The organism is Kitasatospora sp. NPDC002965, from assembly GCF_040611255.1.
GTDB lineage: Bacteria > Actinomycetota > Actinomycetes > Streptomycetales > Streptomycetaceae > Kitasatospora.
This window is the reverse complement of sequence record NZ_JBEXNT010000001.1, coordinates 56,033-112,759: the sequence shown is the minus strand read 5'-3', so window position 1 is coordinate 112,759 and position 56,727 is coordinate 56,033. Positions and strand designations below refer to the sequence as shown.

56 protein-coding genes (1 of these 56 running past the window's edge) are annotated in these 56,727 nt (G+C 71.3%); 27 read left to right on the top strand and 29 right to left on the bottom strand.

What is annotated here, in order from left to right:
* The first annotated feature begins 569 nt into the window (after positions 1–569).
* The 4 genes from ABZY91_RS00585 (at position 570) to ABZY91_RS00570 (ending at position 4,007) form a co-directional block, all read left to right on the top strand.
* Positions 570–1,250 carry a replication/maintenance protein RepL gene (locus ABZY91_RS00585; RefSeq protein ID WP_355398706.1) on the top strand — a complete coding sequence of 227 codons (681 nt, stop codon included), beginning with the start codon at positions 570–572 and terminating at the stop codon, positions 1,248–1,250.
* Between the two features lie 45 nt (positions 1,251–1,295).
* Positions 1,296–1,718: a hypothetical protein gene (locus tag ABZY91_RS00580; RefSeq protein ID WP_355398704.1), complete on the top strand. Its 423-nt coding sequence runs from the start codon at positions 1,296–1,298 to the stop codon at positions 1,716–1,718.
* A gap of 296 nt (positions 1,719–2,014) precedes the next feature.
* A complete protein-coding gene (locus tag ABZY91_RS00575) occupies positions 2,015–3,133 on the top strand; it encodes a hypothetical protein (protein ID WP_355398702.1) in 1,119 nt (372 codons plus the stop codon).
* Between the two features lie 799 nt (positions 3,134–3,932).
* Entirely contained in the window at positions 3,933–4,007 is a 75-nt protein-coding gene (locus ABZY91_RS00570; protein ID WP_355398858.1) for a hypothetical protein, read from the top strand.
* A 99-nt stretch (positions 4,008–4,106) separates the two neighbouring features.
* Here ABZY91_RS00570 and ABZY91_RS00565 read toward each other — a convergent pair whose 3' ends face one another.
* Entirely contained in the window at positions 4,107–4,436 is a 330-nt protein-coding gene (locus tag ABZY91_RS00565) for a hypothetical protein (protein WP_355398700.1), read from the bottom strand.
* Positions 4,437–4,924: 488 nt separating this feature from the next.
* On the opposite strand from ABZY91_RS00565, the gene ABZY91_RS00560 reads away from it, so the two are divergent.
* Positions 4,925–6,589 carry a competence protein CoiA family protein gene (locus ABZY91_RS00560; RefSeq protein ID WP_355398698.1) on the top strand — a complete coding sequence of 555 codons (1,665 nt, stop codon included), beginning with the start codon at positions 4,925–4,927 and terminating at the stop codon, positions 6,587–6,589.
* A 475-nt stretch (positions 6,590–7,064) separates the two neighbouring features.
* On the opposite strand, the gene ABZY91_RS00555 is transcribed toward ABZY91_RS00560, so the two are convergent.
* Positions 7,065–7,346, bottom strand: coding sequence for a hypothetical protein (locus ABZY91_RS00555; RefSeq protein ID WP_355398696.1), 282 nt, complete (start codon positions 7,344–7,346; stop codon positions 7,065–7,067).
* Between the two features lie 586 nt (positions 7,347–7,932).
* On the opposite strand from ABZY91_RS00555, the gene ABZY91_RS00550 reads away from it, so the two are divergent.
* The gene (locus tag ABZY91_RS00550; RefSeq protein ID WP_355398694.1) at positions 7,933–9,462 is read left to right on the top strand and encodes a nuclease-related domain-containing protein; all 1,530 of its coding nucleotides are present in this window, start codon (positions 7,933–7,935) and stop codon (positions 9,460–9,462) included.
* A gap of 67 nt (positions 9,463–9,529) precedes the next feature.
* Here the strand turns inward: ABZY91_RS00550 and ABZY91_RS00545 are convergent, their stop codons facing one another.
* The 10 genes from ABZY91_RS00545 to ABZY91_RS00500 all read right to left on the bottom strand — a co-directional run bounded on the left by ABZY91_RS00545 (position 9,530) and on the right by ABZY91_RS00500 (position 18,807).
* A complete protein-coding gene (locus ABZY91_RS00545) occupies positions 9,530–9,934 on the bottom strand; it encodes a hypothetical protein (RefSeq protein ID WP_355398692.1) in 405 nt (134 codons plus the stop codon).
* Between the two features lie 227 nt (positions 9,935–10,161).
* Entirely contained in the window at positions 10,162–10,776 is a 615-nt protein-coding gene (locus tag ABZY91_RS00540; protein ID WP_355398690.1) for a hypothetical protein, read from the bottom strand.
* Positions 10,773–11,384 (bottom strand): hypothetical protein, encoded by a 612-nt coding sequence (locus ABZY91_RS00535; RefSeq protein ID WP_355398688.1) that lies wholly within the window; start codon positions 11,382–11,384, stop codon positions 10,773–10,775. The genes ABZY91_RS00540 and ABZY91_RS00535 overlap by 4 nt, the downstream gene beginning before the upstream one ends.
* Before the next feature lie 169 nt (positions 11,385–11,553).
* Positions 11,554–12,351 carry a hypothetical protein gene (locus tag ABZY91_RS00530; RefSeq protein WP_355398686.1) on the bottom strand — a complete coding sequence of 266 codons (798 nt, stop codon included), beginning with the start codon at positions 12,349–12,351 and terminating at the stop codon, positions 11,554–11,556.
* Between the two features lie 356 nt (positions 12,352–12,707).
* Positions 12,708–13,019 carry a hypothetical protein gene (locus tag ABZY91_RS00525; protein WP_355398684.1) on the bottom strand — a complete coding sequence of 104 codons (312 nt, stop codon included), beginning with the start codon at positions 13,017–13,019 and terminating at the stop codon, positions 12,708–12,710.
* A gap of 80 nt (positions 13,020–13,099) precedes the next feature.
* Entirely contained in the window at positions 13,100–13,642 is a 543-nt protein-coding gene (locus ABZY91_RS00520) for a hypothetical protein (protein ID WP_355398682.1), read from the bottom strand.
* A 53-nt stretch (positions 13,643–13,695) separates the two neighbouring features.
* Positions 13,696–14,313 (bottom strand): hypothetical protein, encoded by a 618-nt coding sequence (locus tag ABZY91_RS00515; RefSeq protein ID WP_355398680.1) that lies wholly within the window; start codon positions 14,311–14,313, stop codon positions 13,696–13,698.
* 633 nt (positions 14,314–14,946) lie between these two features.
* The gene (locus ABZY91_RS00510; protein ID WP_355398678.1) at positions 14,947–15,519 is read right to left on the bottom strand and encodes a hypothetical protein; all 573 of its coding nucleotides are present in this window, start codon (positions 15,517–15,519) and stop codon (positions 14,947–14,949) included.
* Positions 15,520–15,649: 130 nt separating this feature from the next.
* Positions 15,650–17,917, bottom strand: coding sequence for an ATP-dependent RecD-like DNA helicase (locus tag ABZY91_RS00505; RefSeq protein ID WP_355398676.1), 2,268 nt, complete (start codon positions 17,915–17,917; stop codon positions 15,650–15,652).
* Between the two features lie 95 nt (positions 17,918–18,012).
* Positions 18,013–18,807, bottom strand: coding sequence for a hypothetical protein (locus ABZY91_RS00500; protein ID WP_355398674.1), 795 nt, complete (start codon positions 18,805–18,807; stop codon positions 18,013–18,015).
* A gap of 241 nt (positions 18,808–19,048) precedes the next feature.
* Between ABZY91_RS00500 and ABZY91_RS00495 the strand changes: the two genes are divergently transcribed.
* Together ABZY91_RS00495 and ABZY91_RS00490 are read left to right on the top strand one after the other, a co-directional pair.
* The gene (locus tag ABZY91_RS00495; RefSeq protein ID WP_355398672.1) at positions 19,049–19,609 is read left to right on the top strand and encodes a hypothetical protein; all 561 of its coding nucleotides are present in this window, start codon (positions 19,049–19,051) and stop codon (positions 19,607–19,609) included.
* 359 nt (positions 19,610–19,968) lie between these two features.
* A complete protein-coding gene (locus ABZY91_RS00490) occupies positions 19,969–21,723 on the top strand; it encodes a hypothetical protein (RefSeq protein WP_355398670.1) in 1,755 nt (584 codons plus the stop codon).
* A 7-nt stretch (positions 21,724–21,730) separates the two neighbouring features.
* Here the strand turns inward: ABZY91_RS00490 and ABZY91_RS00485 are convergent, their stop codons facing one another.
* The 3 genes from ABZY91_RS00485 to ABZY91_RS00475 all read right to left on the bottom strand — a co-directional run bounded on the left by ABZY91_RS00485 (position 21,731) and on the right by ABZY91_RS00475 (position 25,697).
* A complete protein-coding gene (locus ABZY91_RS00485) occupies positions 21,731–23,557 on the bottom strand; it encodes a hypothetical protein (protein ID WP_355398668.1) in 1,827 nt (608 codons plus the stop codon).
* A 543-nt stretch (positions 23,558–24,100) separates the two neighbouring features.
* Positions 24,101–24,787, bottom strand: a complete 687-nt coding sequence (locus ABZY91_RS00480) for a hypothetical protein (protein WP_355398666.1) — start codon at positions 24,785–24,787, stop codon at positions 24,101–24,103.
* Positions 24,788–25,130: 343 nt separating this feature from the next.
* Positions 25,131–25,697 carry a hypothetical protein gene (locus tag ABZY91_RS00475; RefSeq protein WP_355398664.1) on the bottom strand — a complete coding sequence of 189 codons (567 nt, stop codon included), beginning with the start codon at positions 25,695–25,697 and terminating at the stop codon, positions 25,131–25,133.
* A gap of 107 nt (positions 25,698–25,804) precedes the next feature.
* Here ABZY91_RS00475 and ABZY91_RS00470 point away from each other — a divergent pair, with 107 nt between their 5' ends.
* From ABZY91_RS00470 to ABZY91_RS00460, 3 genes are all read left to right on the top strand, one after another.
* The gene (locus ABZY91_RS00470) at positions 25,805–26,062 is read left to right on the top strand and encodes a hypothetical protein (protein ID WP_355398662.1); all 258 of its coding nucleotides are present in this window, start codon (positions 25,805–25,807) and stop codon (positions 26,060–26,062) included.
* A 254-nt stretch (positions 26,063–26,316) separates the two neighbouring features.
* Positions 26,317–26,541, top strand: coding sequence for a hypothetical protein (locus ABZY91_RS00465; protein ID WP_355398660.1), 225 nt, complete (start codon positions 26,317–26,319; stop codon positions 26,539–26,541).
* Between the two features lie 19 nt (positions 26,542–26,560).
* Positions 26,561–27,913: a competence protein CoiA family protein gene (locus tag ABZY91_RS00460; protein ID WP_355398658.1), complete on the top strand. Its 1,353-nt coding sequence runs from the start codon at positions 26,561–26,563 to the stop codon at positions 27,911–27,913.
* A gap of 991 nt (positions 27,914–28,904) precedes the next feature.
* Here the strand turns inward: ABZY91_RS00460 and ABZY91_RS00455 are convergent.
* The 4 genes from ABZY91_RS00455 to ABZY91_RS00440 form a co-directional block, all read right to left on the bottom strand.
* Complete coding sequence (locus ABZY91_RS00455) at positions 28,905–29,303, bottom strand: type II toxin-antitoxin system VapC family toxin (RefSeq protein ID WP_355398656.1); 399 nt, start codon at positions 29,301–29,303, stop codon at positions 28,905–28,907.
* Positions 29,300–29,794: a type II toxin-antitoxin system prevent-host-death family antitoxin gene (locus ABZY91_RS00450; protein WP_355398654.1), complete on the bottom strand. Its 495-nt coding sequence runs from the start codon at positions 29,792–29,794 to the stop codon at positions 29,300–29,302. The genes ABZY91_RS00455 and ABZY91_RS00450 overlap by 4 nt, the downstream gene beginning before the upstream one ends.
* Before the next feature lie 250 nt (positions 29,795–30,044).
* The gene (locus ABZY91_RS00445) at positions 30,045–31,829 is read right to left on the bottom strand and encodes a hypothetical protein (protein ID WP_355398652.1); all 1,785 of its coding nucleotides are present in this window, start codon (positions 31,827–31,829) and stop codon (positions 30,045–30,047) included.
* A gap of 226 nt (positions 31,830–32,055) precedes the next feature.
* Positions 32,056–32,790 (bottom strand): hypothetical protein, encoded by a 735-nt coding sequence (locus ABZY91_RS00440; protein ID WP_355398650.1) that lies wholly within the window; start codon positions 32,788–32,790, stop codon positions 32,056–32,058.
* Positions 32,791–32,931: 141 nt separating this feature from the next.
* On the opposite strand from ABZY91_RS00440, the gene ABZY91_RS00435 reads away from it, so the two are divergent.
* A complete protein-coding gene (locus ABZY91_RS00435; protein ID WP_355398648.1) occupies positions 32,932–34,497 on the top strand; it encodes a competence protein CoiA family protein in 1,566 nt (521 codons plus the stop codon).
* Here ABZY91_RS00435 and ABZY91_RS00430 read toward each other — a convergent pair.
* Entirely contained in the window at positions 34,481–35,089 is a 609-nt protein-coding gene (locus ABZY91_RS00430; protein WP_355398646.1) for a hypothetical protein, read from the bottom strand. The genes ABZY91_RS00435 and ABZY91_RS00430 overlap by 17 nt on opposite strands.
* 292 nt (positions 35,090–35,381) lie before the next feature.
* On the opposite strand from ABZY91_RS00430, the gene ABZY91_RS00425 reads away from it, so the two are divergent.
* Complete coding sequence (locus ABZY91_RS00425; RefSeq protein ID WP_355398644.1) at positions 35,382–36,158, top strand: hypothetical protein; 777 nt, start codon at positions 35,382–35,384, stop codon at positions 36,156–36,158.
* 297 nt (positions 36,159–36,455) lie between these two features.
* Here the strand turns inward: ABZY91_RS00425 and ABZY91_RS00420 are convergent, their stop codons facing one another.
* The 9 genes from ABZY91_RS00420 to ABZY91_RS00380 form a co-directional block, all read right to left on the bottom strand.
* The gene (locus ABZY91_RS00420) at positions 36,456–37,478 is read right to left on the bottom strand and encodes a DUF2599 domain-containing protein (protein WP_355398642.1); all 1,023 of its coding nucleotides are present in this window, start codon (positions 37,476–37,478) and stop codon (positions 36,456–36,458) included.
* A gap of 239 nt (positions 37,479–37,717) precedes the next feature.
* Complete coding sequence (locus ABZY91_RS00415; RefSeq protein WP_355398640.1) at positions 37,718–38,437, bottom strand: hypothetical protein; 720 nt, start codon at positions 38,435–38,437, stop codon at positions 37,718–37,720.
* Positions 38,438–39,076: 639 nt separating this feature from the next.
* Positions 39,077–39,328 carry a hypothetical protein gene (locus ABZY91_RS00410; protein WP_355398638.1) on the bottom strand — a complete coding sequence of 84 codons (252 nt, stop codon included), beginning with the start codon at positions 39,326–39,328 and terminating at the stop codon, positions 39,077–39,079.
* The gene (locus ABZY91_RS00405; RefSeq protein ID WP_355398636.1) at positions 39,328–39,810 is read right to left on the bottom strand and encodes a hypothetical protein; all 483 of its coding nucleotides are present in this window, start codon (positions 39,808–39,810) and stop codon (positions 39,328–39,330) included. Before ABZY91_RS00405 ends, ABZY91_RS00410 begins: the two co-directional genes overlap by 1 nt.
* Positions 39,811–39,840: 30 nt before the next feature.
* Positions 39,841–42,912 (bottom strand): hypothetical protein, encoded by a 3,072-nt coding sequence (locus tag ABZY91_RS00400; RefSeq protein ID WP_355398634.1) that lies wholly within the window; start codon positions 42,910–42,912, stop codon positions 39,841–39,843.
* Positions 42,913–43,926: 1,014 nt separating this feature from the next.
* Complete coding sequence (locus ABZY91_RS00395) at positions 43,927–44,811, bottom strand: NAD(P)-binding protein (RefSeq protein WP_355398632.1); 885 nt, start codon at positions 44,809–44,811, stop codon at positions 43,927–43,929.
* Positions 44,808–45,389 (bottom strand): isochorismatase family cysteine hydrolase, encoded by a 582-nt coding sequence (locus ABZY91_RS00390; protein WP_355398630.1) that lies wholly within the window; start codon positions 45,387–45,389, stop codon positions 44,808–44,810. The genes ABZY91_RS00395 and ABZY91_RS00390 overlap by 4 nt, the downstream gene beginning before the upstream one ends.
* Positions 45,386–46,534: an XRE family transcriptional regulator gene (locus ABZY91_RS00385; RefSeq protein ID WP_355398628.1), complete on the bottom strand. Its 1,149-nt coding sequence runs from the start codon at positions 46,532–46,534 to the stop codon at positions 45,386–45,388. Before ABZY91_RS00385 ends, ABZY91_RS00390 begins: the two co-directional genes overlap by 4 nt.
* A 202-nt stretch (positions 46,535–46,736) precedes the next feature.
* Entirely contained in the window at positions 46,737–47,489 is a 753-nt protein-coding gene (locus tag ABZY91_RS00380; RefSeq protein WP_355398626.1) for a GntR family transcriptional regulator, read from the bottom strand.
* A 343-nt stretch (positions 47,490–47,832) separates the two neighbouring features.
* Between ABZY91_RS00380 and ABZY91_RS00375 the strand changes: the two genes are divergently transcribed.
* The 14 genes from ABZY91_RS00375 to ABZY91_RS00310 form a co-directional block, all read left to right on the top strand.
* On the top strand, positions 47,833–48,219 hold the full coding sequence (locus tag ABZY91_RS00375; RefSeq protein WP_355398624.1) for a hypothetical protein: 387 nt from the start codon (positions 47,833–47,835) through the stop codon (positions 48,217–48,219).
* The gene (locus ABZY91_RS00370; protein WP_355398622.1) at positions 48,216–48,392 is read left to right on the top strand and encodes a hypothetical protein; all 177 of its coding nucleotides are present in this window, start codon (positions 48,216–48,218) and stop codon (positions 48,390–48,392) included. The genes ABZY91_RS00375 and ABZY91_RS00370 overlap by 4 nt, the downstream gene beginning before the upstream one ends.
* Complete coding sequence (locus ABZY91_RS00365; RefSeq protein ID WP_355398620.1) at positions 48,392–48,565, top strand: hypothetical protein; 174 nt, start codon at positions 48,392–48,394, stop codon at positions 48,563–48,565. The genes ABZY91_RS00370 and ABZY91_RS00365 overlap by 1 nt, the downstream gene beginning before the upstream one ends.
* Positions 48,562–48,738, top strand: a complete 177-nt coding sequence (locus ABZY91_RS00360) for a hypothetical protein (RefSeq protein WP_355398618.1) — start codon at positions 48,562–48,564, stop codon at positions 48,736–48,738. The genes ABZY91_RS00365 and ABZY91_RS00360 overlap by 4 nt, the downstream gene beginning before the upstream one ends.
* An 867-nt stretch (positions 48,739–49,605) precedes the next feature.
* Positions 49,606–49,911: a hypothetical protein gene (locus tag ABZY91_RS00355; RefSeq protein ID WP_355398617.1), complete on the top strand. Its 306-nt coding sequence runs from the start codon at positions 49,606–49,608 to the stop codon at positions 49,909–49,911.
* A 154-nt stretch (positions 49,912–50,065) separates the two neighbouring features.
* Entirely contained in the window at positions 50,066–50,344 is a 279-nt protein-coding gene (locus ABZY91_RS00350; protein WP_355398615.1) for a WhiB family transcriptional regulator, read from the top strand.
* A 40-nt stretch (positions 50,345–50,384) separates the two neighbouring features.
* Positions 50,385–50,960 (top strand): hypothetical protein, encoded by a 576-nt coding sequence (locus ABZY91_RS00345; RefSeq protein WP_355398613.1) that lies wholly within the window; start codon positions 50,385–50,387, stop codon positions 50,958–50,960.
* Between the two features lie 103 nt (positions 50,961–51,063).
* Positions 51,064–51,249, top strand: a complete 186-nt coding sequence (locus tag ABZY91_RS00340; RefSeq protein ID WP_355398611.1) for a hypothetical protein — start codon at positions 51,064–51,066, stop codon at positions 51,247–51,249.
* A gap of 176 nt (positions 51,250–51,425) precedes the next feature.
* On the top strand, positions 51,426–51,794 hold the full coding sequence (locus ABZY91_RS00335; protein ID WP_355398609.1) for a hypothetical protein: 369 nt from the start codon (positions 51,426–51,428) through the stop codon (positions 51,792–51,794).
* Positions 51,795–51,803: 9 nt separating this feature from the next.
* The gene (locus ABZY91_RS00330) at positions 51,804–53,729 is read left to right on the top strand and encodes a hypothetical protein (RefSeq protein WP_355398607.1); all 1,926 of its coding nucleotides are present in this window, start codon (positions 51,804–51,806) and stop codon (positions 53,727–53,729) included.
* A 333-nt stretch (positions 53,730–54,062) separates the two neighbouring features.
* Positions 54,063–54,263 (top strand): hypothetical protein, encoded by a 201-nt coding sequence (locus ABZY91_RS00325; protein ID WP_355398605.1) that lies wholly within the window; start codon positions 54,063–54,065, stop codon positions 54,261–54,263.
* 240 nt (positions 54,264–54,503) lie between these two features.
* The gene (locus ABZY91_RS00320) at positions 54,504–55,004 is read left to right on the top strand and encodes a hypothetical protein (RefSeq protein WP_355398603.1); all 501 of its coding nucleotides are present in this window, start codon (positions 54,504–54,506) and stop codon (positions 55,002–55,004) included.
* A complete protein-coding gene (locus ABZY91_RS00315) occupies positions 55,001–55,306 on the top strand; it encodes a hypothetical protein (RefSeq protein ID WP_355398601.1) in 306 nt (101 codons plus the stop codon). The genes ABZY91_RS00320 and ABZY91_RS00315 overlap by 4 nt, the downstream gene beginning before the upstream one ends.
* Positions 55,307–55,439: 133 nt before the next feature.
* On the top strand, positions 55,440–56,727 hold the 5' portion of the coding sequence (locus ABZY91_RS00310) for a hypothetical protein (protein ID WP_355398599.1). The gene runs 1,175 nt beyond the window's last position; only the first 1,288 of its 2,463 coding nucleotides appear in the window; its start codon is at positions 55,440–55,442; the stop codon falls past the right edge of the window.

Genomic DNA, 56,727 nt, shown 5'->3' with positions numbered 1-56,727 from the left:
GTAGGTGTCGTCACGTACGAGGGCGCGGTACCCCGGGTACTCGGCTCACAACTACGGTCCTGAGACGGTACAGCTGCTGGCGTGAGTGGGAGGTGCGGCTCAGGTGGTACCGGGCCAGGACCAGCCGATGCGAGATGCGGAAGTAGGACGGCAGTCCTCTTTTAGAAGAGAGGCGCCGCCTGAAATAGCCTCTGACCTGCGGAAATACTGGACCCGATGTGCTCCTGGGAGCACATCCGGGAACCTGTTTTGTGAACCGTACCAGCACACTCGACCGAAAAACTACAGATCCAGTTGCGTTTCCATCTCTGCAGGTCAGGGCCTCGCTGCCACCCGTCCAGGGATGCTGTGGCACGCCAGGAACGTGTCGACCCCAGCACACAAACTCCAGCAACAGTTGTCTTCCAGGGCGGGGGTGCACAGGAACACCAGTCACAGTTGATTCTCGGCGCAGGGCCGCACACAGCTCTTCGTGGGAGGGGTGCGACGCGCCACGAACCAAACGAAAGTCAAATGCTGGTTGACTTTCAACTAGGCTGTGTCGCGCCTGAGCAGATGAGGAGCCCCCTGTGACCGACCACCCGGCGACCCGGCACCGCCGAGCCGCGCCCCGAGCCGTGCCGGCCACGATGGACGACGTCTTCAAGAACGACCTGGTCGCCCTCCTGGGGCTGCAGCTCGGCGAGTCCAGCAAGCCAGCCAGTAACCAGAGTTCAGCTCCAAAGGTCAAGTCAGTGACCGTCGAGTACGAGAATCGGCGCGGCGTCCATGACATGGCCGGGGACTCCGGATACAGCCTGGCGAGCAACTGGTTCACCCAGTTGCTCGCCCAGCTCGCGATCGCCAAGCGGATCACCAAGTCCGAGCTGTGCGTCTTCCTCTACATCGCTGGTGGCCAGATCAAGGGAACCGGCATCACGGAATACACACAGCAGGAGGTCGCGGACGGCCTGAACGAACGGGCGAAGGAGACCGGAGCGCCGTGCATCTCCCGCTCCACCGTGAACCGGGCCATCAGGGTTCTTTGCGACTACGGCTGGGTGGAACGCCACGGCAACGGCGCCGTCCGCCTGAACGTCAAGCTCTGGTTCCGGGGCAACAGCGACGAACAGCACGAGCTCCTCGCAGAGCTCAAGAGCGATGACCCGACGGCCTTCCCGAACTACATTGGCCCCGATCTGCAGATGCCGCTGCCCTTCGACAGCCAGGACGAAACGGCCGACAACGCGCGGCAGGAGCGCACCGGGTGATAGCGCGAGACCATGTAGAGAACAGACGAGGAAGAAGGTGCATCCGTGGCTGAGGTCATGTCCCCCATCCTCTGGGACCGGATCTGGGCGTTGCCCGTCTCGCCGGCGTCGGTGAAGTTCCTGACGTATCTGGTAGCCCGTTCCGAACATGGCGGCAACCTGCCGGACAACCAGAAGGCCATGGCGCAGGAGTACGGGAAGACCCCGCAAGGGATCAGCGCGCTGATGGCTCCGCTGTGTGAGCTGAACATCGTGCTGCGGCCACCGTCCGAGCAGCGCGACGGCAACAGCTACCGGCTACATCCCCTTGCCGCCAAGTACGAGAGTCACGAGGCGATGGAGGCTGCGTTCCGCGAGGCCTTGACGTTGATCCAGGCGGGGAGACTCCCCGTCTTGCGGCTGCCGTCCTACCAGATCGCGCCGCCGGATCCGGCCGGGGAGAAGCCCCAGCTGCGGGTCGCCTGCTGAGTTGGCCCCGCAGTTATGTTGTCGGCCGACGGACCGTCCAATCAGAGGAGCAGGTGCGTACGATCTGGCGGGTGCATGCCAGCCATTGCGCCAGCCCGTCCGCCAACGGGCCCGTATCCGGACGTGGACTTCGGGCCTCCCGAGCTCTGGCCTTGCTGCTCACCGCGATGGGCATCATGGCCACGTCAACCAGTTGCGTCCGGTGCAACAGGATCCTGCGAAGGAGGCTTGTGTGGCGGGTGCCGTGATGGCAGGCTCAGGGGCATGATCAAGAGAATCGAGTCCTTCGTCCGCCGATGAGCGAGGCGACCGGGACCGGACTGCCCGCATCACTGACAGCGCTGTTCGACCACGCGCTCCGGCTGCATCAACTGGCTCCAGGGGAGCCACTTCCCCGCAACGGGGAGCCGTACCCCGACGACGCGTTGCATGACAGGCGACAAGGCCCCGAGGCACCTGAAGACCGAAGCTCTGTCGGCAAGGCCGCGGCGCTCATCCTGGACACGCATTTCGCGCAGGCGTCCGCACTTCCCAGCGGATTGGCCGACGCCTTCCACGACGTCCACGTCCCTATTCACTACAACGAGCACATCGCCGCCGCGGCCGAGCGCGCGGACCGGGAACGCGTTCGCCGAACAGGCCGCTGGCTGGTCCGATACGGGACCGACCGATGCGCGGTCACCGTGGGGCTCGCCTTGGTCGCTTCCGTGGGAACAACCGAAGACATCCCCCTGATCCAGACGATCGGGCTGCTGTCCAACCGCTTCGGTCCGCTGGCGGCGCACGCCCTTGAGAGCCGGCCAGGTAGAGTCGAGGCCCTGCTCTGGCTTGCCGAGCGAGTGACCGGCTGGGGACGCGTCTACGTCGTCGAAGCCCTCTGCAGACTCGACAGCCCAACTGCCCGACCGTGGCTGCTTCGCAGAGCCTGCGACGGCGACTTCCTCAACGGCTACTTCGCCGGCAAGGTCGCCACTGTCGCCAGACTTCATGAGGCGCTCGCCGACCTGGGCACCGACAGCGAGATGGTCGACCACACTGGTCTGCTGATCCAACTGATGAGCGACTGCGGGGGAATGGGACTGACCCTCGCCCATTACCCCCACTCGGCAGCGGTCCTCGAAGCTCATGCTCATCACGTGGGTTCACTCAGCCCGACCATCGAGCGCTATTACGGCGTCGCATGGCTCACCCACTACCTCACCACGAGATCTCCCCAGACTGCGGGATGCACAGCAAAGCAGCAGGAAGCGCTCCGGGCGACCTACCTCGCGGTGCTCGACCGAGAAGAGTGGACCCGGACCGCCCGCGCTGGTCTTGAGTCGGACGACAAGCGGATGCGGTGGCTCGCTGACCATCGGGCACCACAGTTGAGGCTACGTGCGTTCCCTGATCGCATGTCGGATGTTGAGGGATAGCGCACGCCAGGAATAAGTGACCTCGGACAGTAAACGACCACGCCGCCGGGCTCGGCGGGAAGGTCGTGGTCGGCACCCCGCGCGACTCCCTTGTCCGCTTCACGAAGACCAGCCGGGTCCTGGCCGAACTCGTCGGCGGCCACGCGGACCGCACCTGGGACAAGCGCATGCGAGAGCTGATCCGACCCGACGTCCTCATCCTGGACGACTTCGCCATGCGCGGGGCGGAGGTAGCGGCGGACAGTTTGGATGTCTCCCGGGAAGCCGAGTTCTTGGACTTCGCGGTGGAATCGGGGGATGTCGTGGCAGCCCTCGCTCCAGCGTTGGTGCAGGTGAGGCTTGTACTCGTCGAGGATGGACTGCCGGTTGGCCGCCTTGACCAGCAGTTCGTCAATGCCGTCGGCGCGGACGAAGCGTCGGACGGTGGAATGGTCCAGCCGCAGTTCCCGGCCGATCGCAGTCAGGGACTTACCGTCGGCCAGGCGTTCCTGCACCGCTGCGTAGCGTTCCTTGGTGCGGGCGACCACGCGCTGCGGGCGGCCGAGACAGACGTGCGCCCCGTCGGGAGGGTCGAAGGGCTGCGTTGTGTCGCGCGCCGCGCCCAGCTCGGCGGCCGAACCTGCCGCGAACGCGGACCGGATGCAGCCGGAGCCGACGGGCGAGCTGTTCACCGTCAAGGGGTCGCCGGACAGGGTGGCCGACGACCTCAGACTGACGTACTCGCTGGTCAAGCGCGTGATGACCGCGTCGCGCTGGCCGCGGGAGCGCCGGCAGAGCGGGTTCCTTCACGGTCCACGAGATCCTGGCGGGCATCGGGGACGAGGCGGAGCGGTTCGGGGTGATCCTCGACCCGCCGAAGCCCCGGGGCAGGTGAACGCCAGACGAGGCCACGCGCAAGTTCGGCTGGCAGGTCGAACGCCCCGTCTCTCCGGAGGAGAAGGTACGCGCGATCATCTCGCGGTGGCCGCATGCGTCAGGAGTCGTAGTACTCTCCATCGTCGCCCTGTACCCGTGCATCCAGTACCTTCGCCAGCTGGCACATCTTCGCGACCAGGGCATCGCTCGGGTGCTTGGCCGCGATCCGCCCGACCCTCCACCACAGGGGCTCGGGGCGCGACTTCCCTTCGTTGCGTGGGACGGTTTCGGCGACCCATTCAGTGCCCCCTTGCCAGCCTTCTGGCGTTGGGACTAGCACGAGGTCGGGATCGGCAGCGACCGCCGCTTCCCATTCCATGGTGCTGATGACTTCGCCTTCTTCATCCCACCAGTTCTCACGCCGCGTGATGTGCAGGTCGTAGCCCATGGCCAGCCAGAGTAGACCGCAGGACCGTCATGAGCACGAAGTCACACTGGAGTACTAGCTGGCGCCGCCCGGGACGCCGATGCCACTTCGGGCTGGAGGTCGGCTCGGCCGACGGGTCCTGGCTCCTGGCGGGCGAACGTCCTGGACTCCGATCTGGCCGGGGCCGACGGATGGCGCTGGAAGCCCAGCAGTCCCCGATCACCGACGCGGACATCATCGCTCGCAGCGGGTTCGATGTTGCCGGACGCTGTTGCACGGCGGTCGCCGTGCGCCGAAGGCAGCGCGTTCCCCACCCTGTACCGGTGCGGGAAACCGGTGCTGCTGTGGCGTCAGGGGCGCTTGGGCAGCTGGATCGCCTTATCACGCTGGCAGAACCCCAGCCCCGGGCCAGCGCCGAATCCCGTCGATCGTCTCCGAAGTGCAGCGGCTTGTCAGACGGTGGGCGCACAATGCTGTCCACGTAACCCCTTTGGCCCAATGGGAGCAGAATGGACAGACGCCTCATCCAGACCGCCGTGGTCGGGTCTGCGGACTCCGACGAGCCGGTGATCTGCCCGGAGGACCCGCAGGAGCTAGACGCCTTCCGCAAGGAGAACACGGGCGCTACCTGGTGGTGCGGGGTGAACCTCCCGGGCGGCTGCGGCCGCCAGCTGATGACCCGCCGCTGCGCCGACAAGATCTGCCACTTCGCGCACTACCCCTCAGCCGGAGACGAGCACGGCCTTCAGTGCGGGCGTCAGGCCCGTGGCAAGGACAGCGCGGACCACCTCTTTATGAAGGCCGAACTCGCGGCCTGGCTCAAGTCGCAGAACATCGCCGTCACCTTCGACTTTCCCGAGCCCCGAGGCTCCGCGATCGTCTCCGACCTCGCCGACGGCCGCCGCCTGCTGGTCCACCTCGACAGGACCCAGCCGGTGAACTGGGACGACGCCCAGGTCACCGAGTTCCTACTCGGCACCGGCGTCCTGATCCCCCCGGACCGCCTTGCCGCACGTGGCTACGTCCACCGCATCCGCTACGAGAGCGAGCGGGACGGCCGACGGCCGCTGATCATCGGCACCCAGATGCCGGGCCAAACCGATTGGTCCGACTTGCGCACCCTCGTGCTCACGTCGCAGGGCTTCGCCCAGGCCGACCGCGCCGAAACGTCCCTGACCGAGCAGACCGCCACCCACGTTCCCGGACCGTCGGAGCACACCGGCAAGGGGCGGTCGGTCGTCGCGGTGACCCGCTCCGACACCGCAGCAGCATCGACCTCCCGCACCCACGAGGCCGCCCAGGCGGCCATCCGGGAACTCAAGTGGGCTGGCCCGGCGCAGCTTCGGGAGACCATGGCCACGGTCGAGGCGCTGATCGCCCAGGACCAGAGCGTGGAAGACCGTCGGCACCTGAGCGAGGCACTGGCCAACGGTCAGCGGCGGCTCACCGAGCAGACCAATCTCTGCATCGAGGTGATGATCCGGTTGCGTGGGCACGTGCCCGGCACGCTGTCCGGGCAGCTCCTTGAGGAGGCCCAGCGGCTGACGTCGGATCCGGGTGCCTCGGACGAGGACCGGGCGCTGGTAGCCGAACTGAGTGAACGGTACCGTGCCGAGGCCGAGCAGCGCCTCGTGGCCGAGCGGCAGCAGCGGATCCTGGCCGACAGGGAGCAGCAGGCAGCGCTCCAGCAGCAACGGGCCGCGCTCCGTGAGCGGCAGAAGCAGGCCCGGGCCGCGCTGGAGGACGTCCAGCGGAGGCGGAAGGGCGCCCAACGGAGGGAGAAGAGCGTCGCCCCGCCCGTGCCCCGGCAGCGCGAGGAACAGTGGTCTGTCGCCGAGTACGCCGAGCTGGCTAAGCCCCTTCTCGGGGCGTTGAAGAAGGCCGCCCGGGAGGGGGAGACCCGTACCTGGGACTCCATCGCCGACCGGACCGGCACCAAGCGTCTGCGACAGCTCGGCCACCCGGCGAAGGTCGAGGTCCTCATCCTCGCCGAGAGCGGGACCGCGGCCGACCGGCCTCTGTGGTCGGTCCTGCTAGCCGCCGGCGGCAGCCAGGAGGACCTGGCGCTCCACCGCGCGGTCTGCGAGCGCCTGGGCCGCCCGCTGCCGGCCGGCGACGAAGCACTTCGCACCCGGCTCGACGAAGACCGGGCGGTCCTGCGCCACAGCTGGTAGATCCCACGGCAGGTGGCCGGGCAGTCAGCCTTGGCGGCGGCCCGGCCACCAAGAGAGTCTCGTCTACCGCCGAGCGTCAGTCTTCTCAGAGATCGCGGCCGCCGGCTGAGGGTGGGCCGCGAGCACTTCGAACGCCTGCACGTCAAATCCACTACTAGCGACAGCATTTGGAGGCCAATGCATCTCCAGCGAGGCGGTGGCCATGCGGGTTCTCCCCGTTGGGAAGGCAGCTCAGGCTGCCGTCCCGGGGGTCGATGTGTTGCGGCGCATTTCCTGAGCCGAACCTGATGGTCGAACCCGCCCCCACCTGCCTCACGCTCTGGCATGCTCACCCACGGTCGGCTTCCCGTCACGGGGCAGGGCCGCCCCTGCGGTCGGCACCAGACCGCGAGCACCGTCCCAAGGCCGGACCGCGCCCACACACCAAACGGGCGGGTCGGGCAGGATCACGTCCGGGCGATCAGGTCGGGCAGGATCACGTCCGGGCGATCAGGTCGGGCAGCACAATCTGCCTGATGCTGTCGTCGAGGTCGTCGCCGTCGCTGGCCGGCCAGAACCACGGATCGGTCATGGCCCGCTCCAGCCCGTCCTGAAGCTGCTTGACCTGGTCGTCGGTCAGGACGGAGCGCACCAGGACGGCAGCCTCGGCGGACAGCCGGGCCCGGTAGGGGTGGCGGTCACGGGCTTCCCGGAGAAGGAGGACCAGGCCGCCAACCGGAAGAGGAAGGGCTCCAAGGGCGGCCGGCCCGTCAGCCACGACGCCGACCTCTACAGGAGCGGAACACCGCCTGGCGCCCGGCTGCGGGGGCTGCACCGGGATCCGGCAAACCGCCGGCGTTCGGGGACTGTTCACCGCGGCGGCGGCCTCGGACGCCCGGTGCCCGCCGCCCGGCCGTTCGGACAGCCCGGGCAGGGACCCGGCCGGTAGGCGGAACGCCGCTCGCCACACCACCACGCGCCGTTGCCTGGTCAGCCGTGACCGCCGGGCAACGGCGCCGTCGGCATCCGGGTTGGGTGCGCACCCCCGAGCGTCGGCGCAGGCCGCCGATCCTGCGGGTGGCGGCGGAACGCCTGTCCGGCACGGGGCGGCCGGCCGGCGGTGCACCGGGGGCGGAAGCAGCCGCGGTGCGGCGGCCCACGCCCCCGGAGGCGGCGATGACAGGCAAGGTCCAGGTCGGGATCGAGGATTCAGACTCGTGCGGTGGGGGCGGTGGCATGGTCCGCGCGGGGGTGGGGAGCGCGCGTGCATGTCCGATGGCGTTCACGATCACGGATTGGGCGGGCGTGCCCACGAGCCGAAACCCGGTGCGCGACTAGTGCTGCGGGGTGCAGAATCGTCAGCCATGCGGCGAACCCTCTCCCCTTACCCCGTTCCGGAGTCCCAGTACTTCGAGCGGATCCTGCGCCACGACCCGAACTCGCTGACGCAGTTGATCGCGGTCACCAGCGCCGGCCTTCCGCCCGTCCGTAACCTGGGCTCCAAGGGCCTTGGCCTGTACACGCCCGGAGCTCTGCTCGACGCGGCCTGGGTCTCGCTGGCCCGCGGCCGGGACGGACGGCCCCCCGCAACCAGCGCCGACCTGCGGCAGATCCTCGACCTGTACCTGGCCCTGGACGACCCGGTCACCCGGGCCCCGGAAGGCATGGAGCGCTGGACCGGGTACCTGCAGCGGACCGCCCACCACCAGGGCCCGTGGCAGGAGGACGAGTACGCGCAGCTGAGCCGGTCCATCGCCGTGCTGGACCAGACCCCCTACCCGGACGACGCGGACAACCCGCTGGAGGTCATCCTCCCGGGCTGGGACCACGACCTGCTCGGCTGCTCGCTGCCCGACTACCTCGGCATCGCCCACCTCGTCTCGGCCTGCACCACCAACCACCCGAACCCGCACCGCCGCGGCCGGTTCGCCCTGGACTGGTACCCCGCCGAGGACTACGACCAGTTCGACGGGCTCCGCTCACCCGCCCAGATCAAGAAGGTGCTGAACCGGCACTTCGTCACCACCAAGACCAAGCTCCGCGCGGCCTTCCCGGCCGACCACGACCCGCTCCTGCGCCGCTACACCCACAACCCGCTCCGCTCCCGCCCGCTGGTCGGCGGCGTCCCGGGCGGCTACCTCATCCCGGTGCCGGCCGCCGTGCTGGGCAAGGCCACCCCGCTCGGCCTCTACTACACCGGGGGCGACAACAACTCGAAGTGGGGCAAGGCGTTCGTCCGCGACGTCGGCAACCTCTTCGAGCGCTACGTCGGCCGCCAGCTCGACCTGCTGCCCGACGCCGAGGTCCAGCCCGAGATCCTGGTCAAGCTCTCCAAGAAGGAAAGCACGAAGACGATCGACTTCTTCGTCGTCTTCCCCCGCCTAGTCCTGCTGGTGGAGGTGAAGTCGTTCCGCCCAAGCGAGCCGCTGCGGCTCGGCGGGCCGGACTTCACCACCCTCCTCGCCAAGCAGTTCACGAAGTCGTTCGACCAGATCAACAGGTCGGTCCGCCTCCTGCGCTCCGGCAAGCACCCGGAGCTCGCCGGCATCCCCACCGACCGCCGGATGCTCGGGATGGTGGTGACCATGGAGCCGTTCCACCAGATCAACACCCCCGCACACCGCGTGGACCTGCCGGGCACCGACATCCCGGTGATGGTCACCTCCATCGCCGAACTGGAGGCCGCGGTCACCATCACCGGGACCAGCCTGGCCGATCTCCTCCCCGCGGCCTACGACACCGATGCCGTGTACCTGAGCCAGCTGTTCCCCCAGTACGAGTTCCTGGAGCACAACGCCGTCCTGGAGCAGGGCTGGTCCGCGATCCCGTTCGCTCGCCCCCGCCGGCCCCGGGCCCAGGACGGTCGAGGCGCCGAGTCCGGCAGCACCGGCTGAGCCGGCCCCCGACCCGCCCGGCGGCCGGCGACGCCGGGACGCGCTCCGGGACGGCGCCGGGGCCGGCTCACCGAGCCGGGGTCTGCGGGCCGGGCACCGGGTCGCGGCGCCGGTCGGCGACCAGCTGCAGCATCCGTGCGGACTCCTCGCGGGCCAGAGCGGGCGCGAGTTCCAGGGCCTGGGCCTCGGTGAAGCGGAAGGCCTGCCGGGCCTCGACATCGCCGAGGTACTGCCAGCGGCTGCCGGTCCAGACGTGCTCGCCGCCGTCGGGCCAGGCCGGGTTAACGAGGCACCAGGCGTCGCGGTGGTCGGTGTGGCGGCGTCGCAGGATCAGGGAGGCGTGGTCGCCGAGCGGGTGGCCGGGGCAGGGGATGCGGTACTCGGTCGGCATCGGGTGCCCGGAGGCGTCCACGAGGCCGTCGGGCCCTTCGGCCGGGTCCAAGTCGGCCGTGGGGGCGTAGGTTTCAGGCACGGTGTTCTCCAGCGGAATCGGCCCGCCGGACATGGCGGGTGGTGGAGCGGGTGGTGCGGATCTGGTTTCGGACCCGCGCGGTCGTCCGGGGTTGGTACTCGGGGGGCGGCGGGCATGGGCGTGACGTCGGTCCGGCACGGGCGGGCGCTCCCTCCCGCCGGCGACCGGCTGATGGCCGACACCCGGTAGCGGGTGCCGCCCGGCGCGCGCACCGTGGACCGACGTCGCTACACCGGCGAGGTGATCGCATCGGCGCCGTGCTCGGCGAGCGCGATCCGCAGGCTGCGCACGTAGGCCAGCCGCTGCTGGAGCAGCGCCTCGGCCGCGCCCCGGCGGGCCCGCTGCTCGGCCACGAGCGCGGCCACCAGGCGGCGCCCGCTGATCCGGAACTCCCGGTCGGGGTCGACCGGACTGTGCGGGGCGACGCCGGTGTGCTCGACGAAGTGCCTGCGGGCCTGGATCTCGGCGAGGTCGCGCAGTGCCCTAGCCGCCGACTCCTCGCGCGAGAGCACCGGGGCGTACCGTCGCGGGCGATCCCGGCCCGCGACCAGCATCCGGCTGAACTGGTCGTGCACGTAGCCGACGACGGTCAGGACGTCCTGCCAGCCGACCAGGACGGCGACCGCCAGGTGGTACTCGACGGCCTCGGCCAGCGCCGCCCGCGCCGCCTGGTGGCCGGAGCACGGCGGGCAGAGGCCGCCGGTACTCGGCCGGCGGCACTGCGGGCAGTCCCCGGTGTCGCCGTGTCCTGCTCCGGCCCCGGTCCGGGCTGCGGGACTTCCATTGGGCAGGGCCCGGCGGCCGGTGCGTCGGGCGGCCGGACGGCTGTTGTCGGTGGTCATGCGTTGCCTCCAGGCGGTCGCGGGTCGTGCTGCTGAGCGCGCTGGTCGTGCCGGGACTGCCGGTGGTGCGCGGCGGTGCGGCTGGTGAGGATGGTCTGCCGGATCGCGGCGGTCGCCGCGGCGACGATCGTGCGGGCGGCGGGCGGCCCGGCGGGTGCCACGGCGGCGGTCTCGACCGTGCGCCGTCGGCAGCAGGGGCAGCCGCGGTCGGCGTCGAGCAGCCAGCCGTCCTCGCAGCGGGGCTCCGGGCAGTCCGGCTCTGCGACCAGGGCGTAGGCGATGTCGTCGGCCCGCTCGGCGATCTCGCCGGCGGGCAGGTGGCTCCATCTGGCCCACCAGCGCCGCTCGATCCGCTCCCGCAGTGCGGCGGGGGAGCGGTGCCCCAGCTGGTCGAGGACGGCTTCGCGCACAGCGACGGGGATGCCCCCGCGCCGCTGGAGGGCGGCCGCCAGGACCGGCGGGTATGCCTGGGTGACCCAGACTCCGGGGTGCAGGCCCTGCGGGCGCACCGCGGGCCTGCCGTTGACGGCCGGCTGCCCGCCGCCGGGGCCTCGGCTGCCCTGGGGCGCGGACGGGTTCCGGACGTGGTTCGCCTGCACGTCCGTCATGGGCGTTCTCCTTGCGGTGGGTTCGGTGGAGCAGCGCGGGGGCGGGCCGTCATCGGCTGGTGGCGGCCCGCCCCGTTCTACTGTGTCCGGCGGTGCCGGTGGGTCCGGGAGGTCAGGGCGTGATGGTGCGCGAGCGCGCGGCCTCGATGCGGGAGGTCGGCGGTGCTCCTCAGGCCGCCGGCGCGGCCGTGCTGGTGGCCTGCTGGGCGGCGCGGTAGGCGGCGATGTGGTCGGGGTGCAGAGGGCCGTCGAGGTAGGGGGCGAGGTCGCCGACGATGCCGGACGGGTCCTGGGCGGCGTCGAGTCGGCGCAGGCACTCCTCGATGAGCCACAGGCGGACGGCGGCGGTCTCGGCCTGGTCGCGCAGCCGCGTGTTCCCGGACTCCTGGAGCCGGAGGGTCTCGGCGGCCCGCCCGGCGCGGTACTCGTGCGCCTGGTCGAGATTGACGCGCAGCCGTTCGGCGGTCTGGGCCGGGGTCCGGTCGAGGTCGTCCTGCTCCGGTTCCAGCTCGGGGTGTCCGGCCTCCTGGATCTGCCGGTAGGCCGCCTGGTCCTGGTCGGAGAAGCAGAGGAACGAGCCCCGCAGGGCCGTCTCGGCGCGCTCTCGCCACATGTCGATGGCGATGTGGGCCTCGTCGACGGCGAGGACGTAGGCGTGGTGGGCGGCGAACCAGGAGGACTCGGTGCTCAGCGCCTCCCAGTGCCGCTCGACCTCGCCCAGCAGGCGGTCGCGCTCACCGCGGGCGACCTGCTCGTTGGCCAGGCGGTCGCGGACGTCGGCGTAGCGGATGACGGTGTCCATCAGGGCCAGCAGCCGCTGGCCCTCGGTGGTGGACTCCTCGCCGCTCGGGTCGGCGTCCGGGTGGGCCTCCCGCCAGCGCCGGGCGGCTGCGTCGTATTCGGCCATGGCCGTCTCCTGGCTTCCGGTGAAGCCCTCGATGTCGAGTCGGTCCAGGCTGGTGATCATGGTGCTTCCCTTCGGGCGGTGGTCGGGAGCGGTGTCCCGGGATCGCGGATCGGCGTAGGGGGCCGGGGAGCTGATGAGCGGCGGCCGCGGCGACGGCAGCGGCACGGGTGCGGCCGGGGCTGCTGGGCGGCGGGCAGGGTGATCTGCGGTTGAGCGGCGCGGAGCGGGAGTCCACCTGGTCGGTGGCGGCCCGCTCCGCGCTCCTGCGAGCGGCCCGGGGTGGGCCGGTCGGCGGGACGGCTGCCGGTGGTGTGCCGGCGGGTGAGCAGGTGCTGTCGGCGGCGGTGCCGCAGGCGGGAGGTTCTGCCCGCGGCACCTCCGCCGGACGATCCGGTTCCGCGCCTGCTCCTTGCGGCTCAGGCGGGGGCGGCGCCCGGGATTCCGGTCATCACCGTGACGCGGACGTCGACCGCGGTGCCGCGCCGGTTGATCGTGTCGACCTGGTCCCTCTGTTCGGGGTCGAGCACGGCCGGGTCCTGCAGGATGACGGCGTACCGGCCCTTGGCGATGGTGTCCGGGTCGCTCTCGCGGCGCTCGATCTCCAGGAGCGCGCGCTGGAGCACCGTGGTGACCTGCTGCGCGGTCGCGCCCGGGCCGAGGGTCTTGCCGGTGGTCGGGCGCCCGAACTCGATCGGCCCTCCGGCCTGCAGATCGATTCGCAGTTCCATGGCTACTCCTGCTGTGTAGGGACGGACGTGCTGTCGGCGGACTGCCCTGGCGGGGCGCGGCAGTTCGGGTCCGCCGCCGGCTAGCGCCTGGTGGGGAGGGATTCGATGGTGTTCTGCCGAATGGCTTCGAGGACGGCGAGTGCCTGGGGGCGGTTGAAGGTGCGGACGGCGGCGGTGATCGGGCCGAGGACGACCCGGCTGCCGCGTGTGCGGGCGGCGTCCTCCAGGAGGGTCGCCAGGCGCTCGGCGGGGTCGTCGAGCCAGGTGCTGTCGGCGGCGGTGCCGCCGGCGAGGTGAGCGATGGCCGTCCACCAGTCGGCGGGCAGGGGTTCGAGGTCCGCGAGCTCCAGGGCGAGGAGCCGTTCGGCCAGGTCGACGGGCAGGCTGCTGTAGGGGCGGCCCTGCTTGGCGCGGGCGATGGCCTTGTCCACGGTGCGGACGGAGGCGCCGCCGAGCTGCTCGGCGACCGCGTCTCGGCCGCCGCGGCCGAGTGCTGCGGCGGCGCCGGCGACGGCGGACGCGCGCCGGTCGGAGCTCTCCTCCGCTTTCTTCCGCAGGTACTCGTGTCCGTCGTCGACTTCGCGGACGACGGCGAGCCAGTCGGGTTCGGCGGTGGTGCTCAAAGCGGTCTCCGATTCTCGGGGTGGCGCGCGGGCCGGCTCGGCCCGGCGCGCCGTCAGCCCTCGTCCGGGGTCCGGGCGAGGGTGTCGCGCAGGTCTCGCAGGTGGGCGTTCAGGCCGTCGATCACCAGGGGGCCGGTGTCCATGCTCTCGCGGAACTCGCGGGTGAGGCGGGCCTCGATCTCCAGGAGCTGGGCGTCGGTGGTGCCGGCGGTGACGCCGGCCTCGTCCGCGGTCCAGAGCGTGCCGATGCTGTCGGTGGTCCACACCTCCAGGACACCGGCCGTGCTGTCCCGGGCGGCGCGGCACAGGGCCTCGATCTCGTCGTAGGCGGCGCGGGCGTCGTCGGTGACGAGGTGTCCGATGTGGTTCCAGACCTCGAAGCGGACCTCGGAGCCGTCCAGCAGCCGCTGGGCGGCCGGACGGATCCGCTCCAGCAGCTCGTTGGCCGGCCCGGCGGTCAGCGCGGGGATGTCCCAGCGCAGGTCGAGGCCGTATCGGACCGATCCCGGGGTGGCGGAGCCGACCTGCGCGTCGTAGGAGGCGAGGAGGATCCCGTCCTGGAGTCCGAGCTCGACGTAGGGCTGCTGGGGCTCCTTCTCGTTCTTGTAGCGGTGGTGGAGCTCGGTGTCCCCGGTGACCGGGCGGACCCGGACCGCGATGCGCGTCGTCATGGCGTAGCCTCCTGGCTTGGCCCGTGCCGGCGGTAGGACGCCGGCACTCGGCCAGTGCTGTGCCGGGGGAGCCGAATCTCTCCCGGCACAGCAAACACTACCCCCCGGGGGTCAGTTTTTCTATCTCCGCAGCAATCTTTGCACATGCCATGCAGCCCACGCGCTTGTCTGTCGGTGGCGACGGCACAACGCCACCCGGGGCTTGGGGCGGCGAGGAATCGGCGGACCCGGCGTCGGTGTCCCTGCGGCGGGCTAGCGGACGGCAACTCATGGTCCGATACAGAGCGGACGGCGGAGCGCGCGGGGTGCCGGCGGTCAGACCGCGTGGATTTGGATCAGGAAGCAGGCCCGGCATCGGGCGTGGGGAGCAGCGCGTTGGCGAAGTTGTCCCGGTTTGCGAGGTAGACCTTGTTCCACAGCGGTGGAGCAGCGCGGGGTGGACCGTCACCGGCTGGTGGCGGCCCACCCCACGCTGCCGTGCCGGGCTCGGTGAGTCAGGCCTGAACGGTGCGCGAGCGCGCGGCCTCGACGTGGGAGGTCGGGTCCTGGGCCCGGACGACGGCGATGGCACAGTCGGTCACCGTCACGCGAGCCGTTCGGGCGATCGTCGGCGGACCGGGCGCCCTCTTCCACTCAGACCGGGTGAAGTGTGGTGGGGAAGCAGGCCTGGCAGTCCCGGTCGGGGAATCGCCGGTTGTCGAACTGGCGCCGGTTGGCGAGGTAGACCTGGTCCCAGAGACGGTCGGAGTACTCCAGGAAGCGAACGGGTTCGGGAGCGGAGAGTCCGCCTTTGGCGAGGACAGGGTAGGGAAACCGGTACCGGGCGGCGATCGGCCTGGGGTCGGTGCCGCCGTCGCAGGCGACGGCGGGATTGACCCAGGTCTTCGTCACGCCGTTCACGAAACCCTCGGTGTGGAGGAACCGGCGGTCCTCGGCGAGCCATTGCAGTTCGCCGAGAAGGTGCTCGGGGGTCCGCCCCAGTTCCCGGGCGGTGGCCGTGACGTCAAGGCGAAGGGCGCTACCGCCGTCAAGCCGGCCGCCCAGGTAGCTCAGGGTGTCCGCGGGCCGGAAGTCGCTGCGGCGGACACGAAACCGTCGGCCGCCAGCGGACCGTTCGGCGCGGATCCGGCGTTCGTAGAGGTAGTGGGCGGCGAGGACCCCGGGGCCGTAGGTCGTGGTCGAGCCGCACTGGCAGGTGGAGTTCACGGTGGCCAGTGTGCCCGCAACACCCCGCCGAAACAGGGCACAAGGCCGCGACACCACCGACACCCCGGACGAGGGGTCGTGAGGGTCGATCGGACGGTGTCGGGCAGGGGCCAGACTGGGCGCCCGCGGGTCAGCACAGGGTGGTCTGCCCGTCAGGGTCGCGGGTGGGGCGGGGCAGGATCACGTCGCCGGTCAAGGCCTCGTGAAGCCTCGGGGCCAGCGAGGAGTTCCGGGGGTCGGCCGGCCGCTTGATCGCCGTGGCGAGGGCATCGGGGTCACCGATGACGACGACGATCCGGCGGGCACGGGTGACGGCGGTGTAGAGCAGGTTGCGACGCAGGAGGAGGTAGGAGGAGCCCATGGTGAGCGGCACTACGACGATCGGGTACTCGCTACCCTGGGAGCGGTGGACGGTGATCGCGTAGGCGTGCAGGAGTTCGTCGAGTTCCTCGTACCCGTAGACGGCGGCCACCTGGTCGTCCGTGGTGACGTGGATCTGGCGTTCCTTGTCGTCGATCGCGGTGACGGTGCCGGTGGTGCCGTTGAGGACGCCCTTGCGCGGGTCGTTACGGATGGCGATGACCCGGTCCTTCAGGCGGAAGGGCCGGCCGTCGGCGAAGTGCTGGGGTGCGCCGTCCTGGTGGGGGTTGACGGCGGCCTGGATGGCCAGGGCGAGGTCGCGGGTCCCGGCCGGGCCCTTGGTCGCGGGCGCCAGGACCTGGATGTCGCCGGACCCCACCTTGTACTTCCTGGGCAGCCGCTGGGTGACGAGGTCGACGACGGTGTCGGTGATCTGGTGGTCCGGCACCGGCAGGAACCAGAACTCGCCGCCGCTGCGGGTGTCCTCGCCGAGGTTGATCCGCTGGGCGTTGAGGGGGATGGTACTGGCGCCGTCCTGGCGGAAGATCGTGCTGAGCTGGGTCCGCGGGACCTCCGGCACCGACAGGAGGTCCGCGAGGACCTGTCCGGCACCGACGCTCGGCAGCTGGTGGACGTCACCGACCAGCAGAAGGTGGACTCCGGGGGCGAGTTTGGCGAGAAGCCGGTCGAGCAGGGCCACCTCCAGCATGGACGCCTCATCGACGACGATCAGGTCCGCCTCCAGCGGGTCGTAGGCGTCGAAGAGGCTCAGCGGACCGGTGTCCTCCTCCCGCGGCTTGCCGATCATCCGGTGCACGGTGCCGGCCGGGCGGCCCGTGATCTCCTGCAGCCGCTTGGCGGCGCGGCCGGTGGGCGCGGCCAGGCCGACGCGGCCGCCAACCGCTTCGACGAGGTCGAGGATCGCCTTCACGGTGAAGGACTTCCCGCAGCCGGGGCCGCCGGTCAGCACGGACACGGGCTCAGTGACGGCCATCAGCACGGCCGCCTCCTGGTCCTCGGTGAGCCGGCTGGCACTGTCCAGCAACGGCAGCGGCCCCTTGCGCCACGGACGCAGCGCGCCCAGGCGCGTCGTGGTGGCGCGCAGCCGGGCGATGCGCGAGGCCACCGAGGTCTCCGCCGCGTGCAGGCGCGGGGTGAACACCGCCGGACGCATCCGGCCGCGGTGGGGCAGGTCCTGGAGGACGACCCGGCGCTCGGCGGCGAGGACGTCGAGCTGGACGGGCAGGAGATCGCCCAGGGCCTCGTCGCGCAGGTTCTCCACGGTCTGGCGGAACAGCTCGGTGTCGTAGAGGAAGGTCTGGCCGTCGCGGACGGCGGAGTCCTCCAGGGTGTGGACCAGGGCGGCCTGCAGCCGCTCGGGGCTGCGCTCCGGCCAGCCGAGCGCGAGGGCGAGCTTGTCGGCGGTGGCGAAGCCGATCCGGTAGACCTCGGTGAGCCGGTACGGGGCTTCCTGGACGATCTCCAGCACGTCGGCGACGTCGTGGGCCTCCTGCCGCTCCACCCGGAAGTGGTGGGCGATCCGCGGCGCGTGGCTGGGGGAGATCCCGGCGCTCTGCAGGAGCACCATCAGCTGCCGGATCTCCTGGTGGACCTGCCACGCCTCGACGATTCCGGCGTAGCGGGCGTCCCCGATCAGGTGCACCTCCCGCAGCCGCTCGGGAGTGGTGTCGATGACCTGCAGGGTGTCCAGCTTGAAGTGGTCGACAATGGCGTCGGCCAGCTTCGGGCCGATGCCCCTCACCAGGCCCGAGGCGAGGTACTTGCGGATCGCGTGAATCGTGGCCGGCTCGACGTAGCGGCACTCCACCGCGTGGAACTCCGCCCCGTAGGAGGGGTGCTGGGCGTGCGTCCCGGTGAGCTGGAGCGTCTCGCCGGGCTGGACGCCAACGAGGACCTCGCCCTTGGCGGTGAGGCTCTGCCCGCCCTCCAGGCCCAGCCGCAGGGCGGTGAAGCCGTTGCTGCCGACGTACAGGATCCGCTCGACGATGCCGTCCACCGTCGCCGGGGGCTGCTCCATGGTCCGTTCCTCGTGCTCTCTCGTCACGTGCTGGAGCCCTGGCGCGTTGCGCAGCAGGGCTGGTGGGTGTCCCGGGCGGATACCCCGGCGTGGGCTCAGGGTGTCGGGGCGCAGCGGCTGCAGGTCTTGTAGGCACGTCCGCCCTTGGGACCGGTGCGCTCGGCCGTCCAGACACGGGCCTCGCTGGCGGTCATCGCTCTCCAGCTGGGGTAGTCACGGGAGTGATCCAGGGGGGAGTAGCCGTTGCGGAGGTCACCCGAGTGCGCGTACCGGCGGAGCTGGTCGATGTAGGTGTCGCCGGCGGGGCGCGCGTAGGCCTGTGGCATCTCCCGCCGGACGACCGAGCAGCCGACCTCGTGCAGGCCTCTGCTGCCGGCGATGAACGGGTGCTTCTCCGGCTTGGAGTACCGGGCCCACAGACTGTCCGCGGTGTCGAGCTCACGCTCGAACACGCGGCGGTGCTCTTGGCAGAGGGGGCAGTTGTGCGGGTCTTGCTGGCAGCGGGCCTTCAGGTCGTCCTGGTCTTCGAGCAGGTAGGCCTCGAAGGGGATGTACAGTTCGCGGGCGGCGCGCAGGAGCAGTTCCCGGGCCTGGGAGGGGTCGGCCCGGCCGTCCTGGAGCAGGTCGAGGAGGTCGAGGACGGCCGGAAGTTCGATGCTGTAGCCCCACCCGTCGCGCACCTCGCGTTCCCGTTCCCGGGAGAACCCGTTCTCGAAGTCGAACTTCACGCCCGGGAGGGACGCGCCAGTGCTCAGATTGACGTCGACTCTTCCGTCGCCCAGCAGGGCAATGCCCGGCTCGACAGCCTGGCGCGGCACCGTGACCCCAGCCCCGTCGCGCACGAAGGGGTTACCGCTGCGCCGCTGCCCGGTCTTCCTCTTGCCGCCCATATGCCTTCCTGCGCGTCGTGGCGACCGTGTCGTGATGGCGGCCGCCGTACGGACGGGACTTCGTTGCAGCGGATCGTACGGGGCCGCAGAGCCTGCGCGGCACAGGCTCTGACAAGGCGTCGGCCGCAGTGGGGGCGAGCGCGATCAGTGGGCAGCCGACTGCGCCGCGGCCGGATGGGCCAAACGCGGGAATCGGCGGCCGTTGCCGCTGCGCCGGCCGCCTGGCCGGCGTTCTCCTGGTATGGAGCTCGCCATCGAAGAAGCCGCCGTCACCATCCAGGTCCTGTCCGTCAACGGCAAGCGGATGCCCAAGACGATCTACAGCCAGTTGCAGCACCGGAGCCTGCTGGACGACGACTGCACGCTCCGAGGCAAGCCCTGGGGGTACGTCGTCGACCCGAAATGCTGCCACCGGTCCGTACAGCCGCACTGGCACGTCCTCCACGAACTCGGCGGGGAGTTGTGCGTCTGGGTTGTACCCAAGAACCTCGACGATGCCACGTTCCGTCTGCGCAACGTGGTCTACAAGGCCGCCGCGGCGGGTGCCGCGTTCCTCGACGCATGCGTGTTGGAGAACCGCCGGGGCCGCGACGACTTCTTCCAGGGCCAGATCCTGGACCTCGTCCGCAACGACGAGGTGCAGGCCACGATCGAGGACCTGCGGGTCTGCCGGCCCTGCTCCCGTGAAGCCGCAGAGCTGCTCCGGGTGACCAGGGCCGGCTGGTCGACCAGGAGCGCAGTCGAAGCAGCGGAGAGCGCACTCAGCGCTCCCGGCGTCCATCAGGGCGGGTCGACGGCCTGACGCGGCAACGCGGCCGGGCCGGGGGTTTCGTCGTGTTGTCCGGAAGTGCGCAGGGCGGGGTTGCCACTGCACCGCTGCCCGGTCCGCCTCTTGCTGCCCATGACGCCTGCCTGCACGTTGTGGCTGCCGCGGGTTGGTGATAGTGGCCGCCAGGCCGGATGGGAATCGTTGCAGCAGACCGTACGGTGCCGGAGCAGACGCGGCGTCACGTCTGACCGGACGCCCGTGGCGGTGACGTGTGGGCGCCGTACATCCGGGGACCGATGCAGGCCGGCGTGCCCTGGGCCGCCTCGGGATCGTTGAGCGCAACGGACCGGCGAAGCTGTTTCGGGGTCCCACAGTGGCGGGAGGTCATGCGGGTGGAGATTCTGGACCGGGAAGCGGTGCTGCGCCTGGGGCTGGACGTCCCGGCCGTGCTGCAGGCAAGCGCGGTACTGGCTCGCGGCAACCCCCGACAGAAGTGGCACACCCCGCGCGGCATGTCGGACAGGAACTGCTCCTCCGTCCCCGCTGCGGCCCGGCCCGAGGAAGTGCTGCTCCTAGACGCGCTACCGCACTTGTGCTCGGGGTGCCGCGTGGAGGTCGACGCGCCCACGGGTGCCCTGTGGCAGGTGTGCGCCATGGCGGTCGAAGCCGAGGCCACGACGGTGTCGTTCGAGAAGGCGGCGGGCGAGAGCGAGTCGTGGTCCCGGTACGCGGCGGCCCTCAGCCACTCCCCTCTCGCTCGGGACGCCGAGGTCCGCCTGCTCCTAGCGGCCCTGCTCGGCGGGGAGCTGGCCGAGCAGGGCCGCCAGGTCCTGTCGGTATGGGAGCGGATGCTGGAGAGGTGGAGGGCCGCGGCGCAGCGGTTCCGAGAGATGCAGCCGCCTCCGCTTCTCGCGGCCGCCGTGACGAGTGCTGTCCATCAGGTCGCGTCATCGGGTGCCGCGCGCCGAGGCACGGAGTTGGACCGTCTCCACGGCCTCCGGGGCGGGCCGGCGCCGCTGTGGAGGATCACCTCGTCGACATGGGCGAAGGTGAGAACGATCGGGTCGGATCCGCCGGCGGCACTCGCCGCCGTGCTGGAGACGGTGGTTCGTACCTGGAGCACCTACCCGGTCTGCGAGGTGGACCGCCTGCCGGCACCCGCGGTGACCGCCGCCGATGGCCACGACGGCCCGGCGAGCTGGGCCAGGGCCGAGGCCGACTACCACGCCACCGCGGCAGCGACCCGGTGGTGCGCTCTTCTCGACCAGGCGCTGGCCGAGGCGATGTCGGCATGTGAGAAGCCGACGCAGTTGGTGCTCGTGCACGGCTGGCCGTTGACAGAGGCCTCCGACTCGTCTCTGGCGTTCCTGTCGGCTTGGGAGCAGGTCGGTCCGACAGTGCCGACCCCGTGGCTGCCACCGAACGCGCGGGACGCCGAGGACATGTGGATGCGCAACACAGCGGTACTGGCCGTCCCCGCCGCGGCTGCGGTGATCGCCCAGCGCGTCACCGCTGGCGCCTTGTCCCATCGCGGGCTCCGGCTCGGGTGCGAGCGCGTGGTCCTGGGGCCGGTTCTCGGCCCGGAGCACGATCCCGGGACGGCGGGGGCCATGGCTGCAACTCTCCTGAGGACGGCCTTCCCGCTGCTCCCTGATGACCTTGCGCCGCAACCGCAGGTGTCGCAGGTGGTGGCGCGGGCGCGCGGCGAACTGGGCGCAGCAGCGCGGCCGTTCCCCGGTGACAGCCCAACCGACCCGGTGAAGCGGTTGTCGGTCTGCGCATGGCCCGACCTGATCGGCGGCCTCGCCTGGATCCCCGGGACGGAGCGATTCGATGAGCTGCTGGCGGCCGGCTTCGGCGGCTCCATCCGCGTCGACCGCCTGGTGGTGCAGTCGGGGCCCGGGGCCGACGGGCCGTTGGTCATCGTGGAAGGACGGCTGTCCCGTACCCCCGAGGCAGGGATCATCGAGTTCACGCCGCCCCGCGGCAGCACCTTGCGGATTCCGCTGAACCGGATCGCCGCCATCCTGTCCTGCCCCTTGGTCGAGCCACGGCGAGGCGATCCCGGGATGCGGCTCTGGGCGCCGTGGGAGGGCGCCTTCCATGCTCTGGTAGGACATCACCGGCCGACCGGGAAGGGGGCGTGATGAGCGATCAGGCGGTGTCGGCCAGGACCAGGCCGGGGATGTAGGGCTCGCTCTTGCTCAGAGCGATGGTGCGCGCACCCGGGTGGCCGCCGATGGCCTCCTGCGAGGCCGTCACGATCTGGGACAGCGGACCGTCGCCGGCGGCGGTCTGCGCGAACAGGTGCAGCAGGTAGGTCCGCACCCTGGCGTCGGCGGGCGTGTCGCTCAGTCCGGCGAGCGCCGCGTCGACGACCAGCAGGCCCGGGACGCTGCTGGTCGCGACCTGCTGGCCCAGCTCCCGCAGACTCACCAGCGCGTTCAGCTCCACCAGTGCCAGGGTGGAGCCGGCCACCGACACCTGGTCGAAGGACTCGCCGTTGACGACGGGGGTGAACCCATCCTCCGCGATGTGGGCGTGCCGCCACCGGGCGCCGGCTGCGGCCATCCGCCGGGCGAACAGGACCGACCACTTCTTGAGCAGGTCGGCCAACCGCGCCTGCGCCTGCGATTGCACGTCCGCCAGTGCCTGGGCCGCTTCCCGGACAGCTACCTCAAGTCGCTTCACCGCGTTCTGCTGCGTCGTGATCGCGTTGACGAGTTCGTCGGTGCGCTCACCGAGCTGCTCGGCCAGGACAGCCAGCTCGCGGACCTTGTTCTCTGCCTCGACCGCCGCCAGCCGCAGCGGTTCGACGGTCGCCTTGGCGAACGCATCGGCGGTCTGGTACGCCTGCCGCACTGCCCGGTTTGCTGCGGTGGCTTTCTCCCGGGCCTGGGCCGCTTGCTTGCGAAGCAGGTCGCAGAGCTTCCTGGCGTCCTCAACGGCCTTGGCCGCGGAGCGAAGGCGCTCGTCCTGCGCCGGGCTCCGGCCGCGCCGGCCCGGGTCGTCCTCCTTGCACATCGGGCAGACGTTCTCAGCCAGGCCGTCGGTGCGCAGGCGCTGGCGGCAGGTGGGACAGGTGACCGGGGCAGGGGAGCGGAGCTGGGCGAGGCGGCCTTCGGCCTCGCCCAGGCGCCGCAGTGCGTCGCCGAGGCGCTTGTCCGCTGTGGTGGCGGCCCGGTCGGTGGTGTCGGCGGCCGGGTGGGCCTTGTTCGCCGCGTCGCGTAGCTCCTGCAGCGTCTTGTTGGCGTTGCCGAGGGCCTGGGCGGTCTTCCGGGCGGTCTCGCGGGCCTGTGCGAGGTCCTGCTCGACCTGGTGGCGGCGGTGGGCGAGCTCCTCGGGAGTGCTGAACCCGAACTTCGCCCTGAGTGCTTCGAACCCGGCCAGTGCCCGCCGTGCCGCGGTGAGATCGCGCCGCAGGTCGCGGCAGGTGTCACGGGCGGCCTCGATAGCGTCTTCGCGCAGGCCGAGCATCGCGCGCACCGCGAGCTCGCGGAGCTCCGGCTTCATCCCGCCGAGGAAGGTGGCGCCGGTGCTGGCCTGACGCACGTACATGAACGGCACAATGTGCTCGATCCCGAGAACCTTGCCGCCCTGACGCAGCGCGGGGATGCCGAGCTGCTCCAGCAGGAAGCGGGAGGCGGTGGGCCGCTCGGGGTCGCGAGAGGTCAGCGGGATGCGCATGGGAACCTCACCCGCGCTGGTGCGCTCGAATTCGACGCTGTTGCTGGTGGGGTTGCGTGTGATCCGCCACCGCGCCCCGCCGATCGACAGGGTCGTCGAAATCTGGCTGCACGCCTTGACGGCCGGCATCGCCTTGAGGAAAGGTGCCGGGCCCCATGCAAGGAACATCGCCTCGAAGCCGGTGGACTTCCCGGCGCCGCTCTCTCCTTCAACCGACACCCACTGCGCGGTCAGTCTGCGTTCGGCCTCCCGGTCGGAGGTCTTGAACCCCTGGGACTCCACGACAACCCGCACTGCAGCCTCCTTTGAATTGCTGCGGCATGTTCGCCGCGGCCGGGGAACGAGGAGGCCCTGTCAGGGGTTATGCCAGGCCGCCAGAGGGCACCGGGCCGCGTGAATCCTCGGCCTGGATGTTGACGGATGACACGCGGCAAGCGGGCCAGGTGCTGTTCCACCGCCGCCAGCCGGCGCCGCAGCAGCCACTCGGCAGCGCGCGTTCGGGCCTCCTCCGACGACTCCGCAGCGCACTTCCGAGCCGCGGCCTCGCTCGCGAACCGGTGCCGCGAGCGCCACACCGCCTTGTAGGCCGCCACCGCCTCCTCACACGCCGCCTCCGGCTCGGCGAACACCCGCAGCGCTGACACCCGGTACTCGTCCAGCGCGTGCTGCACGGCCACCACCTCCGACGCCCGGCCGATCACCTCGTCCGCAGCCCCCAGCCGCGCCTGCGCCCACCCCCGAAGGACGGTTGCGTAAACCCCCAGGTCAGCGGACGCGGCCAGCGCCATGGAGATGCAAGCCTGCGTGCCCTGCCGGACTTTCCGGCCCCGAGCACACCTACCGCACAGCCCAGCCGCCTTCTCCGCCCCACAGTCCCCGCATGGCACCGCCAACCGCTCCCGCTCCGTCTCGGCAGCCGCCGGGCGCGCCGCCGGGGGTGACGAACGTCCATGCCTCGCCGGGGCGTTGTGGCGGCACGGTCATCCGGATGCGGTCCTGGTCGTCCACCAGGAGGGCGCCCCGGGCGTGCAGGTGGTGCAGGTGGACCCAGATCCGGTGTTCGTCCGCGTGGTGATCCCCGTCGTGGCAGTTGAGCTGCGGGCAGATGTCCTCCCCCGGGTGCCGCCCGCCGTGACCGTCCCCGGTGGCTTGGGCGGTAACGGCCGCGGCGAAGTCCGCGACGGCGAGCGGGCGCACCCGCATTGCGGGTTCGTCCCCTTCTGCCAGCGGGATAACACCGCTCTGGATCCGGTCGTCGAGGTAGGTCGCGGCGAAAGGCACGCGGCCCCGGTAAAGGGGCATCAGCAGGTCCCGAACCCGGGCGGCCCAGCGCTGGGTGTCCTCGGGCGCCGAGTCGAGCACCTCAAACAGGCCCGTCGCCGGGTTGGGCCTGAGCCACTCCCGGTATCCGCCGTAGGGCGGGTCGCCGTAGTACAGCGGGTCCGTCTTGAGCTGCCGCTGCTCGCGGTGCGCACTGGCCTGGGAGTTGGGGCCGCGCCGCTGGTGGCGCCGGTTGGTGGACACGGCCACGATGATGCCGCCTGCCGGGGCCGGACGCGCGAAGGGACGAGGCGTGGCGCGGGTGAATTCGCTCGGGCCCGTGGGAGCCGCCGGCCGGGGGGCGGTCAGCACCGGCCGGGCCCGGCCGGTGGGAGGCCGGCCGTGCCGGGGGCGTGGCACGGCTGCTCTGCCCGGCGGCCAGTTGTGATGTGGTGTGGCCGCCGTGGCGGAGACACTGGACCTGTCGATCGGCTGTGGCTAGTGCTTTGACCTGCGACCTTTCGGACTCGAACATGCCATCTGCCCTGCTGCGCGGGTCACCGGTCGGACCTGGCGGGAGGTGGTCGGGACCGGGAGCGACGGTGTCCTAGACCTGCCTCAGCTGCGGTCGGAAGCACGCCCGGCAGTTCTGGGAGGGAAAGGTCTGGCGGGTCAGCGTCTCGTAGTTGTCGGCGAAGACCTGCTCCCACACCTCTCTGTCGTATTCGACCACCTGCACGGGCTCGGGCCCGCGCGCGCCCAGGGGCTTGACCACGAAGTAGGGGAAGCGGTGCCGTGCGGCCACCGTCCGGGGGTCCGCGCCGCAGACGCCCACGGCCGGGTTCACCCAGACCCGGACGACGCCGTCGGCGCGGCCGTCCAGGTAGACGAAGCGGTGCTCGGCCAGCCAATCCAGCTCCGCGCCGAGCAGGGCCTCGGACCGCTCGAACTCCTCGGCCAGGTGCGCGACGTCCACGCGCACCGGGGCGTCCCCGTCGAGGTGACTGACGAGGTAGGACAGGATCCGCAGTAGGTTGAAGTCGTCGCGCCGCGAGCGGAACCGCCGGCCGCCCGCGGTCCGCTCGGCTCTGATCTGCCGGTGGTAGGCGAGGTCGGCCGCGAGCATGCCGGGGCCGGTGGCCAGCGGCCTCTCGCACGTGCAGGTGATCGTCACCCGGGCAGTATGTCGGGCGAAGGCTGTCCGGTCCGGGCCGCCGTCACTTCTCCGCCGCCCGGGCGCGTTGCCGCGCAACTGCCCCCGGGCGGCCCGACGATGACCTGGTGAACCTCTTGGGATGCGGCCACCCGGACAAGGCGGACTGCGACGGCTACTGCGCGGCCAAGCGCGAGGTCCTCGCCGGGGAGCGCTTCGCCGACCTGGCCGACGACACGCTGGCCTGCGGGCACCGGTGGACCGGGACCGTGTGGGATCCGGTCTGCGTGCAAGGCTGCCCGCCCCTGGAGGAGCCGGACAGCTTCGACGACGACCTCGCCTTCGGCATCGACTTCGACGGCGATGACGACTTCGGCCGCCCCTGACGCACCCTCACCCGAAGGTGTGGCCGCCTCGCCGGCTTTCACGCGGTCGGCACCGGAACCAGGCACCACGGCGCTCGGCCGGGTGCACGACGAAGGCCCGGGCTCGTGACCCGGGCCAGGTGACCGGGCTGCGGCAACAGCTGCCGGTCCATTGCCCGCCCGGGGGTTCTACGGCGACGCGATCTGGGCACGGTGAAACCTGGGGCGCCACCGGGTCGCGGTGAGCACGGACGCCGAAGGCGAGGGAACGGGGCGTGGGGTGGCTGTGGGACAGCACCGACGGGCCGGAGTTCGAGGCGGTGGTCTCGGACTGGGTGGTCTACGACGCCTACACCGACGAGCACGGCATCGTCCTCCTGGACGACGACTACGGCGACATCCGGATCGTGATCGACGGCGCCGTGGTCGACGGCTACATCTACCCCGCCCAGGTCGACCATCACGGACGAATCTGGATCGACCTCGACGGCGAATACTGACCGTGGCCGGGACGAGCTGATGGCCTTCCGCGCGATCCACGCCCAGTGGGGCACCGTCTTCGCGCACCTGCCCGACCTCGGGTGCGGACGCGCCTGGGAGACGGTGTGGAAGGCCCGCCCGGCAGCGCCCCTGACCTGCCCGGAGTGCCTGCACCCCGTCCACGGGAAGGTCTCCAGAGGCGGGCTGAGGTTCTTCGCCCACGCTCCCCGCCCGCCGCACTGCGAGATCGCCCTGCAGGGCGAGTCCGAGGCCCACCACCTCCTCAAGCTGGAGCTCGCCGGAGCCGCCCGGGACGCCGGCGCCCACGCCGAGCTGGAGGTCCGCTCCGCCGACGGCTCCTGGCGCGCCGACGTGCTGGCCACCGACCCGGCAGGGACCTGGCGCATGGCGCTGGAGGCCCAGCTGTCCCCGATCACCGCCGACACCATCACTGCCCGCACCGAGCGGATGCTCGTCGATGGAGTGACCAGCTGCTGGTTCAGCGACCGCCCGCGGCCACCGTGGCTCGGCGCCATCCCCTCGCTGCGCCTGGACGCCACCGGCGCCGGGCTGGTCGTTGTCGAGGGGCTGGTGAAGTTCACCGGCGGTTCCTGGACCGCCGTCCCGCCAGTGCCGGTCGCCGCCTTCCTGCGCTGGGCCTTCACCGGCAAGGTGGAGCAGCACGTCCCCCGCAGTCCGCTCAGCTACCCGCAGCGGCAGTTGGCCCGGGTCTGGACCGCCCCGACGTACGTCGCCGCCGAGGACGCCCACCTGGTGGAGGTCCGTCGGCGGGAGCAGGAGCGCGAGCGGTTGCTGGCCGAGCAGCGGGCGAAGGCGGCGAAGCGGCGGGCCGAGATCGACGCGAGCAACGCCGTCTCCCGCGCCGAAGCGCTGGAGCTGGCCGCTGCTGCCGAGGAGCAGGTTCGGCTGGCGCCCGGCGGCCCGGCCGAGGTCAGCCACCATGTGCTGGGGATGAACCGCGGGGTGCGGCAGGCGATCGCCTACCTGGCCCGGGAGTTCGGAACCGCCGCGGAGATCGGCTGGAGCAGCTCCCACCCGCGGTGGGCCGGCGGAACCCCGCTCATCGCCGAGGACGGCACCCCGGTCGCGGTCGTCGACCCGGTGCCTTTCCTGATCAAGGGCGAGGCGTTCCGGCTGCTGGCCGGGATGCTGCTGCTGTTCGCCACCCCCGCCGACATGCTGCGCTTCGACCGCACCACCCGAGGCGCCCGAAAGCCCCGCGTGCCGGTCGACGGCTGGAAGATGCAGCACACCGACCCGGAGCCTTTCTCCCCACCCGCCGCCCCGCCCGCTGCACCAGCCGCAGCCCCGAAGGTTCCGGGCCGCCGGCCCGCCGACCGGCCGTGCCCGCGCCCCGGCGGCGCAGGCTAGGCCGCACCTACGACTGGGGCTCGCGAGCGCGCGCACGGCCGAGAGGGTCTCCGGGTGGTAGGTCCCCTTCACCCCGTACGGCAGGAGGCTCGGGTCGAAGTCGACGGCCCGGCCGATGCGGTGCGCATGCCGGTATTCCCCACGGAAGTGTGCAGCTCAGGCCAGCCGCCGCCCCCGCCTCGACCGGGCAGCCGCATCACCCCGGCACGCTGATCTGGCGTCCGTCCGGTCCTCGCCCGGGCGCCGCGCGGGGCCGGGGGCCGCTCCGCCTCTCCGTGCCGCCGGGCGGCCGGGCCCGGGAGCGACGGGGGGGCGCTCGGCAGGGCCCGGCCGGTGGGAGGTTGGCCGTGCCGGGGGGGGGGGCGCTGCTGCTCTGCCCGGCGGCCAGTGGTGATGTGGTGTGGCCGCCGTGGCGGAGACACTGGACTTGTCGATCGGCTGTGCTAGTGCTTTGACCTGCGGCATTTCGGGCGCGTCGTCCGCCTCGGGTAAACGGGCCGGCCAGCGACGCCAGCGCCCGCCACGCTGGCGGGCCTCGGGGGCCCGTGTCCTGCGGCCGCGCGGGCCGGTTGGACCGGGTATGACTGATTGCGCAGCAGACGAGACCGTCGCCGATGCCTGTACCGACGAATGCCGCATCCCCGAGCTACGCGCATTTCTCGTCGATGAAGATGCGCGCTGTCCACACGGGCGGTTGCGTGTTGAGTCGCCCGCCCTGGCTCCGTGCTCGCCGGAAGTGTCAGCGAATTGCTGACGGTGGTACGGCGTGCTGGCACTCCAGCGTGCTGGCAGGCCTTCCCGGGGGCCCGCCACGGACCGGTCGGTCAAGCGGGTGAGTCGGTCGGCGGCAATGAGCCAGGTAGCCGTGCCGGGGACCCTCCCGTACGGCGAGGGGCCCGCGCACCGGCGAACCGGCGTGCGGGCCTCCGGCATGCGCCCCGGATTCAGGCGATCGGCCCGCGCAGATCCTGCACGTCCCGGCCACCGCTGGTCAGACCTTGAGGATGTGCTCCACCGGGCAGGAGATGCCGGGCACGCCGGCCATCTTGCCGTCGGTCGTCACCAGCGGGCAGCGCAGCGTCTCCGCCAGCGAGATGTAGATCGCGTCGCCGACGTAGGTGTTGTGCCGCAGTTCCCAGGCCCGAAGCAGCAGGCCGGGGATCGGGATGCGCTGCACCTCCAGCGCGTCCAGGTCCTCGATCGCGGCCTGGGCGTCCTGTTCGGTCAGCAGCTTCTTCTGCAGCAGACGGCCGATCACCCGGGAGACCTCGTGGTCAAGGTGGGCGGGGGCGTAGACGTCCTCCCCGGTCAGGCGCTGCCGGACCCGGTCGGCGGTGGTACCGCTGCCGACCAGGGCCTCGACCACCGCGCTGGCGTCCACGACGATCACCGGCTGCCGCCCTGCTGCTTCTGGGCCCAGGCCTCCAGCAGGTCCGCCATCGTCAGGTCCTCCGGGAGGGTTGTCAGCTCCTCCGGTGAAACGGCGGCGTGCGCCAGGACCTCCCGCACTCGCTGATCCCGGACCGGTTCCAGGACGATGAGGTGCGTGATCGACTCGATGTCGACGCCCACGGAGAGCATGTTGGTGGCCACGACGACGTCCGCGTCGGTGACCACGTTGCGGACGTCGTCGACCGCGGCGGTGATGTCGTCGCTTGAGGGCTGTTGATCGGCGGCGCGGGCCCGCGCCGCCAGCCGCTCCATGTCGGAGGCCTCGATCGGCCGCGGCCCGATGTGCGCCCCGGACAGCAGGTGGAGCAACGCTGCCGGGACGACGGCGGCGACCGGCTTGCCGTAGCGGGTGATGGCGGTGATCCGGCCGGTGTGCTCGGCCAGCGTCACGATCTTGGAAAGCTCGGCGCGAGCGTCAGCCAGCGCCACGGTGGGAACGTTCGCCGGGAGATCCGGTCGACCCTGCGGCTCCGTAGTCATGTAAAGACTTTACAACTCTGGAGGGCTGTAGGGCGGGCGAAGGCCAGGGCACCGCACCGGCTGCGACCTTGCGTGCCACCACAATCTGCGCCGCTCCGCCTTGCTCCAGCTCCGTCCCGTGCCGTGGACGGGGTGGGTCTGACGGGCGTAGGGCCGGCCGGGCGGTCCGGCACCGTGCAGTGCGCCCAGGGTGCTGGTGTCAGCGGCGGAGATGCTGCTGGAGCCGGAGCACTTCGGCCTGCCAGTGCTCGTCGGCCTCGCTGGCACCTGCGGGCACCTGCCGGCCAAGACGGGACGCCAGATCCCGGTAGAGGTCGGGGGAGGCAGTGTCGGCGAGGGCCAGCACGGAGCAGAGCAGCGGTTCCTTCGGCCGGGTGCTGTCCTCGATCGCCATGAGCACCTGGACCTGGTCTTCGGGGTGAAGCCGGTGCAGGCCCTCGGCGAGACTGCGGCCGTGCTTCAAGGTCGAGAGAGCGGAGCCGGAGCGGGCGATCAACTTCAACATGCTCCGCATCGAGGCCGCACTCTCGACCAGCACCGGTGCCGGCCGGCGCGCAGCCGGAACCGTCGGCGTACCGGAACCCGGCGGCACCGCCGCTTCGGCACCGCCATCGGACTGCTCGGCCCGGGCCAGCCAGCCCTCCACCGCTCGGGCCTCCTCCGCGGTGACCAGAGCTCGGGCCGCCTCCGCCTCCTTGGACAAGGTGAACACCCGGTACCGGAACTCGCGGACCGGCAGCTGATCAGCTTCACGGCCGAGACGGTCCAGAAGATCCAGCATCCGCCCATGCGCTTGGGACTCGCGCAGGGACTGGGCGCGCTCCACCTTGCTTTCCACGCGAGCCTTCAACCGGCTGCGCGCCACCGGTCCGGGGACCTTGTACTCGCGGGCGGCCTGCGCGGCGCGGCGCTTCTGATCCTTCAGGAAGGCGGCAGCCTGCCGGGCGATGTCGTGCTGCTCAAGGGTCCGCTCGCGGGCGGCCTTGCGGTCCGCCTGGGTGAGCAGCGAGGTCACCTCCTCGCTCTCACCGTCCCGCACGGCCTGCGCCAGCCGTCCGAACAGGTCCGCGCGCAGCTTCTCCTGCTCCTCCAGCCACAGCCGGGCCCGCTCCAGCAGGCCGGCCACCTCCTGGGCCTCGGTGCCCTCGTACGGTCCGTCGGCTTCGACCGTCCGGCAGTCGGAGCGCAGGATCGCCATGGACCTGGACTTCAGCGCGGCTTCGAGGCGCTGCACGGCGGTGGTGCCCTTCGCCGTAACCCCGGCGAAGGGCGACCAGGCGGTGCGCTTCGCGGCGGCGAGGATCTCCTCGACGGTCGGCGTACGGAACCCGTCCGGGGACATGTGGCACTCGCCGAGGGTGAACCACTCGGTGTCCCGGGCCGGGACCTGGGTCCCGATGCGCACCCGGCGCGCGGTGCCGACGCTGTCCAGGCGGACCCGGTGGATGTACCGGCGCCTCACCAGGGTGTCGACGTCCACCGGTACCGTGGTGCCGAGGACCGGCTCCACGAGCTCGTTGTCCCACGCCGGTGCCACCTCGCCGTTCAGGTGCAGGCGCAGGCCGCGGGTCCCGTGCTCCCAGGCGATGTCGACGACGGAGCCGATCGGCTCGCGCAGGTGGACGTCGCCCTGGTGCTCCTGGTCGACCAGCCAGGCCAGGGCGGCGGACTTCACGTAGAGGTGGTCGGCGCTGGAGACGTCCCGGGCGCGGCGCTGACACACGTGCAGGCCGGTGGGGTCGGGCAGGTGGGCGAAGTGGCAGACCCTGTCGGTGTACAGCTTGGTCGACAGCTGGGTGCCGCAGCCGCCGAGCAGCAGGCCGCACCAGAAGGTGTCGGCGGAGTGCTCCCGGCGGAACGCGTCCAGCTCGATCGCTTCCATCGGCAGGATCAGCGGAACGTCCGAGGTGGCTCCGCCCAGCACCGCCGTCTGAATCCGCCGCTTGTCACCCGGCAACGACAACCCCCAACTGGCAACTGGCATTCGCTCGTGGACAGTTCATCGTCCCACCGAGAGCGGCTGTCAGGAGGGACAACGCACAGATCGGCCACGCCAAGGCGGCGGGGGCCGGTCCGCGGAGGCGGCGCTGGACATTGACCTGGCCGGACGTCACCTTCGGACCATCTACGGTCCCGGCCCGCATGCTGCATGACCGCGCTGTCCGGTGGCCGAAACGGCCGTACGGCGAAGTCCCGACCAGAGGCGCCCCTCACCTCGCGGTGACGGGCGCCTCGGCCGCCGGGAGCTGAAGGCCGGCGAGGGGAATCGCCCCGGACGGCGTGAGCAGGCAGGTGCCGTCGAACCGCACCCGCAGCGAATCGGCGGCGGGACCGTACGGGCCGTCCAACAACCGGGTCGCGGCGCCTTCGTGGAGGCGGAGCACCATGCTGGCGAAGCGGCCGGCTTCCAGGCGGAGGAACTCCGGGACGCCCTCACCCTCGGGGGCCGCGGACAGCGCGTCGTGGAGGTCCTCCAGGTGGCCCTGCCAGGCGTTAAGGTCGGCGCGGATGCGCTGGAGCTTGGCTGTGGTCTCGCTCAGGGTCTGCAGAGAGTGGGCCTTCGCATCCGTGGGTGAGGCGTACGCCGCGGCCAGCCGCTCCTCCAGGTACCGGGTGTCGGCGGTCGCCACCAGGTAGGTGTCCGCAGCCGCACGTGCCCACGTCGGCAGGTCTCGCAGCGGCTCCGGCTCCACCAGGAGTGCCAGTAGGCCGTGGTCGAGCAGGCGCCGCACGCTCTCCAGGACGAGTTCCGTGCTCAGGCCCCGGCTCTCGCCGTCGAGCTCGGCCGCGCTGGCCCACCCCTGCTTGTCGATCATTTGCAGGGCGACCACGTAGACGCCGATGTCCTCCAGCCCCGCCAGCTCGTGGACGGCCGGGTCGTAGGTGGTGTGCCCCTCGACGTACGGCCGACCGGGAGGGGCGGACAGTCGGGTGTGGATGTCCACGGGCAGGGGTCCCTTCGCCGGAGTTGGAGGCAGCACTCTACCGAGCCCCTCCGGCCGGCCCGGCCCGGCTGTCAGTGCCTGCTGGTAACTCATCACTGCACACCGCGCCCAACCCATCACTCTCGGCGAGATGAGCTCCCCGTGTCCTTCACCGCGCTGCACCCCGACGCCGGCCGCCTGGACGCCACCGCCCCCGACCTGGGATGCGGCCTGCCCTGGACCGCGATCTACAAGGTCCGCCCCCGCATCCCCCTGACCTGCCCCGACTGCGGCCACGGCGTCCACGCCCGCCGCTCCACCCGAGGACTCCACCACTTCGCCCACGACCGCAGGCGCCCGGAGCACTGCGAACTCGCCGAGGAGTCGATGGAGCACCATCTCCTCAAGCTGGAGCTCGCCTGCGCGATCCGCGCCACCGGCTGGCACGCCGAACTCGAAGTCGCCGCCGCGGACGGCACCTGGCGCGCCGACGTCATGGCCACTGCCCCCGACGCCAGCACCCGGATCGCCTGGGAAGCACAGCTCTCACCTGTCACCGTCGACGACATCACCGCCCGTACCGAGCGCTACCGCGAAGCCGATGTCAAAGTCTGCTGGGTGACCACCCGCAGGGAAGCCGCCTGGCTCGGCCAGATCCCCTCCATCCGCACCAGCACCGAGCACGGATGGCGCGTCGACGACGGCGTCGCCGGCTTCGACTACGACGCCGGCCGCTGGACCGTCCAGCCCATGCCCCTCCAGGCCTTCGTCACCTGGGTCCACAACCGCTCTCTCGCCTTCCATGTCACCCTTCCGCGCTACCGCCGCGTCCACCGCCCCGTTGACGACGACACCGCCCGCCGCCCCATCCTGTGGACCACTAACCGCTCCATCACCGCCGAAGCCCGCCACAACCGGACGCGCCAGCGCCAGGAAGAACGCAAACGGGCCTGGCAGGAGCAGCAGGCCAAACTCGAAGCCGAACAGGAACGGCTGCGTCAGGAGGCGGAAGCCGCCCGCAAGGCCCGCGCCGCACGCCACCGCCGCCTGCGCGCCGAGCACCAGGCGCTCCAGGACGACCTCTACTCGCTCCTGCGGCGCGGACGGTGGGCCCTGGAGGACCGGAAGCGAGAGCACGAAGCGGAGCAGCGCCGCCTGCGCGAAGAAGCCGAGGCCCTACGGATCGAGCAGCAGCGCGCGGCCGACCGCGCCGCCGGCCAGGCGTGGTGGAGCACGCTGTCCGCGCAGCAGCACGCCGACCTCGACGACGCCGTGACATCGGCGGCCTGGAAGGAGGCGGCCACCCGTGCCGACATCAACACCTCCGAGCTCTGGCCTACGTACGCCTACGGGAAGCTCGCCCGCATCCACGGCACCCGCTTCGGCCGTACCGGCACCGCCGTTTTCGGCATCATCTGGCCCTGCCCCGCCCTCGCCGCCCGCTGCCCGGACCTGCACGGCGAACGCATCTTCGTCCGCAACGCCACCGAGGGCCCGCCTCCTTGTGGAAGCGGGCCTCGACCGAGCCCGGATCACCGACCTCGGCCTCCCCGACTTCGAACAGGACACCCTCTGCTGACCAACACCCCCGTCGGCGCGCTTGAGCCGTCCGGCCCGACCGGCAGCGTCCAACGCCCCACCGCGCCGATGGAGACGCTAGGGGCAGGCGCTCGATCGCCGGCCGCGGGCCCGGGCGCGGTGCTTGGTGTCGTCACGCGGCCAGCGTAGGGGCGCCGCGCTGGCCGAGGAGGCTGCTGAGCGAGGATGCGGGGTCCGGAGCGGTGAGCACCGCGCCTACCTCCGTATCGCTGATCCTGATGGTCGGAAGCCAGTCGTGCTCCGCCGGAAGGAGGTCCGCCAGCGTGTCCCGGAAGGCTCGCTGGCGATGGCGACCGCCAGTGCCCGGGAACAGCGGCGGCTTGGCCTTGGCATACCCGCCGCCGGGCTCACGCCCAGTCAGGGCCCGCGAGCGGGCCAGCCACTGCCCGGCATCGAAGCCGAGCTCCACAGTCGGCGGGTAGAGCTCCAGGGCCAGGGCGCGCACACCGGTGAAGTGCTGCCGCTCGTCGACCTCCAGGATCTGCCGCCGGCCGTCCTCGTACGTCAGCAGGACGTCCAGGCGCCGCCATTCCCGAGCGGGAGCCCGCTCCGGGAGAACCAGCCCGGTCAACGCGCTGTAGATGGTCGAGACCGTCCCCCACATCCCGGCGCATTCAACGCGACCGGGCCGGTACAGCCATGCCGGGCAGCTCTCGGGCCGAATCTCCGCCGCAAGCACCGCGGGCAGCAGGCCGGTTATCGCGTCTTGCAGTTTCCCCACGCAAAGCCCCCTCGTACGGCCAACCACCTGAACGAACGCGCGCCGGCCAAGGGTAGCGGCGGACGACCGACACCGATCTTCGATCAAGGCGGAAGGGCCCCTCCCCATCAGAGTCCTCACCGCCGACCGGATCCCTCAACTCGTCCCGCGCGCGCCCCGCCCTCTGCCATGCTCACCGACGGTGCGCCGTCCATCACCCTGGCAGAGCTGACCCCATCGGTCGGCGCAGGAAGGCGAACACCACACCGGAGCCGACCGAACCCCACGCCGTCCCTGACCAGGAGACAACACTGTGACCGTCGAAGCCGTATGGACCACCCTCTTCTGGGCCGGCCTGCTCGCCCTGGCCGCCGCCCTCACTACGGCCTGGTGGAGGCGCCAGTACCCCGGCACCTGGCGGCACGCCTTCGACCCCCGCCACCACCAGGACCGCGAACACCTGCGCACCGCTCGCCACAACCTGCGCCGGGCCGAGCAGGAGGTCGCCGCCGAACAGGAGCGCGTCCGCTCCTCCGCCGACACCGCCGCCCGCGAGCACGACAACCGCATCCGTCAGGCCGAACAACGCCTCGCAGCACTCCGCGCCCCCGGCACCGGGCCACTGCTCCACTCCCTCGGCGAGCGCCTGGACCTCTACGAGCAGGTCCTGCGCGTCAACACCGATCCCCTCACCAGCACGGACCATCCGCTCCTCGGACTGAAGGTGGACGACCGATACTCCCTCATCGAGGGCTTCCTCTACCTGACCCCGCCCGACGGCCGACGCGAGCTGCTCACCCTCCCACTCACCGAGATCCCGGAAGCGGACGTGCGGGCCTTCGTCGTCCACATCCACAACGCGATCGCCGACGCCGGATCTGCCAGCGAACGGCGCCGCGCTCTCATTCCGGCGGCCGAGGCCGACCTGAAGCACACCATCGCCGACACCACCGACCGCCGCCGGGCGGAGCAGAACCTGCGGCAGGTCACCGACCGGGCGAAGAACGACCTGCGAATCCCCCGGGCCCGGCGCGAACTCGAAGCCGCCCACGACCGCTGGCACCAACTGACCGGCCACCGCCCAACCTGACCCCCACCCCGGCCACGAACATCGGCTGCTCCCCGCCGGGTTGGACACCGCGACCCTGACCGGGCGGCGTGGGCGAGCCGACCAGTCCGTGCCGGGGTGGGGCGCCCGGGGCCAGGGGTGTGGAGGGGAGGTCAGTCACCGGCTGCGGGCGGTGCTGTGCGGGGGTCAGACCAGGCCCCTCCCTGGCTCGGCCTCCGGCCACCAGCACGCTCCCCCCAGGCACGAGCCGCACACGGTCGGACCGCTGCCAGATGACCGGGCCCGCACCGTCTTGGGCCTGTGCTGCTCAGCGCGCGATCACGTCCAGTTGCACTTGTGGATCGCCACGAACATGGCGTTCGTGGCGTACGTCCAGCTCACCTTCGGCCTCTCCGACTCCAGATCCCACGAATTGCCGGTGTTCCAACTGCCGTCGGACTCCTGGTGCGCGTACGCGGCGTGGCACGCGTACTGCTCCCGCAAGGATTCCGCCTCGTCGGCCGTGTCCAGGCGCAGCGGGTTCGGGGTGTTGGCCCAGACCTCCTGCCAGCCGTCGGGCGCCTTGTTGACGCCGCCGCGGAAGCCGGCGTCCGTCGGGAAGACCATCAGGACGAACTTGTCCGAATCCGTCGGCAGGTTCACCCGTACTCGCTGGACGAGGCGGCCCGGTGCCGCGACCTCGTAGCCGGTGCACTCGCCGCCGCAACCCTCCGTCGCCCCGCCCGGAATCCAGAACAGCGTCGCACCCGAGCCGAACCTCTGCGTCACCACTCGGTACACGTGGACGTTCCCGGCGTCATCCGCCCACGAGCCGGTCCCGTCGACCTCGTCCGAGGCCGGGTAGCCGAACGCGCTGTTCTCCCAGCCGTACTCGCCCCACGTCGCGCCGATCCGTCCCCACACCGGATGGGCGCCGGTGGCCGCAGACCAGTACACGGTGCCGCCCTCGAACACCTGGCGCACCCCCTTGCCGTCCTGGTTCCTGAGCTCATCGGACTTCGGGTAGCCCAGGGAGGACCGCTCCCACCCCATCGACTCCCACTTGCTGCGCACCGCTCCCCACACCGGGAACGCACCGGTTGCCGCCGTCCAGTAGATCGAACCTCCATCGAAGTGGGTGTACCGGCCGCGGCCGTCGGGAGTGGCCATCTCGTCCGTCGCCGGGCACCCCAGCGGCGATGTCACGTCACCCATCGCGACGTACTTGTCGAGGATGGCGCCGGACACCTTCTTCCCGTTCTCGCAGAAGTAGCGGTCAGCCGCAGCCGCCGGGGAGGACGCGAGCAGGGGCACGAGCAGGCCGGCGATGGCCAGGAGAGTGACGTTCCGTAGTGTCTTCACTCCGGCACGGTACCGAGGGCAGAAGGTTCGTGGAGAGAGGAAAACCAGCCGGACTCCGGGCGTTTCTCCCCGTCAGCCGCCTGCCGGTGCTGAAGGATCGGTGGAGCGGTCGAGAACCAGCCCGAGGACGTCCTGCCCCGGGTCACCCCACGTCGCCCTGCGACAGAGGGCCGACTCGTCGATCGTGTGGATGGAGTGTCCGAGCCCGAAGTGGGCGGCTGCTCGGTGAACCGGGCTTACTAGGGAGTCGGTCCGCAGCGCCGGCAGAGGTTGTACAGTACGCCGCCCTTGGGTCCGATGTGGGCCTTCATCCAGTCCTTCACCTCGTCGGCGGTCATCGCCTTCCATCCGGGGTAGCGCGAACCGAGGTCCAGGGCGGAACGGCCACTGGTGGGGTCGACGGAGTGCGCGTAGCGCCGCAGTTCCTGCTGGTAGTCCTCCCCGGTCGGCCGCTCGTACCGGTCGGGCATCTTCCGCCGGGTGGCGGGGCAGGCCACGGTGTGCACGGTTTCCGCGCCTGCGATGTACGGAAATGCCTCGGGCTGGGTGTAGCGCTCCCACCAGCTGTCGCATTCGTTGAGCATGCCCTCGAACCAGTCCTGGCGGAGTTCGCACAGCGGGCAGCTGTCTTGGTCGCGTTCGCAACGCCTTTGGAGGACGGCAGCGTCGAAATGCATGGTGGTCACGGGCAGATAGATGCTTGCCGCGGCCTGCTGCAGCACTTCCCGGGCCGTGCGGGGGGAGACAGCGCCAGTGGCGATGTGTTCCAGGAGATCCAGGATGGCGGGGAGTTCGATGCTGAACCCGCCGCCCAGGTGGGGGCTGCGGTCTCGTTCCCGAGAGCGGAGCCGGCCGTAGTCGAACTCGACCGCAGGCATCCACCCGGTGCCGAAGTCGAGGTCGAGTACGTCGATGGCCACCGTATTCGCCGTGGAGGCCGGTTCGGGTTCGACCTCCATCGAGGGGACGATGCCGGGTTCCACAGGTGGGGCCGACGGGGTCGCAAGGTCACTGTCGCGGGGCACGATCACTGCGGGCTTCCCGGCACGCAAGGCTGGGTTCCCGCTGCGTTGCTTGCCGGTTCGTGTCTTGGCCAACTCGCTTGCTCCTGTGGGTCGAGGAGGATGTGAAGGGTGTCGCCGGTGACGGTATCTGACGTTCGGCAGATCTGGTCGATGTTGCACTTCGGGTTCAGTCAGGTCTCCTGATGGTCCATCCGGCCCTGCTCGTCCACCGTGCCGAGCGGCGTGGCGGTCATCGTACTGACCGTGGTCGACTGCGCCGGCACTGCGTCACCCCCGCTGTCGTCAAGTTGACTTCGTGGCAGGAGGTGCCATCCGCAGCTGGTGTGATCGGCGGGCGTCGGCTTGGGACTGGCGGGCGTGGGTGCCGGTGCGGGCGAGCAGGATGGTGCGCCGGATCGAGGCGGCAGCCGCAGTGACGGTGGCCGGCGTTGCACGGGGCGCGTCCGGCAGCAGGGCCGCAGTCTGGACGGTCCGCTGCCGGCAGCAGGGGCAGCCTTCGACCTCGTCGTACTGGTCGAACAGCCATCCGTCCTCGCATCGCCGGTCCGGGCAGTTACCGGGGGCAACGAGGGCTTAGGCGATTTCGTCGGCCCGCTCGGTGATCTCGCCTGACGGGAGATGACTGAACCGGGCGAAGAACCGGCGCTCCACCCGCTCGCGCAGTTCCCCGGGAGTTCGGTGGCCAAGCTGCTCGATGACGAGCTCGCGCGCCGCCACTGGGATGCCGCTTCGGCTGGTCAGGGCCGCCCTCAAGACCGGCGGGTACGACTCGGTGACCCAGACCGCGGGGAGCTGGCCCTGCGGGCCGCGCGGGTGGACGGTCATCAGCTGCTCCTCTCCACAGGGACCTCCGAGGTGCCCGCCTTCATGCCGATGTCGAAGTAGGAGCGGACCAGCAGGCCCACCTGCCGGCCGACGTGCTCGTAGTGCCGACAGGCCGGGTACCACTGGCCGCACGAGCACTCCTCCTCCTGGCCGCCGGCGCCCGGCCGGGTCCGGCTGGTGAAGACGTGGCCGACAGCGACCCCCAGCACCCGCTGGTCGAGGTCGGCGGGAACCCCCACTGCGGACGTGCGGTCCGTCACCCGGTAGTGCAGGGTGACCCACTCGCCACGGTCGTCCTCCGGCTCCCACGAGTTCCACTCTTGGGTGTGCTCGACCTCCGGCGTGCCCCGGAAGCGGATCAGCACCGCGGTGTCCGGGTGCCGGCTCTGGCGCCACGGGCCGTCGTGCTCCACCGCCAGGGTGCAGTCCGCGGTCCACTCGTAGTGCCCGGACCCGCACAGTCCCTCTGCCGCCACGCTCATAAGCTCAACGTCCTTATCTGAAAGCACAGTTCAGCCTTCCTTGCTGGCCTTCGAAGCGCCGGCCCGCTCGCGCCGCCGCTGGACCTCGGCCACCAGCCGGGCCAGGTCCTGCTCCGCGACCCGCAGGCACGCGGCGTCCGCCGCCCGCTCGGCCCCGGCCCGCGCGGCGCGGTCGCCCTGGTAGGCCCGCAACCGCAGCTCCGCGTCGAACGCCGTCTGCGCCGCGGACTGCGCCCGGTCGGATTCCACCAGCCACTCCAACGCCTCCTGGCGGTACTCGGCGATCATCCGCCGTACCGCCGACAGCTCGGCCTGCACCCGCACGCCCCCGGCCGCGCCGGCCCGCGCCATCTCCCGCGCCTGCCGCACCTCCTGGCGGGTCTGCTCCCACACCTCGCGGACCGAGACGTAGACCGACAGCTCCGCCCGGGCCGCCACCGCGACGTCGACGCACTCGCGCACCGCCACCCCCAGCTCCAGGTCCAGCTCGGCGGCCAGGTGCTCGTTCACCGCCGCCCGCACCAGGTCCGCACCGACCGCGTCCCGGCCCACCTGGCCCGCAGCGGGGGCCGCGGGATGCGGCTCCGTCCGAGCAAGCCACTCCGCCACCACGGCGAGCTGCTGCTCCAGCAGCCACCGAGCGGCCCGGTCGCGAGCCTGCTCCGCGTCCGCCTGGGCCTGCTCGCGGGCGGCGGCCTTGCTGGGGTACCGGTGGGCAGCGCGCATCACCGCGCCGTGCGCGGCATCCGCCTCGGCCCGGGCCCGCTCCGACCCGGCGAAACGCTCCACGGCGAGCTGGCGGTAGTCGGCCAGCAGCAGCTTGACCGCACCGAGCTCGGCGATCTGCCCAGCCCCGTCGATCAGGTCATCGACCGCCCCGCGCCGCGCGAACTCCCGCGAGCTCGCCAGGTGCTCCACCAGGCCCTCCCGCACCTGACGCACCGACCGGGCATCGGCCAGGTCGGCCAGGAACGCCAACGCCACCACCAGGCACTCCCGCTCCACCTCGGCCATCTCGCGGGTCCGGGCGCAGCCCCGGCACAGCCCGCCGGCCTGCCCGGCGCCGCAGTCCGCACACGGCACCGCCAGCCGAGCACGCTCAGCCTCCGCCGCCCGCGCCTCCCGCTCCGGCCGCTGCGCCTCCCAGCGGGCGGCCTCCTCGCGGGCCCGCCGCTCGGTCTCGACCTGGACGGCAGCGCGGTGCGCGGCGTGCTCGGCCAGGGCCTGATCGATCGGGGCCTGCCGCTGCTCGAAGTCCGCGCCCGGCATTTGCTGGACGACCTTGCGGATCACAGCGCGCCGGGTGGCACGCCGGTCCTGGACCCGCAGGTCGCAGTTGCAGTCGGCGTCGCTGCCGGTGCGGATGCCGTTGTCGCAGGCCGGGTGCGAGCACCACCGCTCTTGGGGTAGCCCGCGCTTGAGGAACCAGCCGACCGGGTCGGTGACGGTCGGGTTGCCCTGGCTGCGCTGGCGCTTGAGCCGGAACGCCAGCCGTGCGGCCAGGGCCTCCGGCGCGTCCTCCGCACCGGTCCACACCGCGATGCCCTCCAGGGCCGCCCGGACGTGCTTGAGCACGAAGTCCCTGGTGGAGGGGTTGGTCAGGCGCACCCACAGGTCCTCGGCGGGCGAGAGAGCCCGGGCCAGGCAGTCGTCCGAGGGCAGGGCGAAGTACGGCACCGGCTGGTCCGGTACCGCCCCCTGCTGCGCCTGGGTGTTGTGGTCGAGCTGGGTGTTCGGCTGTTCCCCGCGAAGCGGGCCGTCCGCGGCCCCGACGAGCCGCAGCTTGGGCAGGCCGGTCTCCGGGCCGTCCTCGCGCGCACCCGCGCGCTCCGGCCGACGCTGGCCAGCCCCAACGGCGCAAGCGCCGGAAGAGCCATCTACCTCACCAGCAAAACCATCCACCTCAGCCACCGGAGAGTGCTTAGCGTGAAGGGGGGTAGCAGCGGCCAGGTCTGCGATTTGGGCCTTCCCGCCCTCCTCTACGGCGCTGACCAACACATCCTCGGCAGCCAAGGGCGCGAGTCCGCCGGGGGTAGCAGCGGCAGGGCCGCCGACGAAGGACGAGACGTCCGCGAACGCTTCCTCCAGGTCCACGGCCGGGTCCGCCACTGGAGGCTCCTCGACCTCAGGCTCGCCACACCTCTCCCACCACCTGTCCTCAGCCGGCTGCTCATCAACGGAGATATCGGGCACCGTCGACGGGACGTCAGCGCCGCCAGCCTCGGGCACGGTCGGCTTCGGGGCAGACCGTGGGGCCAGTACCGCGCTGCTGACCGCACGCAGGTTGGCGGCGCCCGCCCTGCACGCGGCGGCCACCGCCGGGATCATCAACCGGGCACGCGAGCGCAGACCGGACGCGCCACGGCGCGGCCTGGTCAGCACGCCCGCTTCCTCCAGCCGGGCCAGGACGTGCGCGGCACCGTCGGGGGAGCAGCCCAGCATCCGGGCCAGCGTCACCGCCGGGCGGCCGGCGTGGGTGTCCACCAGGCCGCCGCACATCCGCACCCGCCCACGAGAGGACGCGGAGAGCACCAGCAGGAGCAGTGCGAGACGGTCGGTCGCGGCACCGCGCCCAGTACGGGAAGCCAGCAGCCCCACCCTCGGGTCCGCAGCCCACCCCGGCGCGAACAAGTACTCGACCAGGTGGAAGAGCACGCTGAGCTCACGCTGGTCCAGAGCCAGCGGGTTGCGCTCGCCCGTCACCGGGCAACGCCCTGCCGGGCCCCCGGACGTGGTCATCGCGTTCCACAGCGGCAGGACCCGAAGGCTCAGCGAGTCGGCGGAGCCCTCGGAACCGTCCTCGGTGACGTCGGCCACCGTGGCCTGGACACCCTCGGGCAGACCGGCGCCCCGCAGGGTCCGCGTCACGGTCTTCATGTAATTGCGGCTCGACCCGCACCAGCGACCCAGCTCGCCCTTGCGGATCGTCACCACCCCACCGTCGAACGGGGTACGGGCCATCAGCACCACGGCCGCGAACCGGACCGCGTCGCTCTGACCCACCAGGCCCGGAGACGCCAGCAACGTTCGGACCGCGGCACTCAGTCGGGCCCGCATCACCGACGAGAGCACCAGCGGGTGCAGGGCCGCCTCCGCCGGCATCACGGCCTGGTCCGGGACAGCACGAAGCCGCCTGCGGCGGCCACGCGCTGTCCCGGACTCGGTCGAACGCTGTCCCGGCAACGGTCCGAGAAGCATCGTGTTCGCGCTCACCGGCCGCCCCAGGGGGCCACCGACGGCACAACGCGACGGGCCCGCACGGCCGAGACGGCCGGAAACAGGCGGTTTCGCCAGCGTGCGGGCACGCCGAACTGGATTTGCGCAGGACGATCCTGCATCATGTCCTTGCTTCCTTGCTTTCGAGTAGTCCGGAAACGCCAAAGGCGCTCTCCGGACTGGAAGCGGTTCTTGGGAGAACCAAACGAAGTAGCGAGTCGACAGGCCCCGGCAAGGGCGGTCACTCACGAGGACGATCTGGGAACCTCACCGGCAGGCACCGGTCGAGCTCCCGGGCGGCGCCACCGCCATACCTCCCTGGCAGGAGGACAAGCGGATGAAGGCGCCGCCACAGCGGCCTAGGTCATCCCCACCCCCACACCACGCCGGCCACCTGTAGCGGCCACAGGGGGCACCGAGCTCCTGACAACGCGGAGCGCGGAACAACCCGAACGGGTTGGCCCCTTAACCCGGGCAACACACGAACGGGGGAACCCCTCCCAGCGGACAGTGCCGCTGAGCTGGGAAATCTCGTGCCTGGATAGGCCCGTGGCGGCTGGGCACGGCAGTGAGCCGCGCGACATCGGCGGGGTGCTGTTGCGCTGGTGAGCTGACTTGCGGGTACGCTGATTCACAGCGCGGCACCTCCTTTACAGGTGTCCAGCTTGAGCCGGTGAAGATGCCCCGGCTGTTCGGCCCCGGGTGACCGAGTCCGGCGGGAATCTTCCACCCCGCCGCGGTCGCGACGGGGCCGAGCCTTTTCCGTGGACCTTGACCTTCCAACGGGGCTTCCACCTCCCGCCGACCGGTCACGGTCCGCATCTGATCCTAAGCCCAAAGAGACCCCTGCGTGCCACGCCATTGCAGTCCTTGCGCGTGTGTGTCGGCCTTGACCGCTCATCACACTGCCTGGTGGCGGAACCTGGCCTGGAGCGCCAGGGACGCGCCCGCCCCCGACCCCACGGCGGTTGCCACCCGTTGGCCGACCCGGGCGGTGAGGTCGCCGGCCGTGAGGATACGAGGATGCTGGTCGCCGGGCGGGCAGAAACCGTCGGGCCCTACGGCAAGTCCCGAGAGCGACGAAGGGACGTTGCCGAGGTTGGTGACTACCGAGTCCGCCTCCGTCACCCTTTGGGTGTCATCGGCCAGGTTGAGTCGGACCTTGAAGGGATCGTCGCCAGCGACGCTGACGTGCTGGACCTGGACCAGCTGCACCCGCGCGTCGTGGCGGACCTCGTCGACCTTGTACGCCTCCGCCGCGGTGTGGCAGACCATCAAATTCTGGTCAGCCTCGCGGTGGGCACGCAACCAGGTTCCCAGTGGACGGTCGGCTCCGAGAACAATGGTGCGTGGGCCCAGGTTGGTGGGTGTCGTGGAGGTGAGCGTGGGAAAGTCCTGCTCGCAGGTGATCCACGAGGCCTCGCCAGCCTTCGCGGGATGGGTTCCGGTTGCGGCGATGAGCAGCTCGCCCACCAGGCTGGTGCCGTCAGCCAGGAGCGCTCGGACATGCTCATCGGTTGGTTCGACCCGGACGACGGTTCCTTGGAGGTAGGTGCAGTACCTGTCGATGCCACCGACGGCCATGCCCAGCACCCGGGCGTAGCTGGGGCCGTCGGTGTAGCCGGGGAAGTTGGTGAGGTGACCGATCTGCCAGAGCGTTCCGCCAGGGGTGGGACCAGGGTCGATCAGCAGCGAGGTCATGCCGACGCTGGCGGCCATCGTCGCGGCGTGGCAGCCGGCGGGGCCTGCTCCGACGATTAGCAACAGGGCGTCGGTCGTGATCACTGGTATCCCCCTTGACTGAGCATCCGGTGTACGTCTGAGCTGGTCAGTAGGAGGTGCGAGCCGAAATTGCGGGCAGCGAGCAGCAGAGCAGCCTCGTGATACTGCTGTCCGCCGGACGAAGCGCAGGCGTCAACGACGAGCCAGGGCGTGATGCCGTACTGGTAGGCGTCGGCCGCGCTGTCGTGGACGCAGCTGTCGGTGTCGATCCCAGTCAGGACGACCTCTGTCCACCCCCTGGCTCTGAAGGTCTCCAGGACCCCGGCCACCTTGAAGAAGCTGGAAGTCGACTTGGTGATTCGCTCGGTGGCCGCATTGGCTACCGGGGCCAGTTCAGGGGCGAGCGCCTGCTCTTCGGGTGTGCGCAGCTTGGTCCAGCCACTGATCGTCTCGTACTGCGAGCCTGGAGGATTGGTGAAGGTGGCAACGGCCGTAGCGCCGCCGGCAACCTGCCAAGCCCGCATCAAGTCCACGATCACGGGGACGACGTGCGCGCTGGGCTCCTTCACGAAGCCGACCTGGACGTCGATCGCCATCAGGACCGCGGATCCCAGCTGCGGCCCGACCAGTGCGGTGCTCACGATGCCTCCTTCAGAGCAGCCCATGCGGCTTGGAGCCGCTGAGGCAGGTCACTGGTGCCGATCACGGCTGCTCGCATGGCTCGATGCTCAGCGGTCTCCGTCGGCCTGGCGGAAGTGAGCCTGGTGTGGACACCGCGGAGCCAGCGCCAGCCGAAAGGCTCCGGCAGCTCTGGGTCCAAGCCGTCTTCCACCAGGTTCAGCACATACGCGGACAGGGCCCAGAGGGCCTGGGTGTCAAGCTCCATCGCCACGATGTCGTCGACCAGCAGAGAGCGCTCGCCGGGCTCGGGGTGGTAGGCGACCCCCGACCAGCTCGCGACGCCTCGGGATACCCCGCCGGTGAAACAGATGGCATCGGGGTGACGCCAGCCGTCAGCGAGCCGTTGCCCCTCGATGCCGAGCGGCACGATCCGAGACTCGTCGGTGCGGTCCACCAGCCCGCCCGGCGACGCCAGCAACTGGAGGGCCGGGTCCAGAGCTCCGCCTTCCCACTGGTGCTGCCGCAGCTCGTACAGGGAGAGCACGTAGTCCGGAAGCGGGATCACCGGCGCGCTCTCAGTGGCGGAGGCCAAGCCCGTAACCTCCCGCTGAGCCCAGACACGGTTCTCTTGGTATGCCGGGTACCGCCAGAGGGCGAGGTCGGTCAGGGAGTCCAGGCGGAGTTGCTGGCGGACATGGAGCACTCCGATGCCGAATCCGTAGACGTGGAGAATCCCGTCGCGCCCGGCGTCCGTGGAGACCCCCAGCGAGCGGCGGTCGAGGTTCGCGGGGCCTGCCGAGCTGGACGAGCCCCGGTCGAAGAGGGCTCCGGCAGACGGGCCAAGTTGCAGCGGGATGAACTGGTGCGAGGTCAGGCTGAGTGGACCCACCAGACCGGCCGCGGCAGAGGGCATGTCGGCTGCTCCGGCCTTCCGTAGCAGATCAACGAAGACGACGCGGTCGGCCGGACTCAACATCTCGACGGCGCGATCGAGTACCTGCGCGGTGCCTGAGCTACACACCCAGTCCTCCCCTCCCTTGCGCCAGTTGCCGGCTGAGTTCCGCGAGACACCGAGGTGGTCCGCGAGGTCGCGGTCCGTCATCCGCAGCGTCTGCTGCAGGCACCACGCCTCGCGGCCGGTCCAGCTCGCGATGCGGATGTCCACGATCGCACTCCCTCCCCGCACTGCGCCGTTGAGGGCGCGTCATTGTGCCAGCGTTGTGCCAGCGTTGTGCCAGCACTGGGCCAGCACCGCCTGCCCTCCCCCGGGTCCGCTCGTCATGCTTGACCCGCTGCGGCCGCCCTGGCTGCGGCGGTCAGGGGGAGCTGTGCGCAGGAAGATCGAGCGTCGAACGAACTGGGAGCTGTCAGACCATCCTCTGCAGGTCGAGGTCGTCGTAGACGAACTCGACTCGATCCGGAGCAGCGGCAACCTGAAGGAGTTCCAGCGGTGTGCCGTCCTCAGCGATAAGCAGACGTTCGACCCGAGCCACAGAGCTGCCCTGCGCCAGCTTCAAGGTTCGTACCTCCGCGTCAGTGGCCGACTGGAAGCTGATCCGTTCAGTCGCGCGCCCGAGCCGGTACTCCGCAGCGAGCGCTGGCAGCGTGCCGCCTTCGATCTTCACTCTTCGGTCAAGGCCGCACCGGCGAGCTACCTCCACCGGGTACAAGGCGCTCTGGATTTGGAGCACTTCGGTTTCGTTGATCAACGCGTGCCTGGTGCGGCGGGTCACTTGATGGTGCGTCTCGGCAGTCAGACCAAGCCGTTCTGCCACGCTGACCGTGGCCTCTGCCGTGGTCACCTCGATCAAGGTCATCGTTCCGTTCATGCCTTGGGCTCTCGTTGCGGTCTCCCACGGGCCCAAGCCATCAGCACCTGCATGCCCATAGCGGCTCAACGGGATCACCACGACACGCCTATCACGCACGATGTAGCCCGTCCCTGGCACTCCCTTAACGAAGCCAAGGCGAATGAGTTCGCGGTAGGCGTTACCCACGGTTGTTCGCGAACCGCGCCCCTGGGCGATCAGCTCCTGAGTGCTCGGAAGCACGCCTCCCGGGCCAAGCTCAGCGCACATTTGCGCCAGCTCGTCCTTGAGTACCTCCCACTTACGGGACACGTGGAGCCCCCCTTCGACTCGGTCTGCATTGTCAACGCTGGGAGACATAGTGAACCACATCGGCGGCTATCCCGGTATGGGAGCAAATCTCGGAGCTATGCCGGAACAGAATTGACTATCCCGCTGATGCTGTGTCAGAGTTGTCTCGTCGCCAAGCGGAACCGGCTCGCAACCGGCTCGCCGCTGGTGGCAGACCAGATCGCTGTGTTGGCCCCGGGGTTCGCACCTCCGGAAACGGCACAGCGGGCCCAGGACTCGCAATCCCGGACCCGCTGCTGGAGCAGCACGCCTGCTGCTCCTGGCGATCACCTCGACCTCAACTCAACTGAGGGAGTTACCCGCCGTGAGCATCATCCCGCAGGCCGGCTCGCCCGGTCACACCGACCCCACCATCACGTCCTCGGCCGTTGCGCCGGTGCTGAGCTTCCGCACCCCGCCGGCTCCCAGCCGCACCGCCGCGATTCTGGCGGCCGGGCCGTCCGCCAAGGACGTCGCCGAGGACCGCTTCGCCGACATCGTGGACCTCCTGGCGCTCGCCGCCGGACTGGGTGTCGTGGGCACCCTCCACCTGGGGACCGTCTCCCCGGCCGGTTTCGAGGCCATTGCCTGCGCCTTGGAGTCCGAGGACGTCGGCAACTTCGATGACACCTCGACCATCACCCTGACGACCGACCGGGGCCACCTCGTGGTCGCGGTCCAGGTCGACGGGGACGGGCAGGTGGCCGCATGAGCACCCCCGAGCAGCCGAAGAACCCGGTGGCCGTTCGGGCGCAGGCCCTGAACGACGCCGCCAAGGCGGCCATCAAGGGGGGCGACGTGGCCGCGGCCCGCAAGGTCTTCCAGGCCGCGGACCCGACCCACGCCGTTCCCGGCGGCCGTCAGGGCGACTTGGGGGCGTACTGATGAGCGACCAGCCCCAGGTCAAGCAGCCCCAGGTCAAGCAGTCCCCGCAGCCGACGCCCACCAACGCTCCGCTCACGACGCGACAGTTCGTCGACTCGGTCGACGCCCACACGGCCCGCGTGAACCTCGCCGTCCAGGACTTCCAGGCCGGCAAGGGCGGTGGTCACCAGTGAGCGCCGTGCGCGGGCTGGCCTTCGGGCGGATCGAGAAGGGCGCGGTCGTCGACCAGGTCGCAGCTGGCGACCGTGTCGGCCCGAGCGGCGATCCGGTGACGTCCTCCAAGCATGACCGCGCCGCGAAGGCCCGTGGCACGAAGGTGCCAAAGGTACGGGCCGGCGGTTGCTGACCCCTACTTCCTGAGCAGCAGTCCCTGGCTACTGCCCTTCCTCCGCGAACCACCTTCCGGACGAACTCGTCCGGCGGGCGCGGGGGTTGGGGACCTGGCTAGGCCCAGCTCTGCCGCCAAGTGATCACTCTGAGTGTATTAACGGTGGCTCGCCGCGAGAGCGGCGGTTCGAAGGCGCGGAGGCAGATCCCGAGGGGGACTGAATCCTGCAGCTCCCGGTCCTTGAGAACTCCATAGCGTGTCATGTGCATTGCAGGATCGCCGCGTAAGCGGAGGCCGCGGCCTGGCGTGGATTGCCCCCTCCGGGGAGTAGAACCGCGCCCGGCAGCACCGCAGTTGCTCCCCCTTCGTGCTGGCAGGCACGGCGCCCTCGGGCGCGGGGGACCAGCGGGTCCTGAACGTGAAGACGAGATGAGACAGATCGTCTCCCCGGACGGCAGGGACTGCCGTCGGCGACACAACACCGGACCATCCGGTTCTGCCCGCATCTGCCAAGCGGCCCGGCTCTGGAGAACACGCCCCAACGGCGTGCCACCCGCCCCGCGCGATGTCGCCCTGTTCCAGGTGAGAGACAGAGAGATCGTCACCCGGTCGCCGGCCCCCGACAGGCCGGCCAGTCCCGCCCTACCGGCGGGCGCGTCCAGCCGCTGCGACCGCGCGGCGGCTGGACGCACACCGAGCAGCCCCGTGGCTGCCCTGATCTCCCGGTCATCCGGCCCCCGCGCAAGCGCGGCGGCGCTGGAGGGACGACGGCCTTCGGGCTGTAGACCTCACGCCCTGCGCACTAGCGCCGGGCGGCCGAGGCCGGGAGTGATGGGGAGTTCCGGGACCGACCCGGTCCCCTCCACCACACACCCAGGAGGCTCCGTGGCCACCCGCGCCCCCAGCCCCAAGATCGGCCCCAAGAAGACCACCAACCAGGGCGACGGCGGCGTCGACCCCCAGCGGCGCACCGCCACCGAGAACGAGCTGGTCGCGCGGTTCTCGCCCTTCCAGGAGCACCGCACCGACTCCCGCTTCGTCTGCCGCTCGGGCCGCTACCCGGACGGCAACACCCCGGACAGCCCCGTCCAGCCGCCCGCGCGCACGCCGGCCAGGACCACCCCGCTCCACCCCTGGCCGCCGGTCCGTTGGCAGCGGACGGCCCGCACCGACCACCAGGCCGCCGCCTGACCGGCGCCGCCCGGCCCGCGAACTGACCCCCACCCCCGCACCAACCGTCCTTGGAGGAGGACCCGATGTACACCCTCCGCAGCTTCGCCGGCGGCAACGGCACCGGCACCGAGGAGGACAGCAAGTCCACCACCAAGAAGGAGGACAGCAAGTGATGACGCTCGATGTCCGCGAGAGCGACCGCCAGTGGCGCGACCGCGCCGTGTGCCGCGAAGAGGACCCGGAGCTGTTCTTCCCGGTCGGAAACGTCGGCCCGGCCCTCCTGCAGATCGAGGAGGCGAAGGCGGTGTGCCGCCGCTGCCCGGTGATGGAGACCTGCCTGCTGTGGGCGCTGGAGACCGGCCAGGACGCCGGCGTCTGGGGCGGGATGAGCGAGGACGAGCGGCGCGCGCTGAAGAGCCGCTCGGTCCGCAACCGCGCCCGCAGCGCCTGACCGACCGTCCGACCACTGACACCGAGAGGAACACCAGACCATGGCCCTTCCCAAGTGGCTCGAAGACCACCTGAACGCCGACGACCCCCTCCGCGACCTGCGCCGACTCGGCCAGTGGCTGGACAGCAAGGACAACAGGTCGGACTGGCACAGCAACCGCCTCGCCCGCGACACCGCCGAGCGCGCGATCGACCACACGATGCGCGAACGTCTGGGCGGCTTCACCGTTGACGAGGCCACCCTCCTGCGTCAGCGCTACAGCGAGGCCCACGCCCGCTGCAGCCTCGCCGAGCTCGCCCTCACCCTCGCCGAGACGAGCCGGCTGCGCACCGCGACGACGCTGCGCAGCGCGCCCGACATCGCCGACGAGAAGCGGGTCCGGTGGCAGGTCGGGCGGATCGACACCGGGATCCGCGCGCTCCTGACGCTGCTGACCGAGGCGCTGTTCAACTACCCGGTGGAGACCGTCCGCACGGCCGGCGCCCTCCTGGAGCCCCTGACCAACTCCTACGACGCCCGCACCGCGACGCGCGCCGTGGAGGACCTGGAGCGCTGGGCCGACGCCGTGACCACCGCGGTCGACATCCTCAACTGCGCCCCGTCCAGCAGGGCCTGACCCCGCACCCGTTGTTGCCCTGATCCCAGGGAGTCCGCCTCGCGGCGGCCCCTGGGCGATGGGGAGCGCCGGGACCGTCCCGGCCTCCGCCTGGAGGCAGATCATGACGAACAACCAGAACAGCGCCAACGCCGCCGGCGCCACCGTGACGGCCGGCCCGGTGGCCGCCCCGAGCGGCAGCAACGCCCCAAAGGCCGACGGGGGCAGCAAGGCCACCCCGGCCCCCGCCGTCTACACCGTCACCGACGGCTACGGTACCCGGAGCGTCATGCCGCTCGACACGGTCTGATCCGCCGGACCTTCCCGGCGGAGACGACACCCCGGCGCGCGGGGCCTTCCGGTTCCGCGCGCCGGGCCCGTCCGCCGGTTGCCCGGTTCGCCCGGCCCACCTCCCCCGAGGTGCGGTCGGGCGGACCGGGGAGCCGGAAGGACCGGCCAGCACGACCTGCGGAGGCGCTCCTGCCCGTGCTGCTGCTGATCGCCGCGGCGGAACTGGCCAGGGCCCGGCGCACCCGGCGCGAACCCGACGTCTACAAGCCGGGCGACCAGCTCAGCCCGGCCGAGGTGGCGGACATCGAGGCCGCCGGCTTCGAACCGGTCTACCTCCCCGCCGCCGGCGGGTCCACGCAGCCCGCCGGCGGCGGAGGCGACCAGCGCGCCGACGCGGACGAGCTCCAGGCCGAGGCCGACGCCGCCGAGGCCTGGCTTCTCGACCGGTTCGCCGCCCTGGACGAACTGCTGCGCCGCACCGACGAACGTTTCCCCGCCGCCGATCCGGCCCGTCCGGCAACGGCACCCGCCAGCGCCACCGCGCCCGGCCGATCGAAGAGGTAGCAGACCCTGATGACCAACCAGACCGGGCCGTCCCTGACGGCCTCCCCCCTCTCCCAGATCCGAGACTTCGTCCCCGTCAACTGGCTCTCGGACCACCTCAACCTCCTGCTCGGCATCGGGGTCGCGGCGGTCGCCGGCATTCTGGCCATCCGCATGTGGCGCCGGGTCGAGCGCGAACTGGAGGAGCAGAAGAACCTGCCCGAGGCCGAGGCCGAGCGGCGCAAGGAGCTCTCGGACGTCCGGGGCCGCCGGGTCGAGGATGTTCTGACCGTCCTGGTGGCCTCTGCCGCGGCCGGCCTGTCCTCGGACGGCCTTCGTCGCCTGGGGCGCCACGTCATCCACCTTCAGCCCCCGTGGGACTGGATGCCGTTCGCCGCACTCGACGTCGCCGCGGTTGTCTGCGGCATGCGGGCGCGGCGCCGCTCGCGCAGCGGCAAGTCGCCCGGCCCCTCCGGCGTGCTGGTGTGGGTCCTGGCTGCGACATCCTCCGCCTTCAGTGCCTCGGAGGCCTCCGACACCATGGGCATGGTCGCCCGTGCCGTGTGGCCGATCATCGCCGCCACGCTCTTCGAGCTCGGCTCGATCGAGGAGCGGCTCGCGATGCGCGAGCTGTCCGCCCGCAAGGCCGGCCTGTGGCTGGACCGCAAGCTCAGCCTGGTGCGGATGTGCCACCCCGTCGAGTGGGTGCGCGTTCAGCTCGCCCTGGCCGCCAACGAGCACATCTCCCAGACCGAAGCCACCCGTCAAGTCCGCATCGACCGCGCTGGGTACCGCCTCTACCGCCTGCGCCAGCTGCTGGGCGATCCCAAGGCCCCGGCCCGCACCGGCCGGTTCATCAACGCCCGGATCGCCCGGGCCGACCGCCTCGCCCAGCTCGCCCAGGCCCGCGTGCCGATCGAGGACCACGAGTCGGTCATGACGGCCCTGCTGCGCCGGGTGCGTACGCCCGAGTACGCGAGGCTGAACTTCCGCAGCACCAGGGACGTCGAGACGGCGATGCAGACCCGGCTGACCGACCAGGCGAGTACGGCGCCGGGCGGGCGGGGGCCGGGAGCGGGTACGGCCGACGCGGGTACGGGTATGGGCACCGCTTCGTACCCGCGTGATCGGGTCCGTACCCGCTCGGCGCTCGACCCGTACCCGGGTACGACACCGGCGGGTACGGGTACGGCCAGCGGGCTGTACCCGGTAGCCGCCGACGCGGGTACGGGTACGGGCGAGCGGCCGTACCTGGCCACAACGGGTACGGGTACGGGTTCGGCTGACAGGCCGTACCTGGGTACGACCGAGACGGGTACGGGTACGGCGAAGCAGGCCGTACCCGCTGCGAACTCGCAGGTCACGGCGGGTACGGTCGTACCCGCCCCGCGTCCGGGTTCCCAGCCGGAGCCGCTGCCTGGTACGGCAGCGGGTACGGAATCGGCGCACGCGGGTACGGCAGCGGGTACGGATGAGGTGCCCGGCCCGGTCGCGGACAGCGTGTACGAGTACGACCTCGGTCCCGTCCGACCCACGGCGGGTACGGGCGGCCAGGCCGACGGCCCCGCACCGGGTACGGCCACCACGCTCACCCACCAGTGGGCGGGTACGGCCGGGCCGGGTACGGACACCGACCCGGGTACGGGCCCGTGGCCCGACGACGCGCTGGCGGGTACGGACTCCGACACCCGCACCGACGGGGAGCTCGCTCCCTTGCTGCTGGCCCGGATCAATCCGGACGGCAAGACGTTCAGCACCGGCGGCATCAAGAAGACCCAGGCCTGGCTGGGCGTCAACCAGGCGCGCGCCCAGCGCGTCATGGACCTGGCCCGCCAGCTCCACCAGAAGGCCGGCGAGACGGCGGCCGCCGAGGCGCAGCAGGCTGCCGGCCCGGCCGAGTCGGGGGTCGACCTGGGCCAGGCGCACACCAAGGAGCTGGCCCATGCTCCGGCTTGACTGCACCGGCCCCCGCAGGGTCTGCGACTGCCTCTGGCGAAGCTCTCTCCCGGGCTCCCTGGCCTTCTCGGCCGGGGTCCCCGGGGGCCCTGCCGGACGGTAGCCGCAGGCCTTCGGGAACCACTCGAACCGAGTCTGAACCCGCACTCGCGGCACCCGGCCCGGCCCTGCGCGACCCCCCGAGATGGGCGCCAGGCACCCCGTCCGGACCCCGCCATCGCCCGTGAGACCGCGAGCGCGGCCGAGGCCGCCGCCCAGGCTGCCCTGACCCGGACCCTCCTCGAAGCGTCGCTGGCCGGACTTACCCAGCAGGACTGGCAGACGCTGCGCGTGATGGTCGCCATCACCGCCGTCGGCGGCGACGCCGAGAAGGTCAAGGGCGACTGGATCGCCACCGAATTCGGGGTTTCCACCGGCACCGCCTCCGCCCGCAAGTCCGCCGCCATCAACCACCTGACCAACCCCGGTAATACGCCCCTCACCGGGCTTCTGGAGCCCCTTCGTGGGGCCTTGGGCGACCGGGTGACGGTCTAGGCGCCTGACCGCCCGCAGGCCCGTCTCGGGCCGCCGCAGCGCCTCGCTGCGGCGGCCCCGAACCACCGGATCCCGGCCTCTCCGCCGGTCACCGGGGCGCGTACACCGCCCCGGTGACCGGCGAAGGCGTTGCGGCGCCGAGTACCACCCACGACCCGGCCGCCCGGCCGGAGCCCGGGTCGACGAACACCACCCCAGGTCACGGCAGCGCCGAGGCCGACCCGCTTCCCCGGAGAGATCATGACCAGACACGAACACACCGAGTCCAGTCCGCCGCAGGTCCGCAAGGCGATGGAGGCCCTGGCCGCCGACCCGGAGGCGTTCACCCGCTACCTCGCCGACGTGCAGCGCAACATCCTGGGCCTCACCGCGACGCTCACGGCGCTTGCCCAGGCGGCCCAGGTCGAACTGCGCGGGACCCACGTCGAGGGCGACCGGTTCTACCACGCCCGGACCCGGGCGCTGCCCGTCGAGCGCCAGCTGAAAGCGCTCGTTAATTCGCTGAACAACGCCGCCACGGCCGCGGAAAAGGTGGCCTTTCAGCGGCGCAGGCACGACGAAAGGGTTGCGGCGCTTCCCGGCCAGCGGTCCGCGAAAGCCCTGGAAAAGGCGAACAAGCACCGCTCTTCCAAGGCGATTCCGGTCAACAGGACCGCCGAGCAGGTTCCGCCGCCCGCGAAAAGCGGCTACAGTGATGACCCTCGGTCGATGTTCGAGCTGGGTGACAGGCGGTCGGCATGACGCGGCCGCAGACCCGTGTCGAACGAAGCACGGAGAATAAGCGCCAGTTCCTCGTCGACGGCGAGAATCAGGCGATCGAGCGGCGCGGCGACGAAAAGGGCGGAGCGGAATCCTGGCTCCGCGTCACCCGCACATGGGTGGCGCAGCAGGCCAAGGTCCACCCGGACACCTTCGCTGGCTGGGCCAACGTGCTCCGGCTGTTCCTGGTCGCGATGCAGCGGCGGGCGGCCGGCGATCCGCGGATCTGGGACGACCTTCAGGTCTACGCGACGACCGTCACCGCCCAGATCCCCCCGCAGTGACCACGCGTCACCACGAGGGCCCCGCCGCAGTGCCGGCGGGGCCCTCGCGCGCGCATAACGGGTGCACGGGTGCACGCGTGCACGCGTGCACGAGGACCCTACCCTCTGTCAAGTCCCCTCGAAGGGAGCGAGCGTGTCCGACGACTCCAACGGGCGGGTGATCACCTTCCCGGGCGGCGGCGACCAGCCGTACGCCGCACCCCCGATTCCGCGCTACGGGGACACCGCCCGGAAGCCGGAGGCCCCCGCGCCGGACATCCCGGCGGTCCCCGATCTGACGCCGGACATCCCGGTCATCCCCGAGCCGCCCCGGGCGGCCACCTATTCGCGGTCCGAGGGGATTCCCGCCCGACAGGCCGCCGAGCCCGAAGCGGAGGAATACGAGGAATCCGGGGAGGAGGAATACGGCGAATACTACGAGCGCCGTTCCTTCGCGGATGCGGTCGTCGACTGGATCCAATTCCGGCTCGACAGTGCTCGCGCCGAAAGGGAAGAGAACGCGCCTTTCCGGGAGGCCGCGGTCGCCGGCAGGGTCGCGCACCTCAATGCGCAGACCGAGCGCGAAATGTCACTCATGGCGCAGCACAACGAATTGCAGAAGGCCCAGGTCGACGCCCGCACCGCGATGACGGCGGCGCGGGGAAAGGGCGCGGCCGCCGGAATCGGCGGCGCGGACTCGGGAAAGGGTTCCCACAAGAGTGGGCCGCGCGGCTCGGGCGGTTCGGACGGCGGTTCCGGAGGCCGAGGCCCGGGCGGGTCCGGGGGGTCGGGCGGCGGGTCGACGAACCGGAGCCCGAGCGGCCCGGGGCCCGGGCCGAGCAACAGGAGCCAGGGCGGCGGACGCGACACCGGCCGACCGCAGGGCGGGAACCACGACCGTGGCAGCGACCGAGGGCCGGGCTCCGGAGGCAGCAAGAAGGGCCCTGGAGGCTCTTCTGGCGGCTCCGGCGGCTCCGACAGGTCTCAGAAGTCGTCCGGCGCCTCCGGCGGGCGCCAGAGTGGCCCTGGAGGGGGTCGGGACGGCGCTGGAGGGGGTCGGGGCGCAAGCGGTGGCGGTTCGAAGGACGGCGGCACCCGCTTGCCCGCCACCAGCCCCGCTGCGGAGCGCTCCCGCGCCCGCCAGGAGCGGCAGTCCACCCGGCAGGCCGCCGACCTGGGCGACCGCACCGCGGACCGCGCCCAGAGCCGCCAGAACCGGCAGCGGGTCTGGGACGACAAGCGCGGGGACCGCCGCGAGGGCCGGGAGGAGCGCAAGGCGCGCCGTCAGGCCGCGAGCGAGGGCGACGCCCCCCGCTCGCTCGCCGGCGCCGTCTCCGAACGCCTCAAGCGGCGCCGGGGCTCCTCCGACGCCAAGGAGAACGACGACAAGGCGACGGCGAAGGCCGCCGACGAGACGTCGAAGCCGGACAAGGAGGCCGTGA

Bases quoted from the DNA above. Each gene is read 5' to 3' on its own strand.
- ABZY91_RS00575 (WP_355398702.1), top strand. From the start codon at position 2,015: ATGAGCGAGGCGACCGGGACCGGACTGCCCGCATCACTGACAGCGCTG.
- ABZY91_RS00565 (WP_355398700.1), bottom strand. From the start codon at position 4,436: ATGGGCTACGACCTGCACATCACGCGGCGTGAGAACTGGTGGGATGAA.
- ABZY91_RS00560 (WP_355398698.1), top strand. From the start codon at position 4,925: ATGGACAGACGCCTCATCCAGACCGCCGTGGTCGGGTCTGCGGACTCC.
- ABZY91_RS00550 (WP_355398694.1), top strand. From the start codon at position 7,933: ATGCGGCGAACCCTCTCCCCTTACCCCGTTCCGGAGTCCCAGTACTTC.
- ABZY91_RS00540 (WP_355398690.1), bottom strand. From the start codon at position 10,776: ATGACCACCGACAACAGCCGTCCGGCCGCCCGACGCACCGGCCGCCGG.
- ABZY91_RS00535 (WP_355398688.1), bottom strand. From the start codon at position 11,384: ATGACGGACGTGCAGGCGAACCACGTCCGGAACCCGTCCGCGCCCCAG.
- ABZY91_RS00530 (WP_355398686.1), bottom strand. From the start codon at position 12,351: ATGATCACCAGCCTGGACCGACTCGACATCGAGGGCTTCACCGGAAGC.
- ABZY91_RS00525 (WP_355398684.1), bottom strand. From the start codon at position 13,019: ATGGAACTGCGAATCGATCTGCAGGCCGGAGGGCCGATCGAGTTCGGG.
- ABZY91_RS00515 (WP_355398680.1), bottom strand. From the start codon at position 14,313: ATGACGACGCGCATCGCGGTCCGGGTCCGCCCGGTCACCGGGGACACC.
- ABZY91_RS00505 (WP_355398676.1), bottom strand. From the start codon at position 17,917: ATGGAGCAGCCCCCGGCGACGGTGGACGGCATCGTCGAGCGGATCCTG.
- ABZY91_RS00500 (WP_355398674.1), bottom strand. From the start codon at position 18,807: ATGGGCGGCAAGAGGAAGACCGGGCAGCGGCGCAGCGGTAACCCCTTC.
- ABZY91_RS00495 (WP_355398672.1), top strand. From the start codon at position 19,049: ATGGAGCTCGCCATCGAAGAAGCCGCCGTCACCATCCAGGTCCTGTCC.
- ABZY91_RS00460 (WP_355398658.1), top strand. From the start codon at position 26,561: ATGGCCTTCCGCGCGATCCACGCCCAGTGGGGCACCGTCTTCGCGCAC.
- ABZY91_RS00445 (WP_355398652.1), bottom strand. From the start codon at position 31,829: ATGCCAGTTGCCAGTTGGGGGTTGTCGTTGCCGGGTGACAAGCGGCGG.
- ABZY91_RS00415 (WP_355398640.1), bottom strand. From the start codon at position 38,437: ATGGAGGTCGAACCCGAACCGGCCTCCACGGCGAATACGGTGGCCATC.
- ABZY91_RS00410 (WP_355398638.1), bottom strand. From the start codon at position 39,328: ATGACCGTCCACCCGCGCGGCCCGCAGGGCCAGCTCCCCGCGGTCTGG.
- ABZY91_RS00405 (WP_355398636.1), bottom strand. From the start codon at position 39,810: ATGAGCGTGGCGGCAGAGGGACTGTGCGGGTCCGGGCACTACGAGTGG.
- ABZY91_RS00400 (WP_355398634.1), bottom strand. From the start codon at position 42,912: ATGCCGGCGGAGGCGGCCCTGCACCCGCTGGTGCTCTCGTCGGTGATG.
- ABZY91_RS00370 (WP_355398622.1), top strand. From the start codon at position 48,216: ATGAGCACCCCCGAGCAGCCGAAGAACCCGGTGGCCGTTCGGGCGCAG.
- ABZY91_RS00365 (WP_355398620.1), top strand. From the start codon at position 48,392: ATGAGCGACCAGCCCCAGGTCAAGCAGCCCCAGGTCAAGCAGTCCCCG.
- ABZY91_RS00350 (WP_355398615.1), top strand. From the start codon at position 50,066: ATGACGCTCGATGTCCGCGAGAGCGACCGCCAGTGGCGCGACCGCGCC.
- ABZY91_RS00345 (WP_355398613.1), top strand. From the start codon at position 50,385: ATGGCCCTTCCCAAGTGGCTCGAAGACCACCTGAACGCCGACGACCCC.
- ABZY91_RS00340 (WP_355398611.1), top strand. From the start codon at position 51,064: ATGACGAACAACCAGAACAGCGCCAACGCCGCCGGCGCCACCGTGACG.
- ABZY91_RS00330 (WP_355398607.1), top strand. From the start codon at position 51,804: ATGACCAACCAGACCGGGCCGTCCCTGACGGCCTCCCCCCTCTCCCAG.
- ABZY91_RS00325 (WP_355398605.1), top strand. From the start codon at position 54,063: ATGGTCGCCATCACCGCCGTCGGCGGCGACGCCGAGAAGGTCAAGGGC.
- ABZY91_RS00320 (WP_355398603.1), top strand. From the start codon at position 54,504: ATGACCAGACACGAACACACCGAGTCCAGTCCGCCGCAGGTCCGCAAG.
- ABZY91_RS00315 (WP_355398601.1), top strand. From the start codon at position 55,001: ATGACGCGGCCGCAGACCCGTGTCGAACGAAGCACGGAGAATAAGCGC.